This is a genomic window from Flavobacteriales bacterium, from assembly GCA_020635855.1.
Taxonomy (GTDB): domain Bacteria; phylum Bacteroidota; class Bacteroidia; order JACJYZ01; family JACJYZ01; genus JACJYZ01.
In genome coordinates this window covers 1-57,671 of the sequence record JACJYZ010000002.1, presented here as the reverse complement: position 1 = coordinate 57,671, position 57,671 = coordinate 1, and the positions used below count along the sequence as shown (strand labels likewise).

The following is a 57,671-nucleotide window of genomic DNA, read 5'->3' as shown; positions in this document are numbered from 1 at the left end:
TGTCATGCATCATTTTTTCCTTGAGGGCGGTGTATTCAGATTCGAATGAGTCGAAGTACTTTTCGTCCTCGGCTGCTTCCTTCAAGTCTTCCAGCAATCCTTCGCTTTTGGTGGTATAGTCGTAATCCTTGTCTTTGATATAAGCGAGGAATTCATCGTAGTCCTTATCCGACAACTCGAAGTTACCGTCTTTCCCTTTCTCGGGGTGGTTCAGCGTGAACTCGGTAACGAAGTTGAAGATGTGCATTTTGCCGTACAGACTTGCCGTGATCTTACCAACAACAGTTGGTTTGATTTCAATGTCGGGATTGATACCGCCGCCGTCAAATACCTTTCTTCCATTGCGCGTGCTGAACTCGCTGATCAGTGAATCGGGGATCTTGCCCACGCTTCCGTCTTCATTGCGGTTGGAATAATCCAGGGCCTGAATGCAACGGCCGCTCGGGATGTAGTATTTGGCCGTGGTTACTTTCAACTGGGTGTTGTAGGTAAGCGGGCGGGTGGTTTGTACCAGGCCCTTACCAAAAGTCCTTTGTCCGATCACAACACCCCGGTCGAGGTCTTGCAGGGAACCCGAAACAATTTCGGAAGCGGAAGCCGAACTTCGGTTCACAAGAATGGCCATAGGGATGTCTGTATCCACGGGGGTATTCAGGGCATGGTATTCTTTTTCCCACTCTTTGATTTTACCTTTGGTGCTCACCACCATTTGTCCCTTTTCGGTAAACAGGTTCACAATGTCCACTGCTTCATTGAGGAGGCCACCCGGATTGCTGCGCAGATCGAAAATAACGGATTTGGCGTTTTGTTCCTTCAGCGCCTCGAGGGCTTCTTTCACTTCCTGTGCGGCATTGCGTGTGAAGCCTGTAAGCTTGATGTACCCGACACCATCTTCCATCATGCCGTAGTAGGGTACACTTTTGATTTTCACCTCTTCCCTCACCAGATCAAATGAAATAGGCTTCTTTTCTCCAGGACGTTCTACGGTGATGTTCACATTGGTGCCAGGTTCACCTTTGAGTACCTTGCTGATGTCCTGGGTATCTTTTCCTTTGGCTGACTTGCCATCGATTTCAATGATCTTGTCTCCTGCTCTGAGTCCGGCTTTCTGTGCCGGAAAATCTTCATAAGGTTCGGAGATGATGACATAATCGTCCTGTTTTCGGATCAGTGCTCCGATACCACCGTATTGGCCGGTGGTCATGAACCGGTAATCTTCCATTTCGGATTCCGGTATATAGTTGGTGTAAGGGTCGAGTGACTCCAACATGGAGTCGATGGCCTTTTTAATCAGGTCGCCTGGGTTGGCTTCATCGACATAATAAATGTTAAGTTCCTTGAAAAGGGTGGCGAAGATTTCAAGGTTTTTTGATACTTCGAAATAATTATCCGAAAAACTGTAGGAGACAACTGCTCCTGATGCAAGTCCGATGACAACGGCTGCTACCGCCAGTTTTTTCTTCAGCATGCTGGTCCACTTCATGGTTTCTAACTTTTTTCTGATGTCACTTTAAACAAACGTGATAACAATTCCCTTATTTTTTCCTCGAGCTCCCGGTAGCTGGCCAGATCTTTTCCGGTATAGAGGAACAAGATGTTCAATCCGGATGATGCGTCTGACTCCTGCGGATGCAACAGGTTTTTGTTGCGCCTGTATGCTTCCCGCATTCTTCTTTTCAAGGTATTTCTGTCAACTGCCTTCCTGAAATTTCTTTTTGGAACAGCAACCGCAATTTTTACGGAAGGAGGTCCGATTTGTTCCGCCCGTATCCAAAGCATGCGAAGCGGTGGGTTGTTCAAACTCCTGCCCTCTTTGAAAAGCAGGGCCAATGCCTTCCGGCTTTTGAGTTTCTCCTTCTTACCAAATGACGAAGTTCGCACGGCGTTGTTGCATCCGGAAAGGACGTGACACCATTTATTCGGGTATCCGGCCAACCGATGCCGACGGGAAATTACATTAACCTGTCAATAGCGACAAGGTTTTTACCTACTATTTGTTGTTTTTTTTCAGGTATTGCTCAATGGCCATGGACATGGATGGAGCCTGCGGGGACGGGGCTTCCACGTCCAACCGGAGCTTGGCTTCCTTCACCGCTTTGGCCGTTGTAGGGCCGAAGGCGGCGATCCGTGTAGTTTTCTGCTGGAACTTGGGGAAGTTCTGGAGCAGGGATTTCAACCCTGACGGACTGAAGAAAACCAGCATATCATAGTTGAGGGAAGAAAGGTCGGAAAGATCACTGCAGACGGTGCGGTATATGATCGCCTTCGTGTATTTGACGCCGGATTGGTCAAGCATTTCGGGAATTTCCTGCTTGTGAATGTCAGAACATGGCAGCAGGAAATTCTCATCCTTGTGCTTTTTGATGATGTCCATCAATTCACGAAAAGTCTGGTTGCCGTAGAATATTTTACGCTTGCGGTATACCACGTATTTCTGCAGGTAGAACGCAGTGGACTCCGAAATGCAGAAATACTTCATGGTGTCAGGGATGGTGACACGCAGGTCTTTGGCCACCCGGAAAAAGTGATCTACCGCATTCCTGCTGGTGAAGATAATGGCCGTATGGTCCAGTATGTTGATACGCTCTTTGCGAAACTCTTTCGCATCAACCGCTTCAACATGAATGAACGGGCGGAAATCAACTTCCACCTTGCACCTTTTGGCCAAATCGTGATAGGGGGATTTGTCTCCTTCTGGTTTGGGCTGGGATATCAGGATCCTTTTAACCTTCATACCTAATGGTTGTTTACGGACTTACCGCTGAAATTTCCACTCAAAAGTTACACCTTTAAAAAAAGCCTTAGCCCTACTATCAGCGGCAAAATTTCAAGCGTGCAAAGATAAAGAATCAAATGGAATCTGGAAAATCCGAAAACAGAACCAGCCACCTGATATCCCCGGAAAACCCGAACAACCCAGAGAATGAGTACAATGCTTAATCCGATATAAACCAAAAGGTTATAATTTTTAAGGGGCAGGTAAGCCATCAAGACCACCAGGGGCAATAACAGCACGCCGATTCCTTTTTGCCAAAGGAATACATTGAAAGCATAATCCTGGCTAGCCTGCCGGATATCAAATACCCATCCAATCAGCCTGATCACTGCCAGTTTTAACACATAAACGGCGGCCAGGATTGACAGTATTTGTATGAAGCCCCGGAATCCACCCTGCCATCCTGCGATATGAATCGTCCCATCCCAAAGTACAAGGTACATGAACATAGACATGGAAAAAGCGAACAACAGGTTCAGAAACACCGATGCTTTTTTCATCATTACGTTTTCATCCAGCATGCTCTGATGGGTACCGCGGGTGGTAACAAATGTATTGATGAGAAAGCGCACGCCCTTTTGATGAAATGCCCTGACCCATGCTACAATGATGACCAGGAGAAAAATGACGGGGAACCACCAGTCTTCACGCAAACTGTTGCCAGCAAGCGGAATTTCATGAGTGGGTGGCAGCAAATGCTTACGGAAAGGATGACCCGGTTGCAGGGCAGGCTCCTGATCCTGCGAAACGGTTTCTTGTTCAATACCCAGGAAAGATGGCCCGCCGAACCATGTCCAAACAGAATCGGTAGACTGCGCAGGTTGCACCATTTATTGCTTTAGCTGAAACACGCGGGATATGGTGAAGCCCAGTTTCATGCCACCTTTGCCCCAGCTGTCGGGGGATGTAGGAATGAAGTCGTTCTCAATAATACCCGCGGTATTGCTCAGGTTAACGTGAAATATATGTCCACCTGTTTCGATCTCAAGCCCGATGGCCAGGGGCGCATAATAGGGATCCGCGGTATTGGAATGGCGATACGCCGAGAACGTTTGAAAATATTCAACCACGATCGCAGCACGTTTGGTGAACTTCAACCGGAAAGCGCCGCCAAGCGAAAACAGGTTGTTCATGTCCTGGCTGCCATCAACCGGATGTGCGTCTGCCAGTACAAAGTTCCTGTGAACCAACGTGGGCATGAGCTGAGCAGAAAAAGAAGGACTGAATTTCCTGGCCAGGATCGCCTGGTGTGTGTATGACAACCGATGCACCCACTTCGTCCATAGCCCTTGCGGATCACCGGAAGGATTGATGGCCATGTTGGAATACCATACCATGCTCACCGGTACAGCATTGTCGGTGGTCTGCCTGAGAAACCTCCATTTGACGAAGAAGTCGAGGTGTTCATTCATTTTGCTGCGACCGAAACCTGCCATCAGGTGATCGGTGAGGCCATACTCCAATGACAACCGGATGTTGCTGGCCTGGTCGAATCCGTAGAGGGTATGCACCCCTCCACCGCTGGCCCCTCCCATATTCCCGAACCGGTGGGTAACCCTGAAATCCAGGCCACCTTTTCTCACTGTTTCCACCGACTGCCCGCTGAGAACGCGCGTGGTTTTGAAAGTTGCCGTTACATCTTCCCTGGTCTTCGGCTGGCTGGAATCCAGCATGTCCATCAAATCGTCCTGTGCGAATGCGCCTGCAACGGACAGGCAAAGCACGCCGCAAAGCAGCAAGGATCTATTTTTTCTCATAGGGTAAATAAGTGATGTCTGCCTTCACCGACACTTCCTCCGCAATTTTCTCAACAACAATACTGGGGATCTTGATTTTATAGTCTTCCAGCTTCACAACAAACTCGGTGTGCAAATGTACTTCGCTATTTTTAATGGTGAGGGTTCCTTTCATCTCCACATCGCGTTCTACCCCGTGCATGTTCATCTTGCCTTTGGCAGTCACCGGATAGGTGCCGTCTTTGCTGTAATCGATCTCTTCCTGAATTTTGCCTTTGAACGTCGCGTAGGGGTATTTTTCGGATTCCATGTAGTTCTCATTGAAATGTTCCTGCATCAGCTTTTGTTCAAATGAGAATGCGTTCACCGGCACTTTCACGGCAACCGTGTTTTCCGTTTTGTTGATGAAACTGGTTGCCGCCTTGTTTTCAGCTGCGATATTTTCCAGGGTTGCTTCGGAGAAAAACGAAATAACCGATTCCTTGCTTGCCAGCAGCTGGGCATGTGCCATCCAGGGCAGGCTTAGCCCCAGCACCAGGATCAAAGATTTTATTTTCAACATATTCAATTGTTTAATGCGCCATGTTCCACCCAACATTCGAGCAACTGCAATTCGGCGCCGGTTAAGGGAGCTACAGGTGCCTGGGGCATAGATTTCTGATCAAAGACTTCCGTTTGAAAAACACCCAGGTCCACCTTATCCTTCAACTCCTGATAATTCGTGAAGTCTCCATAGATGTAGCCGTTCTCATGACACCCGGATACAGCACAGCTCACCTGTATCAGCGGATACACATCCTGTGCATAGGATACCTGCATGGTGTCACATATCGGTATGTCCGGTAGCACTTCCCTGTCGTTCGTACAACCCTGTACCAGTAAAAATGGCACAGCCAGGGCCGCTGCGACCCTGGCTGTGCGATGAAAAAGTAAATTCAGATGTACCATCGAAATTATATACAGCAAATATGTTGCCGGAAATTAATACACCATCGTGCGCTGTACGTACGCTGTGTTTCCGACCATCATATGAACGAAATACACACCGCTTTGCAGGTTGTAACGCTGCCTTTCAATCTGCACACGCTGGGTACCTGCCTGCATCACACCGTCAAACACATCTCCGACCTTTTGCCCGGCCAAGTTATAAAGTTCCACCGAAACCTGCTCGGTTTGGCTCAACTCAAATGAAACATTGGCCTCATCCCTGAAGGGCTGGGGGTAAACCTGCAGACCGATCTGCTGGTTGTTTTCGATGTCCTGCACCGATACGTTGGTGGCTTCGGTCAACACCAGCACGGAGGTGTAAATCTTATCTCCGGTATCGCTTCCGTTGTTGTTGGCGCAGTTGAATGCTGCATACACGGCTGCAGAACCTTTACCGGCGGAAGGGGCTGTCCATTGGAACGTCCACGACTTGGTGGTTGAACCGCTGTTGCCGGCCAGGGTATGGGTGATGTACTTCTTGGCACCCAGGCTTCTCATCCATGTCTGGCTTGAATTGGTAATTGCCATGGTGCCCGACATTGCGCCGGCAGCATCAAACACCGATGCTTCGAAACCGAAACGCACGATACCCGATTGTGTAGCCGTACAGGTAATGTTGTACGTGGCTCCGGGCGTATACTCATTGGATGAGGGCCCATCCCAGGTGATCCACCCTGTCATGGGCGACACCGAATTACCGGTATGACAACCCGACTGGGCACATGTTTTACCACTGTTGTCTGCAGGATTTCCCGTGCAGGCGGCTGGCGATCCGTCCGGATCCGTCAAGGCCTGATTCCACACTCCATCTGTTACTACAACAGCTGATAATACCGTCAGGCACGCAAAAAGTAACTTTCGTTTCATAAATAACATTTAAGAGGTTACTAAAACAAAAAACACCAATTCGCGCCAACGGATTTTCAAGGAAGGAAAGCCAATTTACAAATTCTCCTACATTTGTCAAGCCCCTTCCCGCCTGATTTTTTTTGTGTGCAGCAGGCTAAAAACCGGGAAGGGCCTGTAAAATCAATCAAATACAACCGAAATGGCCGACGACCGCTACCAAGCCCATGACTACTATCAAGTGGACGAACTGCTCACAGAAGAGCACAAAATGATCCGGGATGCCGCCCGGGCATGGGTGCGCAAAGAGGTAAGTCCGATCATTGAAGACGCCGCCCAAAAAGCGGTCTTTCCCGGACACCTGATCAAAGGCATGGGTGAAATCGGCGCATTCGGTTCGTATATCCCCGCCGAATATGGCGGTCACGGACTGGACCAGATCTCGTATGGCCTCATCATGCAGGAACTGGAACGGGGTGACAGCGGCATCCGCTCCACCGCATCCGTGCAGACTTCCCTGGTGATGTACCCCATATGGAAATACGGCACCGAAGAACAAAAACGAAAATACCTGCCCAAACTGGCCACCGGCGAGTTCATGGGTTGCTTCGGACTTACCGAACCCGACCACGGTTCCAACCCGGCCGGCATGGTCACCCGCATCGAAGACAAAGGCGATCATTTCATCCTCAACGGCGCCAAAATGTGGATCTCGAATGCCCCCTTCGCACACCTTGCTGTGGTATGGGCCAAGGACGATGCCGGCGACATACGCGGCCTCGTCGTTGAACGCGGCATGGAAGGCTTCACCACACCGGAAACACACGGGAAGTGGTCGCTGCGCGCCTCCGCCACGGGAGAACTTGTGTTTGATAATGTACACATCCCGAAAGAAAATGTGTTCCCGGATATCCGCGGATTGAAAGGTCCGCTGGGATGTCTTAACTCAGCCCGTTACGGAATTGCATGGGGGGCCATCGGAGCTGCACTCGACTGCTACGATTCCGCCTTGCGTTACGCCAAGGAACGCATCCAGTTCGGGAAACCCATCGCAGCTTTTCAACTGCAACAAAAGAAACTAGCCGAGATGATCACTGAGATCACCAAGGCCCAACTGTTGGTATGGCGGCTCGGCAACCTCAGGAACAACGACAAGGCCACGCCCGCTCAGATCTCCATGGCCAAGCGCAACAATGTGAACATGGCCCTGCAGATCGCCCGCGAAGCCCGTCAGATTCATGGTGGCATGGGCATCACCGGGGAATACCCCATCATGCGGCATATGATGAACCTGGAATCGGTCATCACCTACGAGGGTACACACGACATACACCTGCTGATCACCGGCATGGATATCACTGGCGAAAACGCCTTCAATTAAGGCGTGCGCCACTGCCCGAAGGTTTGTACCTTTGCGACAGATTCAACAACATGGCGCACGATCCGCATTTGCCCTACTGTAACAACCTGACGGCCTATAACCGCTTCATCACCCGTGAAGTAACCATCGGCGGCCTTCGCCTGGGTGGCCATCAACCCATCCGCATCCAGTCCATGACCACCACCGACACCATGGACATCGATGGCACCGTGGCACAAAGCATCCGCATGATCGAAGCCGGGTGTGAACTGGTGCGCATTACGGCACCCAGCCTGAAAGAAGCGGCCAACCTCGAACCCATCAAAAAAGCCATTCGGGCGGCGGGCTTCGACACGCCTCTGGTGGCCGATATTCATTTCACACCCAATGCCGCCGAACTGGCGGCAAAGATCGTGGAGAAAGTAAGGGTGAACCCGGGCAACTATGCCGACAAGAAAAAATTCGCACAGATCGAATATTCCGACGCTACCTATGAAGCGGAACTGGAGCGCATCCGTGAACGGTTCACACCGCTGGTAAACATCTGCAAGGAATACGGTACCGCCATGCGCATCGGCACCAACCACGGTTCATTGTCAGACAGGATCATGAGCAGATACGGCGACACGCCCCTGGGCATGGTAGAGTCGGCGCTTGAGTTCGTGCGCATTTGTGAAGACCTGGGCTACCATGAAATCGTGTTGTCCATGAAGGCCAGCAATCCCCAGGTGATGGTTCAGGCATACCGGCTGCTGGTCGCACGCATGATACAAAACGGACAAGCCTATCCGCTGCACCTGGGCGTAACGGAGGCCGGTGATGGTGAAGACGGACGCATCAAATCCGCCGTCGGAATAGGCACGTTGCTGGAAGACGGACTTGGCGACACCATTCGGGTTTCGTTAACGGAAGAACCTGAATTTGAAATCCCGGTGGCACAGCGCCTCGTCAAACGATACGGAAAAAGAATGCCGCACGCAGCCATCCCTCCTATGAGCAGCCTGCCCTATGACCCGTTCGGTTTTGAAAGACGCGACACCAAAGGCATGCATCTTACCGGCGAAGGTCATGTACCCAGGGTGGTGGCAGATTTCAGCCGGCATGAAAACCTGCGTGCTTCAGATCTGGAGTCTGTGGGTTACCGCTATTCCGAGAAGCTCGACAAGTGGCGGGTGGATGACCAGGCATGTGACTACCTCTTTCTCGGTGACCGTTCCGTATCTTTCGAATTGCCCGGCACGCTTACCGTTTTACAATCTTACCCGGTTTGGACATCCCTCCGGAAAGTAGGTACGTTGCCGGTGATGGATGCGGAAACATTCACGAATGAACCCACCCCTCCGACAGGTTTTGTTGAAGTTGAGACCACCGGGGTGAACGACCGGGTGCTTGACAAGTTGAAGACAACCACGGGTCATGCCCTGATCCTACGTTCAACCAATGAGCACGCGATGGCAGATCTCAGAAGGGCCATTTGCACATTGATGGAACACGGCATCCGGACGCCGGTGATTGTGAAACGATCCTACGGTGTCACCGACGCGGAAAACTTCCAGTTATATGCCTCCACAGATGCAGGCGCCCTGCTGACCGACGGACTGATTGACGGTATCTGGCTCGGTTCCGACGTACATCCACCCGATTTCATCAACCGCACCGCCTTCGGCATCCTTCAATCCACAAGGGCAAGGATTTCAAAAACCGAATACATCTCGTGCCCGTCCTGCGGCCGCACCTTGTTTGACCTGCAGGAAACCACGGCCAAGATCCGTGCGCGAACCAGTCACCTGAAGGGAGTGAAGATCGGCATCATGGGTTGCATTGTGAACGGGCCCGGGGAAATGGCAGATGCGGATTACGGTTACGTAGGCACCGGCAATGGGGTGATCACCCTTTACAAAGGGAAGGAAGTGGTGAAACGCAACATCCCATCGGGTGAAGCCGTGGATGCCCTGATCGACCTGATCAAACAGCACGGCGACTGGGTGGAAGCCGAAGCAGCTCACGTCTGAAAACAAGGAAGCGACTGCCAACCTTGGAATTGACAGTCGCTTGCCTCGCGGTTCTGAATCAAAACCCCTCTACTCCATCATCACCATACGCAATGTTGTGGTATGTCCGTTGGCTTCCATTTTCACCAGGTAAACGCCAGGTTTCAGTACGCTGTCTGCAGCCCTCATGTCGATCTGATGATCGCCTTTGGCCTGGTCTGCATCCACCAGCAGCATCACCTCTTCGCCCACCATGTTCATCAGTTGCAGTTTCACATGGCTGTCTGACGCGAGGCTGTATTGAATACTTGCCTGCAGTTTGAACGGATTCGGGAACACCGCCAGCATATCTCCGGAGGCATCTACCTTAGGCAGGTAGGTGGTCACATCCGGAATGTAGATGCTGTTCGAGTCTACCATGAAGTCCATCTGGTTGAAGGTCGTATCATCTGCCGAAACATTGATCGCATAGGTGCTGTCCATCGGCAGACCCGGGATATCCACCCACAGGTCATACGAACCATCTTCTACGTTCGGGAACTGGTACTGACCCGAACCATTGGTTTTGGTATGGCCTTTCACCATGTTACCCGGTTTCGACTTGAGCGTTACTTCCACGTCAGGAATCGGGTCACCGCTTATCACGTTCAGCACACCGTGCTTGTTGGATCCGCCGCGAACGATGGTTCCTTTGACCGTTGCCTTACCGGCCGGTGTCGGGAACTCGATCAGCTTCACGTTCTTCATGGCGCTGTCGCCGCAATTCATGGTGAAGATGGTGGCATTTTCCCATTTGAAAGCCGAATCATGGAAGGTGCTCATGGTATTCGGGTAGAGGAACGTGTCGGTGATCGCCAGTACCACGAACTGTCCTACCGGTGCCGTTGAGAAGGCATACGTACCGGTACCGTCGGTGTAGGTTGAATCGATGTGCGTCATCTTCTTACCCACGCCATGGTATTGCAGCAGTTTCACCTGGAGACCCGAGGCACCACCACCTGAATAGTTCACCTGACCGGTGAGGCCCGGATCCACACCGGTGGTATTGATGTTCGTAGTGTTGGATACCATACAACCGTTGGCATCGGTCACAGTCACATCGTAACTGTCCATGCAAAGGTTATTGGCCGTAGCGGTTTTTTGCGCGGTTGCATCGCTCCACAGGTACGTGTAAGGGGCAGATCCTCCGTTCGCCACCACCGTAGCAGTTGCGTCGCATTGGCTCGGACAACTGGACGGTGCATTGGTCAGGCTGAGATTCATTGGCATCGGTTCAATCAACCGTACGGTATCGATGGTGCTGCATCCGCCGCCATCCGAAACGGTTACGTAGTAAAGTCCGTCACACAGATTCACAGCCGTCGCGGTGGTTTGACTTCCTGCCAGCGCATCCCATTGATAACTGTAGGGTGCAGTACCGCCGGAAGCTGTGGCAGTAGCCGTTCCGTCGCAACTTCCGTTACAAAGCGGATCTGTTTTGGATAGGGAAACAGAAGGTCCACCGGTCTCGCTGACCAGAACCACAACACTGTCGGTACAACCGTTGGCGTCGCTCACCATCACCATATAAGAACCTTTGCCGAGGTTATTGGCCGTAGCCGAAGTCTGGCTGCCTGCCGTGCTCGGCCATTGGATGTTATACGGTGAAACCCCACCGGATACATTCACGGTTCCGGAGCCGTTGTTGTTTCCGCAGGTAGCATTGGTAGCGGAAGAGGTCAGTACAATGGGTGTGAACTGATAGATGGTCACACTATCTGTTGCCGAGCAACCGGTTGCATCGGTCACGATCACGTGGTACGTGCCGGGGCACAGGTTCTGGGCATCCGATGCGGTGGAGGCACCCGGATCATCCCACTGGAAAGTATAGGGTGCGTTACCGCCGGAAGCCGTGGCCTGCGCCGATCCTTCACATGTACCAGCGCAAATCGCGCCGCTGGTATTGAATGTGATGGTGATCGGTGCGGGTCCGCTGATCATAGCGGAATCCACGTGCATACAACCGTTGGCATCGGTCACCGATACATGGTACAGACCATCGCACAGGTTGTTGGCTGTGGCTGTGGTTTGGTTTGCGGCATCCCACAGGTATGTGTAGGGAGGCACACCGCCGGTGGCATTCACCGTAGCGCTTCCGTCGCATCCGCCGGAGCAGTTGCTGCCGGTTGTGTTCACAGAAGTGGTCATGGTTACCGGTTCCGCGATATTAACGGAATCCACCACATAACATCCACCGTTGTCATACACGGTTACCAGGTACCATCCGGCACACAGGTTGTTGGCCGTTTGGGTGGTTTGGCCGGCCGCATTCGCGTCCCACTGGAAGGTATACGGACCCACACCACCTGTCACATTCACGGTAGCCGATCCGTCACACACACCCTGGCACATCACATCGGTATTGTTCATACTGATGCTTACAGGCGTAGGCTGGTTGACGGCCACCGAGTCTGTGAGGAAGCATTGGTTGGCATCGTATACGGTCACGTAATACATACCTGCACACAGGTTGAATGCAGTATCTGTGGTCTGGTTACCGGCATTGCTATCCCATTGGTATACATATGGGCCTACGCCACCCGCTGCGGATACCCAGGCTTTGCCATCACAGGAACCTGAGCAGTTCACATCCTGTTGGCCCATCGCGGCTGACATCGGTGAAGGTTCATTGATGGTTACGGAATCCATGTGTGAACATCCCTTGCTATCCATGATGTTCACAAAGTAGGTACCCACACACAGGCTGTTGGCGGTAGCCGTAGTTTGGTTACCGGCACCGGCATCCCATGCATAGGTATAAGGTGCTTGTCCGCCTGCAGGTGTTACGGTAGCCGAACCGTCGCATGTGCCGGAGCAATTCACATCAGTTTGGGCCATGGTGCTGGTCATCGGTGCGGCGTCATTGATCACCACGCTGTCCACCATCATACAGCCATTGTTATCTGTAATTGTGCACATATAGGTACCTGCACACAGGTTGTTGGCGGTAGCCGTTGTTTGGTTACCAGCACCGGCATCCCAGGTATAGTTGTAAGGACCTACACCACCGGAAGCGGTCATGGTTGCGGTACCGTCACATGCGCCCGAGCAGTTCGGGTCAGTGGAAGTAACACCTGCACTGAGGGGCGAAGGTTCGTTGATGGCCACCGAGTCTACATGGTAGCAGCCGTTCTTATCGGTTACCGTTACGTAGTACGTACCCATACACAAACCAACGGCGGTATCGCTGGTCTGGCTGCCCGCGTTGCTGTCCCACTGGAACATGTACGGGGCATTGCCACCTGTAGCTGTGATCCAGCCTTTGCCATCGCAAGAGCCTGCGCACATCGCGCCCAGCTGGTTGGTGGTGCTATACAGCGGTGTAGGTTCATTGATGGCCACTGAGTCCGCATGGGAACAACCATTGTTATCGGTTACGGTCACATGGTACATACCCACGCACAAGCCGAAGGCAGTGTCGCTTGTTTGGCTACCCGCGTTACTATCCCACTGGAACATGTACGGAGCCGCACCGCCTGTAGCTGTGATCCAGCCTTTGCCATCGCAGGAACCTGCACACATGGCACCTTGCTGGTTGGTGTTGCTGAACAGCGGAGTGGGTTCATTGATGGTCACTGAGTCTACATGGAAGCAACCGTTATAGTCTGTCACGGTCACAAAGTATTTACCCATGCAGAGACCGAAAGCGGTATCGGTGGTTTGATTACCGGCGCCTCCATCCCACATGAATGCATAAGGAGGCACACCGCCGGTTGCTGTGATCCAGCCTTTGCCATCGCAGGAGCCTGCACACATCACATCCCATTGGTTGGTGGTGGTGGACATCGCAATCGGTTCACTGATTGTTACGGAATCCTTATGGAAACAACCATTGTTATCGGTTACCGTCACATAGTACATGCCGGTGCAGAGGCCGAACGCGGTATCACCGGTTTGGCTGCCTGCATTGCTATCCCACTGGAAAACATAGGGTGCGTTGCCGCCACTCGGAGTCACCCAGCCTTTGCCGTCGCAGACTCCGGCACACATTACGTCCTTTTGGAAAGTAGAGCTGTATAGCGGGGAAGGTTCGTTGATGTTCACCGAATCAACCAGGAAACATCCGTTGTTATCTGTAACTGTCACCACATACGATCCCACGCAAAGACCCAGGGCGGTATCACTGGTCTGGTTACCCGCGTTGCTGTCCCATTGGAACATGTACGGAGGCACACCGCCGTTCGGCGTCACCCAACCTTTGCCGTCGCATGAACCTGAGCACATGGCATCCATCTGATTGGTGGTGGTGCCCAATGCCGGCGGTTCATTGATCATTACCGAATCTTCGGTGTAGCAGCCATTGTTGTCGGTTACGGTCACATGGTACATGCCTGCACAAAGTCCGAATGCCGTATCGGATGTTTGACTGCCGGCGTTGCTGTCCCATTGGAAGGCATAGGGTCCAACGCCACCGTTCGGCGTTACCCAACCTTTGCCGTCACAGGAACCTGAGCACTTTGTACCTTGTTGATTGGTGCTGGTGGTCAGAAGAATGGGCTCACCCACAGCCACTGAGTCATCGTGGAAGCAGCCGTTATTATCCGTCACTGTTACGTGGTACATGCCTGCACACAGTCCGAATGCCGTATCGGATGTTTGACTGCTTGCGTTGCTATCCCATTGGAAGGCGTAGGGTCCAACGCCGCCGTTCGGCGTTACCCAACCTTTACCGTCACACGAACCTGAGCACATGGTACCCATCTGGTTGGTGCTGGTAGTCAGCAGAACCGGTTCATTAACTGCCACGGAATCTTCATGGAAGCAACCGTTGTTATCGGTTACGGTCACATGGTACATGCCTGCACACAATCCGAAGGCCGTATCTGTAGTTTGGTTGCTTGCGTTGCTGTCCCATTGGAAGGCATAGGGTCCAATGCCGCCGTTCGGCGTCACCCAACCTTTGCCGTCGCAGGAACCCGAGCACATGGTACCCATCTGGTTGGTGCTGGTGGTGAGTGCAACAGGCTCATTGACCATGATTGAATCCACATGGAAACAGCTGTTGTTATCGGTTACGGTCACGTAGTACCAACCCACACACAGACCGAATGCGGTATCGGTGGTTTGGTTGCTTGCATTGCTATCCCACTGGTAAGAGAAAGGAGGCACACCACCTGTCGGGGTTACCCAACCTTTGCCATCACACGAACCGGCACATTTGGCACCCAGTTGATTGGTGATGCTGTAGAGGGGAGTCGGTTCGTTTACGGTCACCGAATCAACCCGCATACAACCGGCGTTGTCGGTGGTGGTAACCTTATAGAATCCCGCACACAGGTTCACTGCCGTAGATGTGGTTTGATTACCTGCAGCGCCATCCCATTGGTAGCTATAGGGCGCCTGGCCGCCTGAGCCCGATACTGTTCCGGATCCGTCACAGGCACCTGCACACAGTACATCGCCACTGGTAACAGATGCGGTCAGCAGCGGCGGTTCATTGATGGTGATTGAATCTTCAAAGAAGCAACCGTTGTTATCGGTAACGGTCACATGGTAAGACCCCACGCACAAACCGAAAGCGGTATCGGTGGTTTGATTGCCTGCATTGCTGTCCCACTGGAACATATAAGGAGGCACACCGCCGGCGGGAACCATCCAGCTTTTGCCATCGCATGAACCTGCGCAATGGGCATCCAGGGCATTGATGGCACCATTCAGGATGGTGGGATCATACACATCTGCCACATCCATTGCGGTACAACCGTTGTTATCGGTTACTGTTACGCCATAGGAAAGGGCACAAAGGCTGAATGCGGTATCGGTGGTTTGATAACCGGTGTTGATGTCCCATTGATAGCTGTAGGGGCCTACACCGCCACTCGCGTTTACATACGTTTTTCCGTCGCAGCTGCCATTGCACTTGGTATCAAACCCACCCACAACAAGGCTTAGGGCGGTTGGCTCCCCGATCATAACAGAATCTTCTTTGAAGCATCCGTTGGCATCTGTCACGGTCACGCGATAGGTACCGGTACAAAGGCTGAGAGCCGTGTCGGTGGTTTGGTTGCCGGCATTGCTATCCCATTGGAAAGCATAAGGTCCTACACCGCCCGCCGGGGTTACCCAGCCTTTGCCATCGCATCCACCATTACATTGTGTTCCCTTGTTCCCCATGGCGGTAGATAGCGGGGATGGTTCGTTCACAGACACCGAGTCCTGGTGGAGGCAACCGTTGTTATCGGTAACTGTGATGTAGTGCATGCCTGCACACAGCGCGGAGGCCGTGTCAGTGGTCTGCCCATCACCCCAGGCGAAGGTATAGGGTGGTACACCGTTGGAAGGGTTGATCCATGCAGATCCGTCGCATCCACCGTTGCACAGGGGATCGAGAGACCCGGGGGATACCGCAATGGCTCCGGGATTGGCAACGAAAATGGTATCGCTGAACACGCAGCCGTTGGCATCTGTCACGGTGAACAGGTAGTTATTCGCACACAGGCTGCTGATCAGGTTTGTGGTGGCATATCCGCCATTGATGCCCCATTGATAGGTATAAGGTGCCGTACCTCCGTTGGCGTTGATGGATGCATTTCCATCACAACCGCCGAAGCAGGCAGGTGGTGTGATACTGGGCGCGAAGGCCAATGTTGCCGGCTCATTGATGGTAACGGTTGCATAGGCCGAATCGTTGGTGTTATCCACCACAAGTACGTTGTAGGAACCGCCTGCCAGGTTGAATGCGGTGTCGGTGGTTTGTAAGGAGGGGTCATCCCAGTGGAACGTATAGGGCGGGTATCCGTTTTGAGGAAGCGCAACAGCCCTACCGTCGGCAGCGCCTGTACATGTTACGTGCAGGGTATCGCTGATGGTAACGGAAAGCGGCGAAGGACACGCAGCAAAGGTGACGCCTGCGTTGTTCCCATTATCGGTTGTATTGCTGGCGTGGCATGGTGCACCGGTTACATTGATATCCTGCATGCTCAGGTTGTCCCAGCAAATGGGCGTCCCCGAAAGCGAATTCAAGGTGGCCTGGGTACCGGACGAGCCACTCTGCAGGGTCACGTTGCCCGAGGAACTCACGGACATATCATTGAAGGATTGTATGATGCTGGCTGCAAATCCGATGGTTCCGGTATCTATATTAAGTGTATTGAAAGTGTTGGCTCCAAGGATTACCGCCGCACCGGAATGGAAGTTCACCACATTGTAACTCAAACCCGCCCCTGTAAAGGAAGCGGATGTGGAATTATTCAACATCATCTGAGAAGTACCTGCATTGAAAGACAAGCCCGTGGCGTTACCAATGGACCAGTCTCCTTCTATGGTGACGGTGGAAGAAGTCAGGTTGAGGGCGCGGGTGAGGGATTGACCTCCGTCACCATCAAAGGTGTGGCAACGGAACAGAAAGGTATTTGTGTTGAGTGTTCCTTCGCTGAGGATAAAGTCGCCTATGGTCTCAAGCGGTGAATCAAGTTGCAGTGTACCTGTTCCTGCTTTCACGATGTTCCCATTCATCAGCATGCCATTGGTGTTAACCGAGTGTGTGCCTGCGGGTGTATTGAACACCACGGTACCGAACATGTCCAGCGCCATGTTGGGATCCAGAACAAAGGAGCCCTCGACAAATAGGGTATCAACAGCGGCAAGACTCAGCACCGGGAAGAAATTTACACCATTCCATTCCATCATTTTGACGCTCACATTTCCGGAAACGAATACGGTATCACCTGCACCGGCAAATGAATTGGCGTCGAAAATGACGGTATCCGCCACGCCGGGAGGGCCGTACCCAGGGGCGCCACCGGATGCATTCGACCAGGAAGTCGACGATGGGGCGCTCCAAAAACCTTGTCCGCCCACCCAGTAATACTGAGCAGCGTGGCTGGACTGGCAAGCGACCAGGAAGAAGATGAAGGTTAGAAAATGTTGGATTGAACGGAGAGCAGAACGGTGGATGCGTAAGTCTTTGATCATAGGGCACACACTTATAAGGTTACGGACCTCATAGTACGTGGCGATCAAAGAAAGGTTTACTCCGAATTAAAATTTTAATGGAGCCGATGGCAGTAAACCATCGACGAATGGCAAAATTCTACAAATTGGGTAAATGCCTTATTTCTCGGTACTCAGGCCGGCGGCAAGAAATTCCCGGTTCATCCTGGCGATGTTCTCCAAAGAGATTTCTTTGGGGCATTCCACTTCACATGCACCGGTGTTGGTGCAGTTTCCAAAGCCTTCCTCATCCATTTGTTTCACCATGTTGAGTACGCGGTCGTGTGCTTCCGGTCGTCCCTGGGGCAGCAAAGCCAGCTGGCTCACTTTGGCCGAAACGAACAGCATGGCCGAGGCATTTTTGCAGGTAGCCACGCAGGCACCGCAACCGATGCACGTGGCTGCATCGAAAGCTTTGTCTGCATTGTCCTTAGGTACCGGGATGGCATTGGCATCGATGGTATTGCCGGATGTATTCACGGAAACAAAACCACCGGCGGAGATGATGCGGTCGAATGCGGAGCGATCCACCACCAGGTCTTTGATCACAGGAAACGCTTTGGCTCTCCAGGGCTCGATGGTAATGGTATCACCGTCTTTGAAGGAACGCATGTGCAACTGGCAGGTGGTAATGCCGCGGCCCGGGCCGTGTGCCTCACCGTTGATGAACATGCTGCACATTCCGCAAATACCTTCGCGGCAATCGTGATCGAAGGCAACGGGATCATCTCCACCTTCCACCAACTTGTTGTTGAGCACGTCTATCATTTCCAGAAACGACTGATCCGGTGAGATGTCGGTCACCTGGTACGTCACCATTTTGCCTTTGTCGTTGGGTCCGTTCTGGCGCCAGATCTTGAGCGTAAGGTTCATGCTGAATGATTTTATTATTTGTAAGAGCGTTGTTTCAGCTCAATGTTTTCGTATTTCAATTCTTCCTTGTGCAGGACGGCTTCAGAAGGATCTCCCTTGTATTCCCATGCGGCCACGTAGGTGAAGTGATTATCGTCACGTTTGGCCTCGCCGTCTTCGGTCTGATGTTCTTCACGGAAATGACCGCCGCAGGACTCTTCCCTGTTCAGGGCATCCTTGCACATCAGTTCTCCGAGTTCGAGGAAGTCGGCCACACGGCCTGCCTTCTCCAGTTCCTGGTTGAATGCATCCGCTTTGCCGGGTACTTTCACATCTTTCCAGAACTCATCGCGAATGGTGCGGATTTCGGAGATGGCTTGTTTCAGTCCTTCGGCATTCCGGGCCATGCCACATTTGTCCCACATCACCTTACCCAGGCGTTTGTGGAAATGATCCACAGAATGTTTTCCGTTGTTACCCAGGAAGTGATTGATGTTGTCATTCACCTGTTTTTCCGCCTCCACGAATTCGGGCAGGTCGGTGGAAATCTTCCCGGTGCGGATGTCATCCGCCAGGTATTCACCTATGGTGTAAGGGATCACGAAGTAGCCGTCAGCAAGTCCCTGCATCAACGCGGATGCACCCAGGCGGTTGGCGCCATGATCGGAGAAGTTGGCTTCTCCGAGCGCGTAGCAACCGGGGATGGTGGTCATCAGGTTATAATCAACCCAAATACCGCCCATGGTGTAGTGCACGGCAGGGTATATTTTCATTGGGGTCACGTACGGGTTGTCATCGGCAATCTTCTCGTACATCTGGAACAGGTTTCCGTATTTCGCCTCCACCACTTTGGTACCGAGTTGAATGATCTCTTCCTTGCTGGCATTGTGGTGGCCCTTCACGTTGGCTTCGATCTGACCATACCTTTCGATGGCAGAAGAGAAATCAAGGAACACGGCTTCTCCCGTGGCATTCACGCCGAAGCCGGCATCGCATCTTTCCTTGGCGGCACGCGACGCAACGTCCCGTGGCACGAGGTTCCCGAAGGCGGGATACCTTCTTTCCAGGTAATAGTCGCGGTCTTCGGTGGGGATATCATTCGCACGTTTCTTACCGGCGCGGATGGCTTCCGCATCTTCTTTTTTCTTGGGCACCCAGATGCGTCCGTCGTTGCGCAGCGACTCCGACATGAGTGTCAGTTTCGACTGGTAGTCGCCTGATACCGGGATGCATGTCGGGTGGATTTGTGTATAGCAGGGGTTGGCAAAGTAAGCACCTTTCTTGTGGGCCTTCCATGCGGCGGTGCAGTTGGATCCCATGGCGTTGGTGGAAAGGAAGAACACGTTGCCGTATCCGCCGGAGCAGATGAGTACGGCGTGTGCACCGTGGCGTTCGATTTCGCCGGTGACCAGGTTGCGTGCGATGATGCCGCGCGCCTTTCCGTCAACAATCACGAGGTCGAGCATCTCGTGGCGGTTGTACATCTGCACCTTTCCTTTACCCACCTGGCGGCTCAGGGCAGAATATGCACCGAGCAGCAGCTGTTGCCCGGTCTGACCTTTCGCATAGAACGTACGCGACACCTGCACACCACCGAACGAGCGGTTATCCAGCAAACCTCCGTACTCACGTGCGAAGGGCACGCCCTGTGCCACGCACTGGTCGATGATGTTGGCAGACACTTCGGCGAGGCGGTACACGTTGGCTTCGCGTGAGCGGTAGTCACCCCCTTTGATGGTGTCATAGAAAAGGCGGTAAATGCTGTCGCCGTCGTTCTGATAATTCTTGGCGGCATTGATCCCGCCTTGTGCGGCGATGGAGTGTGCGCGGCGCGGACTGTCCTGAAAACAGAAGGCCTTCACATTATAGCCCAGTTCGGCGAGGGATGCTGCAGCGGAGGCTCCGGCCAGACCGGTACCCACAACGATCACATCGATCAGGCGTTTGTTGGCCGGACTGACCAACGGGATGTGGCTTTTATGATTGGCCCATTTGTTGTCGATGGAGCCTTCCGGAATTCTTGCGTTCAATGCCATTTGATTCGATATCCTTTGTTCTGTTGAATCTGAAAACTGATGATATGCGCGATTAATGAGTCAGCATCACGTACACCGGGATGGCAGCGAATGCGAGTGAAACGATCACTGCGAACGCCATTCCCACTTTTTTAATTACGGGCGTATAGGCCTTGTGACGCAGGCCCATGCTCTGAAAAGCGCTCTGGAAACCGTGTGACAGGTGAAAGCCCATGGCCAGCATGCTGACAACGTACAGAGCCACGATCCACGTTTGCTGGAATGCTTCCATCACGATGGTGTAAAGATCTTTCATGGCAGGTCCTATGGTTTCGCCATTCAGTATTACCATGCCATTCATGATCTCTCCACCCTTGATCACTTCACCGGTTTTTAACAGCGGGGAAACGCCGTCCTGAGCCATCATAAAGGGAAGTGTTCCGAAATGATATTCGAACCAGAAATCACCCATATGCACCACGATGTAGATGAGCATGATCAGTCCGAGTACCGCCATGTTGCGGGACGCCCACACGCTGTTGGCACCTGCATTGTTGCTGGCATAGGCCACCGGACGTGCGGCTTTGTTCTGTACGGTAAGCATGATGCCGTCAATGGCATGGAAGATGATGCTGAGATACGTGAGATAAGAAAGGATCTTCACCGCCGGATTGGTGGTCATGAACACGGCATACTGGTTAAACTGAAGCTGCCCCTCGTACCCGGAGAGAAACAATTGCAGGTTACCGGCCAGGTGCCCTATCAGAAAGAGGCAAAGGAACAGACCTGTCAATGCCATCCAGTATTTCTTGGCCAGCGAAGATTTTAAAAGTGCAGATGAACCGCTCATGGAAGGTTGATTTCGTGAAATGCTTTGTAAAAAATCTATCTTAGCAAGTGCAAATTTAACTTTCACCTCCAATAATAAAAATCAGAGTTAGCCCCGAAATAGGAAATGAGATATCAACCGATCGACCGTCAATTGTTCATTGAGAACCGCAAAAGGTTCGCCAGCCACATGAAAGAAGGTGGTTTGGCGATCTTCCATTCCAACGATGTCATGCCCACCAATGCAGACGGTACGATGCCGTTCAAACAAAACGCTGATCTGTTTTATTTGTCGGGGGTAGACCAGGAAGAAACGATGCTGGTGATCTTCCCGGGGGCAAAAGATCCCAAACACCGGGAAATCCTTTTCGTAAGGGAAACCAATGAAGAGATTGCCATCTGGGAGGGTGCCAAACTCGACAAAGAAGCGGCAACCCGCATCTCGGGCATTGCTGCGGTTTACTGGACAAGTGACTTTGAAAAGGTGCTCGACATCCTGGTGCCGGAAGCATCCTGTGTGTACCTGAACACCAATGAACATCACCGGGCTAAGGTGGAGGTGGAAACCAGGGATGCCCGTTTCCTGAAATGGACCCTCGACCGCTACAAACTTGACCACTATGAAAAATCGGCCCTTATCCTGCACAACCTGCGGATGATCAAAAACGATGTGGAAGTGGCACTGATTCAAAAAGCTTGTGACATCACCGAGGCCGGCTTCCGCAGGATCCTGTCGTTCATCCGCCCGGGTGTAATGGAATACGAGATTGAAGCGGAACTTGCACACGAATTCCTGCGACACGGCTCACGCGGTTTCGCCTACACCCCGATCATCGCCTCAGGTTTCAATGCGTGTGTATTGCACTACATCGAGAACGATCGTGTGTGCATGAGCGGCGATGTAATCTTGCTGGATGTGGCGGCGGAGTATGCCAACTATGCCTCCGACCTGACCCGCAGCGTGCCCGTGAACGGAAAATACACCTCGCGTCAAAGAGATGTATACAACGCGGTATTGCGCGTAATGAAGCAATCCATTGCCATGCTGGTTCCGGGCAACACGCTGAAGACCTACCACGAAGCAGTGGGCAAGCTGATGGAAGAAGAACTCATCAAACTCGGACTGCTGAATGCAGCCGAAGTGAAGAAGCAGGATCCGGAAAAGCCGCTGTACAAAAAGTACTTCATGCATGGTACGTCGCACCACATGGGACTGGACGTACACGATGTGACCGTTGCCGATGCGCCGTTTGCACCCGGCATGGTGTTCACATGCGAACCGGGCATCTACATCCGCGAGGAAAACCTGGGCATCCGGCTTGAGAACGACATCCTCATTACCGAAAACGGACCCAAAGACCTGATGGCATCCATCCCACTGGAAGTGGAAGAGATCGAGGATGTGATGAATGTGCCTGTATAAGCCGTAACAGAGCACCTGAACACTTGGAAATCCCAAGGAAATGTACTATTTTGCTTGACTAAACAAAGCGCAAACCTCCAATGAAACGCATTCTCCTCACCCTGGCCGGCGTGTCCGTACTGTTGTTCGCCGCCTGCAGAAAAGAAGCCAAACTCCATCAAACCGGGAGCCTGACCGTCAAGTTAACAGATGCACCTGCTGCATACGACTCCGTTTGGGTTGATATACAACGTGTGGAAATCCACCTGGTATCTGACCAGGACGGCGGCAAATGGATAAGCGTACCCACCAACAGCGGCGTGTACGATCTGCTCCAGTTGCAGAACGGCATCGACACCACATTGGCCGATATCGACAGCCTGGCGGAAGGCAAAATCACGCAGATGCGCCTGATCCTCGGCAACAACAACTCACTTTACACGAATGGTTCATGGGAACCAATGACAGTTCCCAGCGGATCACAATCCGGCATCAAACTCGTGGGCAACATTGAAGTGCAGGCCAACCAGAACCTGGTGGTGAAACTCGACTTCGATGCGAACCAATCCGTGGTGCTGAACGGCAACGGAGATTACCACCTGAAACCGGTGATCAAGGTGCTGGACTAAATCATATCAACGACAGATGAAAAAAAGCCTCTTCGACCGAAGGGGCTTTTTTTTGATATATTCGTTTGTGTTATCCTCCGAAGTATCCGTGGTTGTACCTATTGCATAAATGAAGAGAATCAATTTTTCAACCTTGAGAAGGCCCCTGTTGTGCTTGGTTGTGATGATGTGGGCGGGAAGCCTGTTTGCCCAGGATGAAATGGTGAATGCCGGTTCAACCCATCAAATTCCCTACCCGCTGGATGTGATGCCGCCGTGCGTGCCGCCTTCGGAGAAACTTGAAGCCATGCTGGCAAACAAAAATTCCAAAGACGGGTCTGCCAAACTCACCGAGGAAGAATTTGAAAGCCTGAACTTTGTTGAACATTTCATCCACGCATTTTACCATCCGGAATCAAATACCTCATCCGGTTCCGCATCTTCTCTTCCAAAAGATATTTTGCAAAAAATCCCCGCCGCACAACCACGCCGGGGTGATGGATTCACCATGAGCGACCGGCAACGGAAAGCGCTGGTGAACAACCGGGACAAGACCATTGCCATGATCTCGCAATGCATCAAAATTTCAGGCCAGATCAATACGGAATTCAAACGCATGATCACCAACCTGGATGCGTACGAGATGATTCCGTGGCTGATCGAGGTATCCCGCGAAAGCAAGGTGAAGGACCCGTATTTGGTTACCCTTCTTTGCGAATTGATGAGCCGTGGCTACATGCCCTTCATTGAGTCCGACATCTACCAGCAACTTTATCCCGAAGGTTTACCCGATTTTTCGGAAGCGTTGTACAAAAGATCCATCCCCTTCACCAAAACGAACTATGAGAAGATACTGGGTCTGGCAAATGGTTATTACAACAGCAAATTTTCAGCTCTTTCCGAATTTGTGAAGATCCCGATGGGTGAGTACTGGGTGGGTGAAAAAGGCCATGCATTCAATCCCTACCATGTGACAAAGACACTTGGATTTGAGATCTGCAGGCATGAAGTAACCAACCGTGACTTCGAACAATTTGTGAACAGCACGGGCTACATCACCCTTGCCGAAAGAAGAAAAGATGCGTTTGTATGGAGGGAAGGGACCGATACATCGGAATGGATACAGGATCCAACCGCCAACTGGAGATACCCCAACGGTGGGTCCCAGGGAGGCATTGCAGACAAAATGGATCACCCCGTTACCTGCATCAGTTTCCAGGATGCGCAGATCTATTGCATGTGGGCGAAGGTGAGACTGCCAACGGTTGATGAATGGGAAATCGCATCACGCGGTGGTTCGGAATACCGGAAGTATTTTTTCGGGGAAAGCAATACAAACATTTCGGAATACGCCAACATCGGGCAAGGGGTCACGCATCCCGCAGCCGATCTGAACGAAGGCTACTCCACCACAAGTCCGTTGGGAAGTTTCAAACCCAATCCGATCGGGTTGTATGACGTCTATGGAAATGTATGGGAGTTTTGTTCCGATGTACCGGCTTCCATGAAAAGCATGGAGAACATTGCGACCACACGGGGCGGATCCTGGTGGTGTTACAAAGACGCCTGTGGCTTCTCTAACTCGATTGACATCGGTCAGGTGCAGAAAGAGGCATCCTTTTCCAACAACGGCTTCAGGGTGGTGAGATAGATTTAGTTTGTGGTTTGTGGTTATCTACAAAGTAAAAACTACCACCTTCAAACTTACTCACGTATTACAACTGCATACGGGTCCACCGACAATTCCGCTTTATAACCCGGCACGAGTTCCAGCGTGTTCATGTCGAGGATGGTCAGGTATCCGTTTCTTCCGCCACATTCGGTTGTGTGATGCGGCGCCGGACCGTCAGACACCGCATTGCGGTTGGCCACATACACCCATTGCTTTTCATCATCGGGGATGAGGCCGTGGGGTTGAAAACCCGTGTACACAAGTTTAACCAGGGCGTGGGTCTTATAATTGATCACAGCCACTGAACCGCGTTTGCCCGGCGTAGTGGTCTGGTCCTCCATACAGGATACAAACACATAATCGGTGGAAGTGGAAAATTCAATCTCTTGCGGATAGGTACCCACCGGCACCGTGGCGATCAGCTGATCATTATTTGAATTGAAAAAACGGACCTCGTTCGATTTCTGGCAGGTAACCGCATATTGCGAACGGTCGGGCGAAAAGCGTACGTCATGCGGGTCATACTTCGGTGCAACGGTTTTGGGCTCTCCGGGTTGCAGGATGATCTCCTCGATATCAGGTGAAGAAAGATTACTGACATCAATCTTGTACATGAAGTTGCCGGTCTGCGCAGTCACATACAATGTGTTCACATCGCGCATGGCGCTGCCGTGTGGCCATTGGAACAATCCGGATCCTTTGTAGTGTACAAGCACTTTCATGTTGATCAGGTCCACCACCGCGATGGTACCGTTGGCCGACCAGTCGATCACATAAGCCTTGCTTCCGTCGTCGCTGATGGCAAAGGAGTTCCAATTACCGGTTCCAAGGTTTACTTCTCCCGCGAGGCTTTCATCTTCTGTGCTATACTTCTGAAAGTATTGTCCGGCTGTATAGCACACATAGAAATATTTTCCGTTGGGTGAGATGAGGGCGCGGTGGGGTGATTCGATGGCAACGTCATGCCCGATATCCACATACCGCATGATGAGGTTGGTGGCGGCATCGATGACCGCTACGTTGTCGCACCCCTGATTGAACACGTATACTTTCTTGCGGTCGGGGTCGCCGGAAAACATCACCTCTCCCTTGTCGTTGGGCGCGCCGGCCAGGATCCAGTCGCGCAGGGTGGTGACCTCATCACGTGTCAACGGTGCTTCGTCAAGCGGCATGGTGGGAATAATGGAGGGCCCCAGGTCGCTGTAGGTATTCACGAAGAACATAAGAAAGCTGAAGTCGGGCCGGAAGGGCACCACGGCGGAGTTATCGCGGGTACCTTCAAAGAGTTGGTCCCAGGTTTCCAGGGCAAGGCCCGATGCAGCATCGCGACTTTCGGTATTGTGGCAACCGCTGATCGCGCATTTGGGTACGATGATCTTTTCCACGCTGGCGGGAAAGCCGCTGGGTTTGCGCGGCGCCAGGCTCGGGTCGGTGGCGCACGCAGACATGATTACCGCGCCGGCAACCACGGGCAGCATGTGTACCGATGGCTTACTCGGTAACCGGAATATCTTTTTCCAGTGCTGCATGTTTGTCACTGATCACGATGGGTATCCCACCGGTCACCACTTCGGCGATGGTGCTGTCATACCCAACAGAGTAGAGATAGTAATAGCCTTTCTTCAAACCTTCAAAACTGTAAAGCGCACCTGGGGTACTCGCTGTGGCATGATCATCGAAAGCATCTGCTGAGGTACCCGGAAGTTCTTTCGCACCGTACTTGATATACACAACCGCATTGGGAATGGCTTTTCCGTGATGGGCCACAGTACCTGAAACAGAAGCCTTCCCTCCTGTTCCTTCCTTTGTGCAGGCACCCATACCCAGCAAAAGCAAAAACGCCAAGAGATACATTTTCATGAAGACCCGTTTTGGAGTTGAACAGGAAAGGTATCGAATTTTTAAGAATGATGGGAGGAAGGAGAAATCAACAAAAGAACGAATGGTTCCTTCCGAACAACATGTCCACATCATAGGGATTCACCAGTTCCGGCAATTCGTCTTCGCCGAAATAGTCGAGGCCCTGTGTTTCAGGATCGGTGTATGCACCGAATTCCCCGCCGGTTACCCGGCATTCGAACACCACCACGGTGGGTTCTCCCTGATCACCATTCTCGTATGTATGCCTGTACACCGCTCCTCCGAATACGCCCACCAGGCGCACAGGTGCTACAATTAATCCGGTTTCTTCCTGTACTTCCCGCACCAGGGTTTGCGAAGGAGTTTCACCCGGTTCGATCATACCCGAGGGCAGGCTCCAACCGTATTTTTCACCTTTAAACTGGAGCAAAACACGGTTATTCTCATCTCGGATAATGGCTGCCACTGCAGGGAACAGCAGCACTTCGTGACCTATACATTCACGTATCCTGGCTACATGTGGAGGAATGGGCATGGGGTATGGTTCAATGATTTCGGGGGCAAAGGTAGTGTATTGGTTATTGGTTGTTAGTGATTGGTTATTCGTTGTTTGTTGTTCGCTGCGTACCCGTGGCGACGGCAGGCAACTTGAAACTCGCAACTTGCCTGCCCGCCATAGCTTTGGCAAAGGCGGGAAACTTGAGACTCATTCCTCCCTCCGCATTCATTACATTTGTGCCCATGAAAAGGCTTTTGCTTATTTGTTTGACAGGGTGCTTGCTATCCGTTTCTGCGGGAAACGCATCAGCCGGAACAAAAGACAGTGTTGATACCGAAGGGATCCGACGCGGGCGGTTCGCGCTGGTTTGCGGAGCCGCAGCATCTACACTGGGTGCATCGTATCTGTACCTTCAGAATACCTGGTGGAAAGAAAAGGCCCAGGCTTTCCACTTCGACCAGGGCAAAGACCTGAAGTATGCCATCAACATAGATAAGTTCGGGCACTTTTATGGCGGGATGCTTGCCTCCGATTTATATTCACAGGCGCTTCGATGGTGCAATTTTTCAAAGGAAAAAGCCACCCTGTATGGTGCAGGTTTTGGCACATTTGTACAGCTTGCCATTGAAGTAAAAGACGGCTTTGCACCCAGATGGGGTTTCAGTCCGTGGGATATGATAGCCGGCAGCGCAGGCAGTTTGTACCCGGTCGGGAAAATGTATGTACCCTTCCTCAGAACCACGGATGTGAAGATGAGTTATTTCAAACGCAGCAATCACTACTTCGAATCGGTGAACCCGCATGCGCGTGCCAATGCATGGAACGACGACTACATCAACCAAACCTATTGGATCACTTTCAAACCGAATGCATATCTGGGTGAATATGCAGAGAAGTGGTGGCCCGACTTCCTCGCGGTAGCTGCCGGGTTTGGCGTAGATACAGAGATGGATGGAAACGGCGCAGGCAACCTCGAATTTTATCTGGCCTTTGATTATGACCTGCCTGCTTTGTTCCCACCCGAGCGCAAGGTATGGCGCACCATTGCCCATTATGTGAACTATTTTAAATTTCCGGCACCGGCATTACGCTTCAGCCCCACATTCATTGCCTATGGCGCATATTTCTAAGCACGTGTTCCGCTTCCTGTTGATGGTTCTGTTTGGGTGTTGTATACTACCTGCACAGGCGGGTATCGGCGCAACATATGACCTTAGGCAACAACGCAATGAATTGCTGCGAAAAATGGATGGTCAGTCGGATTGTGACAGCATCCGTTCTTTGCAAGCACAGTTATCGGTTAATGAAGATGCCTTGCTGAAAAGCATGGAAGAAACCCTGGGCCAGGAACGCGAGTTATCCCGCAACCGTCAACTCCTTTTGAACCAGCAACGATGGATCAGCCTGGCATGTGTGTTGCTGATGCTGATCGCGCTTGCCATCCAGTTGATCACCCACACGCGCATGCGTCAGAAAGAACAGCCTATGGTCTTTTACCGCAGGTTATGGTCGGATGCCGGCAATTTCTTTCTCCACCCCGCAAAGCTAGCGTCTGCGCATAAGCTCTCCCTTTCGGATGTACTGATCATTGTCAGCATCGCAGGCATGTTGATTTCCCTTGCGCTTCATCTGGGACATTTATATTGAGAGTCGCCCGCCTTCGCTAAAGCTATGGCGGGCAAGCAAGTCGCGAGTCTCAAGTCTCAAGTTGGATCGTCCATCCTAATGCCGGATTGCATCTGATGTCTAATACACAACGTCGGGGTTTATGTCCGTTGGCCGCGAACCTCAATTTTCAAATTGCCACATTACCACATTTTCAAATCGCTGCTCATTCTTACTTCCGCAAGTTCCGGCACAACGTTATCCCATCTCACATTGATCATTGTTGTAACTTGAATTGGCCTGCCTGCCGTTACGCTGGCCTTCGGGTCGGCAGGCAGGGGCGGGGATTGGTGTGCCCCTGAGGGAATGATGAGTGACGGACTATGAATAGCAAATGGGACTTACGTCTCAGGTCTGACATCTGACATCCAAGTATGCATCCGCTTGACCGATCGTTTCTACGGCCGAACTACAAACAACAAACCAGAAACTACAAACTTTTTTTGAAAATCGGGACTGTTGAACAAGCTTCGCCGAACATCAGGCTTTTGACCACCGGTTTCAACCTTACCGATATGTCGAGAAAAGCGGAGGGAGGTACGGGAATGCGTCCGCATCCGTGGATCAGTACGCGCTTATCGTGATAAGTTTCAACGTCCAGGTTTTGAATCGCCTCCCGGAAAAGTTCACGCAACAAATCATCCATCGTACCAAACACAACCCCGGCTGCCACCGGTTCGAGGTGCACACCAACCAGCATATATGCCCAGGTGGGAACAATGGCATCGGCCGAACAATGCACCGCAACAAACTTGCCGCGATACTGTTCCCAATCATGCTCGGCCACAAATGCACGGAAGTCTTTTTCGCGCAGCAACAAACCTTCGAACAACGCGGGAGCAATGTCCAGCAGCACCCTTTCTCCCGGCGGCAACAGGTCATCCATTTCGATGTTGACCAACCCGCTCCCGGCAACTTTATTGATGATTTCGTCTGTCATGGATCACATGAATCCGAGTTCGAACATGGCTTCTTCCGACATCAGGTCTTTGGTCCACGGCGGCTCAAACGTCAGTTCTACTTTGGCGCTTTTCACTTCCGCCATACCTGCAATCTTCTGCTCCACTTCTGCGGGAAGGGTTTCGGCAACGGGGCAGCTCGGACTGGTAAGCGTCATGGTAACGATCACGTTGGATTCATCGTCGATGTCGATGCCATAGATCAGTCCGAGTTCCCAAATGTCCACAGGAATCTCAGGGTCGTAGCACGTTTTGATCGTTTCTATGACCAGCTGTTCGAGTAATGCTTTGTCCAGTTCCATCCTTACCTCCTTATGCAGACCTGGCGGATAGGGCCAGTGCGTACATTTTCATTTGTTTGATCATGGAGACCAACCCGTTCGAGCGCATCGGGCTTAAATGCTCTTTCAGACCAATCTCATCCACAAACCTGAGCTTGCAGTCCAAAATGTCTCGGGGCGATTGACCCGAAAGTGCACGCACCATTAATGAAACAATTCCTTTTGTAATCATAGCATCGCTGTCCGCATCAAAAAAAATCCTGCCATTTTCGAAACGCGGATAAAGCCAAACTTTAGCCTGACAACCCTTTACTAAAAACTGTTCCTTCTTCTCCTCATCAGGCATTGGATTTAGCGATTTCCCTAGGTCAATAATATGCGCATATTTGCCCGACCAGTCTTCAAAGAATGAAAACTCGTCGATGATCTCTTGTTCTGTTTCTTCGATGGACATGGTTATTCAAGCATCTGTTTCGATTTCCGTATGCCTTCCACCAGGCGCACCACTTCTTCTTCCGTGTTGTAGAAAGAGAACGATGCACGTGCCGTTCCCGGAACCCCGAAGCGGTTCATCAGGGGTTCGGTGCAATGGTGTCCGGTACGCACGGCGATGCCCATCTGGTCAAGGATGGTACCTGTGTCATAGGGATGCGTGCTACCTACCAGGAAAGAAATCACCGCTGCCTTGTGGCGTGAGGTACCGATGATGCGCAAACCATCGATCGCCTGCATGGCTTCTGTCGCCTGTTGCAGCAATGCGTCTTCCATGGCAGCGATCACATCCATCCCGATGTGTTGCAGGTAGTCGACCGCCGCACCGAATCCGATGCCGCCTGCGATGTGGGGTGTACCCGCTTCAAACTTGAAGGGCAATTCGTTGTAAATGGTCTTTTCAAAGGTGACGGTTTTGATCATGTCACCGCCACCCTGGTAAGGCGGCATGTCTTCCAGCAATGCCTCTTTTCCGTACAGAATGCCTACACCGGTGGGACCGTACATTTTATGCGATGAAAGGGCATAGAAGTCGCAGTCCAGCTCCTGCACGTCAATGGCCAGGTGCGGTGCCGCCTGTGCACCGTCAATGAGTACCGGTATGTTACGTGCATGTGCCTGGGCAATGATGTCTTTAATCGGGTTGATGGTGCCGAGCGAATTGGACACATGGTTCACGGCTACGATGCGTGTCTTGTCGGTCAGCATTCCGGTCAGCCGATCCACTTCAATTTCGCCGGCATCGTTCACCGGAAGTACGCGGAGATGGGCACCTTTCTCTTCACAGATCAATTGCCAGGGAACGATGTTGGAATGATGTTCAAGCGTGGAGATGAGCACCTCATCGCCCGCTTTCAGGTGCTTGCGACCGAAGCTGGAGGCCACCAGGTTGATGGAATCCGTGGTGCCCTTCGTGAAGATGATCTCATGCGCATGCGCCGCGTTGATGTGCCGTTGCAGCTTGCCCCGTGCCTCTTCATAGCGTTCGGTGGCATGGGCGCTAAGGTAGTGCACACCACGGTGGATGTTGCTGTGTTCGTTGCGGTAGTATGCATCCACCGCATCAATCACCTGAATGGGTTTCTGGGAAGATGCGGCGTTGTCGAGGTACACCAGGGGCTGGCCGTTCACTTTTCGTGAGAGGATCGGGAAATCTTCCCTGATCTTATACACGTCCGGCAGGTTGGTTTTATGTTGTGTCACGACTTCCGTTTCCATGGGTTCAAATGGTCTCGAGTTTCGAGTGGACGTAGGTCTTTACTTCTTCAAAAGGTATTCTTTCCAGCACTTCTTCACCGAATGCCTGCAACATCAGCCGCATGGCACGGTCGGCACCGATCCCGCGCGAACGCAGGTAGAAGATGGCTTCTTCATCCAGGCGTCCGGTGGTTGAACCGTGGCTGCACTTCACATCGTCGGCATAGATCTCGAGTTCGGGTTTGGAGTTCACAGTGGCCTGATCGCTGAGCAGGATGTTGCGGTTCGACTGGAACGCATTGGTCTTTTGGGCGTGGGGTCTTACAAACACTTTTCCGTTGAACACGCCGGTTGATTTCCCATCCAAAACACCTTTGTACAACTCATCGCTCATGCAATCGGGCTGGCGATGATCCACCACGGTGTGGTTGTCTACATGCATACCATCTTGTGTCAGGTACAAACCGTTCAGGTGTGATTCGATGTTGCGGCCGTTCAGCTGCACATACACATTGTTGCGCACGAGCTGACCGGCAAGCGTGAACGTATGTACACCACCGCGGCTGTCCCTGGCCTGCGACAGCCAGGTCTGGTACACCTGCAGCCCCTGGTCCTGTTGCAGATAACAGATGTTGAGTTCGGCATTTTCGGCGACAATGGCTTCCGTTACCGAATTGGTGAAACCGGTTTCACATGTTGATGCCTGTGTGATCACTACGTTGATCTTGCTGTTCTTTCCTGCGATCACCAGGTACCTGGGAGATGTAGCATACGCGCCTGTGATGGCCTGTGTGAGGTACACCGGTGCTTCCGCCTCGCACCCGTCAGGTGCAATCAGCACGGTCACATCGGAGGCGTGCAGGGTGTTCAATGCAGCGAATATTTCCGTCTTGTGTTCCGACAACGAGCCCAGGTGTTGGCGTACCAGGTCGCCGTGTTGCTTGAGGGCTTCGCTGAGGCCACCGATAAAGATCCCGTCCTGTTCCACGTGAAAACCCGCAGGCAGCGCACCATTGGAAACCACGGCACATTGTTGTTGGGCAAAAGGAACATCCAATGCCTTCAGGTCGGCCGGTTGGTTATCGGCTTTCTCAAAGGTTTTTTTCAGGAGGGCGGTGATGGGGGTATACTTCCAGGCCTCGGTCTTGCGGTTGGGAAGCTGCAGATCCGGCAATGCCTTGCGTGCTTCATCGGCAATAACAGGCAAGGCTTTGGCAGACGAACGCACCAGTCCGTCAATGAATGCCTTCTTCTTTTCTTCCTGGGACGATGTGGCAGTGGCGGTACTCATGCGTTCTGTACGTTTTCTTCCTTGATCCAATCGTAACCCTTTTCTTCCAGCTCAAGGGCCAGTTCCTTGCCACCGGTTTTCACGATGCGGCCTTTATAGAGCACATGCACCACGTCGGGCACGATGTAATCCAGCAGGCGCTGGTAGTGGGTGATCACGATGGTGGCGTTCTCCGGGCTCTTGAGGGCATTCACACCTTTGGACACGATGCGGAGTGCATCGATATCGAGGCCTGAATCGGTTTCATCGAGGATGGCCAGTTTGGGTTCCAGCATGGCCATCTGGAAAATTTCGTTGCGCTTCTTTTCACCGCCGGAAAAACCTTCGTTCACGGAACGGCCGGCGAGCTGTGCATCCAGTTCCACCAGTTTTTGTTTTTCTTTCAGCTTGGCGAGGAACTCCTTCGCCTCGATGGGTTCCTGTCCGTGGTAGGCGCGGATCTCATTGATGGCGGTTTTCAGGAAATTCACATTGCTTACACCCGGAATTTCCACGGGATATTGGAAAGCCAGGAACAGGCCTTCACGGGCGCGGTCTTCCGGACTCATTTCCGAAATATCCTTTCCCAGGAACTCAAGTTTGTCGGCTGTCACTTCATAGTCTTCCCTACCGGCCAGCACCGATGAGAGGGTACTTTTTCCGGAACCGTTGGGTCCCATGATGGCATGCACTTCACCGGCTTTCACTTCCAGGTTCAAACCCTTCAGGATTTCTTTTCCGTTGATGGAAGCGTGTAAATTTTTGATCGTCAGCATATCCTTTTCAATTCCTAATTCTTAATTCCTAATTCCTAATTTTTACCCCACGCTTCCTTCCAATGAAACCGCGAGCAGTTTCTGTGCTTCAACCGCAAACTCCATCGGCAACTGGTTGAGCACTTCCTTGCAGTAGCCGTTCACGATCAGCCCTATGGCTTTTTCAGTGTCGATGCCACGTTGGTTGCAATAGAAGATCTGGTCTTCGCCGATCTTGGATGTGGTGGCTTCGTGTTCCACCTGCGCACCGGGGTTTTCCACCTCGATGTACGGGAAGGTATGTGCACCGCACTGGTCGCCCATGAGCAGTGAATCACATTGGGAAAAGTTGCGGGCGTTGTTGGCGCCGCGTTGGATCTTTACCAGTCCGCGGTAACTGTTGTTGCTGAAGCCGGCGGAGATGCCCTTGGAGATGATGGTGCTACGGGTGTTGTTCCCGATGTGGATCATCTTGGTTCCGGTATCGGCCTGCTGGCGGTTGTTGGTGAGTGCCACCGAGTAGAACTCACCCACCGAGTGATCACCTTTCAGCAAAACGCTCGGGTACTTCCAGGTGATGGCCGATCCGGTCTCCACCTGTGTCCAGGAGATCTTCGAATGTGAACCAAGGCAGATGCCGCGCTTGGTAACGAAATTGTAGATACCGCCCTTGCCTTCTTTATCTCCCGGATACCAGTTCTGAACGGTGGAATATTTTACCTCCGCTCCTTTCAATGCCACGATTTCCACCACGGCTGCATGCAGTTGGTTTTCGTCGCGCATGGGTGCGGTGCAACCTTCGAGGTAGCTCACGTAGCTATCTTCATCCGCCACGATGAGGGTTCGTTCGAACTGTCCGGTACCAGCGGTATTGATGCGGAAGTATGTAGAAAGTTCCATCGGGCAGCGCACACCTTTGGGGATGTAGCAGAAGGATCCATCTGAGAATACGGCCGAGTTGAGGGCCGCAAAATAGTTATCGGCTGCAGGCACCACGGAACCCATGTATTTCTTCACAAGCTCGGGGTGTTCCTGTACGGCTTCACTGAACGAGCAGAAGATAATGCCGAGTTCGCCGAGCTTTTCCTTAAAGGTAGTTTTCACCGATACGCTGTCGATCACCGCATCTACGGCCACACCGGTGAGCCGTTTTTGTTCTTCCAGTGAAATACCCAGCTTGCTGAAAGTCTCCAGCAATTCGGGATCCACCTCGTCAAGGCTTTTCAGTTCTTTCTTTTTCTTGGGTGCTGCGTAGTAGATGATGTCCTGGTAATCAACAGGAGTGTACTGCACGTGTGCCCAGCGGGGCTCATCCAGGGTGAGCCAGTAACGGTAGGCTTTCAGGCGCCATTCGAGCATGAAGGGCGGCTCGTTCTTTTTGGCGGAGATGATGCGGATCACATCCTCATTCAATCCCTTGGGGATGGCCTCCGTTTCGATGTTGCTGGTGAATCCGTATTTGTATTCGCCCTGGGTGAATTCTTCTAGTATATCGTTCTGTTCAGGCATGGTGTAGGGGCATTTACTTCGTTCAAACCGCAAAGCTTTCACCGCATCCGCAGGTACGGCTGGCATTGGGATTGATGAATTGAAATCCCTTTCCGTTCAATCCGCCGGAATAATCCAGCTCGGTTCCCACGAGGTATAGAAAACTCTTCTTGTCCACCACGAGGCGGATGCCATGGTCTTCAAAGGTCTTGTCCTCGTTCTTCACTTCGCGGTCGAACTCCAGCTTGTACATCAAACCGGAACAGCCGCCACCCGAAACGCCTACACGTACGTAACTCGTTTCCGGGTCGAATCCTTCATCCTGCATGAGGATGACCAATTTTTCCTTAGCTTTGTCTGTTACCTTAATCATTTTGAACAACTTAAGGTTATTATTCTTATTTAGATTAATTCTAAATAAGAACATCAGGACAAAAGTATGTAAAGTTGTTCAACTTTTCAAATGACATGATAGAAGACAAACCCATCCGTACCGAGATCAATGAACTGGGAGAATTCGGTCTCATCGACCACCTGACAGGCGCTTATGAAACCACCCGCGAAGAAACCCGCAAAGGCATCGGTGACGATGCAGCGGTGATCCTGTCCGGTGACCACGCCTTCCTGGTATCTACCGATATGCTGGTGGAGGGGGTTCATTTCGACCTGACCTACACCCCGCTGAAGCACCTTGGCTACAAGGCCATCACCGTGAACCTTTCAGACATCGCAGCCATGAATGCGCTTCCCGCGCAGGTGACGGTATCCATTGCCATTTCCAACCGCTTCTCACTGGAAGCACTGGAGGAATTGTACAGTGGCATCTACCTTGCATGCAAGCGTTATGGCGTTGACCTGGTAGGTGGCGACACCACCTCTTCACAGTCCGGGCTTGTTATTTCCGTGACAGCAATGGGGCAGACCTATCCGGATCAGGTGGTGTATCGCAGCGGTGCGACCGAAGGCGACCTGCTGGTGGTTACCGGTGATCTGGGCGGCGCATACATGGGTCTGCAAATCCTGGAAAGAGAAAAAGCCGTGTACCAATCCAATCCTGCCATCCAACCCGACCTGGCCGGAAACGACTACATCCTGGAACGGCAACTGAAACCCGAAGCACGCATCGATATTATAAAGGAATGGGCCAAGCTCGGCATCCGCCCCACATCGTTGATTGACATTTCCGACGGCCTGAGCAGTGAAGCCCTTCACCTTTGCAAAGCTTCAAAACTCGGATGCCGGTTGTATGAGGAGAAGCTCCCGCTGGATGCAACCACCATACGCGTTGCGGAAGAGTTCAACCTGAACACCACCACATGCGCGCTGAACGGCGGGGAAGACTATGAACTCCTGTTCACCATTTCCCAGGAAGACTACGACAAACTCCGTAACCACCCCGACTTCACCGTGATCGGTCACATGACGGAAAAAGTGGAGGGTGCTCACCTCGTCACACAGTCGGGTACACTCACACCGCTGCAAGCCCAGGGGTGGAATGCACTGACCAGCCAGAACCAACCCGGGCAAAAATGAGAGCAGGGATCCGGATCATATCCCTTTTCCTGATCCTGCTACCCGCTTCGGGACAACTGTTCGGTCAAACCCATAATTTCCGGAACTATTCGGTAAAGGAGGGGCTCCCGTTCATCCACGTATACGAGATCTTCCAGGACAGCAAAGGCTACCTGTGGAGCGGTGGATACGGTGGCATGAGCCGCTTCGACGGACTCGACTTCCGCAACTTCTCCGAAAAAGACGGATTGGCCAGCTACTGGGTCACATCTTTCGCCGAAGATCATGAAGGCAACCTATGGATAGGAACGCTCAACGGCCTCAATTGCAGTCGACACATGCCATGGCCCAACATGCCCATCCAACTGAACACCTATCGCACAACAGAAGGGCTACCCGACAACCAGATCAACTACCTCCTTTATGACACCCACAGCAGGTTGTGGGTGGCTACCCCGAAAGGCATGGGTGAATGGAAAGACAGCACGTTCACTCCCGCTCCCGCACCGTTGGGCAATGGCAACATCCTGAAACTTCGAGCCGGTTGGAACAACGACCTGTGGGTTGGAACAGATGACGGTCTGTACCATTTCGCCAACAACATCATCACTCCGATTCAACTCCCGGCCGGTGTTGACGGACCCAAGACCACCGCCCTGTTTTGCGACACCATTCACAAGGTGCTGTATGTCGGCCGGGGTTCCCAGATTTCCGTTCTGAAAGAAAATGCCGGTCAACCCACCGTCGAAAACATCATCTTACCAGAAGGATTCCAGGATGCCACCGTACTGGCCTTTGCTTTCGACATCCGCAACCAATGCTGGGTGGGCACCAACAAGGGGCTTTTCCTCTGGCACGGAGGAAATGATTTTGAGCAGTATGTACTGAAAGACGACATCAATGCGGCGTTGGTACAAACACTGTTCAAAGACCGCGAAGGCAATCTGTGGATCGGAACATACGACGGGCTCTTCCGATACCGCACCGACGAGTTCGTAACCTACCAAAAGAAAGACGGCCTGAAAAGTTCTTTTGTATACGAAATCCTGCGTGACCGAAAGAACAGGCTCTGGTATGCCAACAAACAAGGAATACAGTACATGGTTGGGAAGCGGGTGGTTACACCTCCCCTTCCAACCTGTGATGCATGGTCGTTGCATGAAGACACGCAGGGAAACATTTGGGCCGGCACCGACAAAGGCCTGCTGATCTATAACCCTCAGACCGGTACCCATACGAGGTATGACAAAACCAACGGACTGCGCTCCGACTCGGTCACCGCCATTTGCCAGGTTTCCGACCATGAATACTGGCTGGGCAACCACAATAGCGTTACCCACATGGTAAAGGACAACCGGGGTGCATGGCAATTCACTTCCACCGACCTTCATCAGGGAGAAAAAGACTATGATGTTTGGAACATCATGGTAGACCGGGATCACAACATTTGGTTCGGAACTTTCCTGGGTGGGGTGTTCCGGTTAAAGGACGGCGTTTGGGAAGACATGACCATCCAACTGGGTTTACACACCAATGCGGTACTAAGTATCTTACAAGATCATGACGGCATTTATTACCTCGCCACGATGGACGGGCTGTGTATTTACAAACCCGGAACAAAACCCGGTGTGATCGGTGTGAAGGAAGGCTTGAGCTCCGGGCTGCTGTACACACTGTTGCTAGACCACCAGGAGAAATACCTGTGGATCGGTTCCAACCAGGGACTGAACCGCATGGACCTGCGCGCATGGAAACAGGAAGGCCGGATCGAGCTGAGGAAATACGGGTATGAAGAAGGCTTTCTAGGCGTGGAAACCAACGGCCCCAGCGCATGGGAAGAAGAAGACGGAAGCCTTTGGTTTGGCACCGTGAACGGACTGATTCACTTCAACCCGAATGCATATGTGAGAAATGAAGTGCCCGCCTCCATTCACCTCACCGGGTTGCAGCTGGCATATACCGATACATTCTTCCGGTCGCCCGTGCAGTTACCGGCCAGCCAGAACAACCTCACCTTTCACTTCCAGGGCATTTGTCTCACCCGCCCTACCACCGTCAAGTACCGCTACAAACTGGAAGGATTTGAAAAGGAATGGTCACCAGCCACATCCGACCGCATGGCCCGGTATCCGAACATCCCGCCCGGGCGCTATACGTTCCGCGTTCAATGCTCCAACAACGAAGGCATCTGGGGTGTAAAAGAAGCAACCTTCCGGTTCCTGGTCGACAAGCCCTTCTACCTTCAATGGTGGTTTGTGGTGTTAACCGTACTGGTCATCGGGGGTACCATCTTCACACTGGTCCGGTACCGCATCCGCACCCAGCAAAAGCGTGAAAGGGAAAAGGCGGAGAACGAGATCCGGCTGGCCACACAAGAGCTCAAGGCCATCCGCGCGCAACTCAACCCGCACTTCATCTTCAATGCACTCAACTCCATCCAGCATTTCGTGCTGATGCACCACGACGAATCGGCCGGTAAGTACCTGAACAAGTTCGCCCGGTTGATGCGACAGATCCTGTCTAACTCCGAAAGAAGCCAGGTGACCATCCAGGAAGAACTGAACGCCCTGCAACTGTACCTGGAGTTGGAGGTGCTGCGTTTCGAAGACAAGTTCTCATTCAGCATCACGGTGGATCCGGAGATCGACACCGAGTATTATGAGATACCACCGCTACTGTTACAACCATTTGTGGAGAATGCGATCCTGCACGGACTCGGGCCCATTGCAAAAGGAGGAAAACTGGAAGTGGCCCTCAGCAAACAGGGAGTTGATTTGCACATCACCATCACCGATAACGGTGTGGGCCGGCAGAGAGCACGGGAACTGAAGTCCGCGTCCAGTCGCAAAGAACACAAATCAATGGGCATGAGTTTGTCGCACGACAGGGTGGATGTTTTCAACCGCGTGCTGAACACAACGATCCGTGTGGAAGTGCGCGACCTGGAAACCGACGGAAAGCCATCGGGCACCCAGGTTGTCATTATCATACCGATATCCTAATTTTAGCGCCATGAGCACGTCCGTAAAATCCCGCGCCATCATCGTTGAAGACGAACAGAAGAGCGCAGATGTATTGAAGAAACTGGTTGAGAAGTATTGTCCGGAAGTGGAGCTGGCAGGCATGGCCACCGGCGTTCAGGACGGCGTAAAGTTGATCCAGGACGTCAAACCCGAGCTGGTGTTCCTCGACATCGAGATGCACGACGGCACCGGTTTCGACCTGTTGCAAAAGGTGAATGCAAAAACCTTCGACGTGATCTTCACCACCGCATACATTCAGTATGCGATCAAGGCCATTCGGTTCAGCGCGATGGATTACATCCTGAAACCGATTGACGCCGACGACCTGCGGGATGCGGTGCGCCGCTGCCTGGGCCGCAAGGACCATTCGATCAGTGACGAGCGGTTCAGCACACTGTTGGCCAACCTGGGTAATGAATCACGCCTGAAGAAAATCGTTGTGCCCGAAGGTGACGGCATGACGTTCATCGGACTGAGCGACATCATCCGCTGCGAATCCGACGGTAACTATACCTACATCATCCTCAAAGGCGGCAAGCGCATCGTGGCCACCAAAACGTTGGGGGATTATGAAGACATGCTGGCCGAGGAGAACTTCGTGCGCATCCACCGTTCGCACCTGATCAACCTGGAGCATGTGTCCAGGTACATCAAGGGAGAGGGCGGTTATGTGATCATGAGCGACGGATCAGAAGTGGAGGTCTCCCGCCGCAAAAAGGCCGAATTCCTGGAGCGAATCTCATCCTGAAACCCGCTACACCAAAGGGTCTTTCCGTTCATCCGCCATTTCCTGCCGTTTATTTATTCTGAGGAACCACTCGCACATTTCCGGTTGTAAAGAGATACAAACAAGCGTACACTTGTGTGAATCGTTCTTTTCATAATTCCTAGTTTATTTATTATTAATGAACCAGGAGGGGAATTGGGGATTGAAAGCCTTACGTGGTTTGGAATGATGCGGCCTGGCTACAAGAGGCTTTCGTAAAAAGATCCCCGCAAAAAAGAGGTATCGGGAAACCGGTGCCTTTTTTTGTTTGTACGAATGAATATCTGTTGCAGACAGAGGGTGGTGGGCATCACCTCAACCGCTTCCTCCAGCCGGATGGCCTCCTGCGTGTACTGAACACCGCATACACTACGATACCCGTCGCCTCCCATTCATATATGACCACGTAAGGAAATACCGCCAACCGACCGAACCGGCAATTGTGTTTTCTCACCTGAAACATGCGCGGGTTGTCTACTATTTGGTGCATGCAGTTCTCTACCGCATCCATGAACCGTTCTCCCAAACCTTCCAGGATGTCTTCGTAATACAGATAGATGTTACGAATGTCTTTTTGTGCCTCCTCTGTGATAACGAGCCCAAGGCTCATTTACGGGATCGGACATTCTTCCTGACTTCCTCCCATGTGTAGGACCGGGACCGACCAGCTTTATGGTCTGCCCGCCTTTTGTCCAACTCCTGTTCCTGCGATTGGGACAGTTTGAAAGCTTTGCCTTCCTTACCGGACAAGAGGATATCATGTACAACACGCAATACCCTATTGTCCCCTGTGGTTTGCAACAGTTGGACGATAGAAGTTTTCAGTTCTGAAGTGCTCATGGCATCGGTGTCAAGATGATTAAAGATACAGAATTCATTGCAAGGATAGGGTAAAAAGACTTTTTGTTTGCTCCGGATGTAAGTCTGAACATCACTTTCTCCGGGCAGACAAAATGAACCACATAGGTACATAGCGCATAAAGGTTATCCGGCTATGTGATCTATGTGCCTATGTGGTTAAAAAGTTCATTTCACCTTTTCCTTCTTTTCCACTTTCCTTCATCCTGTTGCATGTGCTGCACCGCAATGACCACCATGCGATGCCGGGTGGAAAGCTTGTAGTACACTGCATAGGGAAACCTTTTAACAATGGCCTTTCGGACATCCCGGTATCTTACCTGGCAAGCCTCAGGATGACGTGCAATTTCAATGATACGGGTGTGAAGCGCCCTCAGGCAAAGTTCTTCAAGACCTGATTGTTGCTCTCTATTCCAAGCGCACGCATGCCGTACATCCGCAGCGGCAAGGGTGGTAAAATCAACCGTGTACATTTACTTGCGATCCCCGCGCAGGCGGCGGTAGAGATCATCCCAATTTTCCACCTCATCCGGATGGTTATTGAAATGTTCCAGACGCTCATCGATCAGTTTCTTTTCTTCGGGAGAAGGCTCCTCTTCGTTGGTGAAGGCTTTCATCATGGCATGCACCACCCTCAGAAAACGTTCGTCATTGATTTTGTCAATGAAGTCGTGCAGATGGGATTTAAGTTCGGTGGTGCGCATGACGAGTATGTGGTCATACAAATATATCAGATTCACGGAGGCATTCATAGGGCAAGGGGTTAATCCGACGAGTTTTTCGATCCCGGCAAACTTACTGTGAAAAAGGCACGGATCACGGGAGATGTAAGTCTGTACATCACTTTCTCCGGGCAGACGAAATGAACCACATAGGTACATAGGACATATAAGGATACCCACCCGGCCATGTGCGCTATGTGCCTATGTGGTTCAACATGCTCGCTCACCTGTACAATCATTATTTCTCTTTCTTTTCTCCTGTGATGAGTCCACAACGCCGGAACGCCTGCCACCTAGCCGGGCAAGCCGAAGGCAGTTGGAAAGAACGATGAACCCTCCGCTTCAGAAAAACAATCGGATGATGCGCCAATGAGATAATTTGAAAATGGCATTAAACCTTGCCGGTTTCCCTGCATCTACCCAAAGAATAACCCATGTGTTTACCTGCCCGGTGCACATGAACAAAAATTATTCAACTACTTCTGGACTGGCGACGCGTAACCACCTATCTTCACGGTAATTTTGCCGGAGAAAGCAGCGTAGCTTTTGTCCGAACCGGAACCACAAAGCCATGAAACAAAGCCTGCTCATTCTGATGTTCCTGCCCGTGCTTGGCATGGCCCAACCACACGAAGGCAAGGTGATGTACCAGGAAACCCTGGACATGGACATTGAAGCCCGCGCCCAACGCATCCGCGAACGGATGGATGGCGTGGAAGGTGCCGATGCCATCATCGCACGCATGAAGGAAATGCAGAAATCACAAAAGGTGCTCACCTTCACCCCCACCCAATCATACTACAAAGCATACGAAGATCCCACGGAGCCCAAAGAACTTGACGGCAGCAGTGGCGCCACACGAAGGGGCATGATGCGACCCAAGCTGGAGGTGTACCAGAACCTCGCCGAAGGCAGGGCGGTTTCCCAACAGGATTTTATGGGAAAACTGTTTCTCGTGAAGATGGATATGAAAGACCAGAAATGGAAGCTCACACCCGAATCTGACACCATTGCCGGCTACCTGTGTCAAAAGGCAACATCCATGAAAGATACACTCCAGGTGGAGGCCTGGTTCTGTCCGCAGATTCCCGTATCGGCAGGTCCGGTGGGATTCGGACAACTGCCCGGACTCATCCTGAAGCTCAATGTGGAAAAGAGATACCAGGTTCAGGCCACCAAGGTCACCTTCGAACCGGTGGATGAGGCTTCCTTCCACGAACCCGACAAAGGCAAGGAAGTAACCGAAGAAGAATTCACGGAACTCGTGAAGGAAAAGATGAAAGAAATGCGTGAGATGTACGGCGGTGAACGAGGCGGAATGCGCATGATGATGCATTGATACTGATCGTCCCTGGCATGAAAAAGATTTTGCATATCGCGCTCCTGCTGACTACACTGGGCGTTTCCTCCCTCTTCGCACAACAAAGAACCGACCTGAACGGCGCTGTTACCGACTCTTCCGGGAAGGCGCTTCCATCAAGCACCGTGGTACTGCTTGACGGCAAGGACTCCACCCTGCTCAAATTCACCATTACAGACAATGCAGGTGCCTTCACCCTCAAAGGGGTGGATCCCGGGCATTACATCATGCAGATCTCTTACCTGGGCTACAAGAGCACCTCCCGTCAGCTGGATGTGAAGGGTGAAAAGGAAACCACCGACTTGGGCATGTTGGTGCTGGCGGAAGACAAGATCATGCTGGGATCCACCACCATCGAAGGGCAGCGCATCCCCATCCTGTTCAAGGAAGACACGGTGGAGTACAACGCCGCCTCGTTCAAACCCAAGGCCAATGACGCCGTTGAAAAACTCCTTAAAAAGCTTCCTGGCGTGGAAGTGGATGAAGACGGAACCGTTAAGGCCCAAGGCGAAGAAGTAAAGAAGGTATTGGTGGATGGAAAGGAATTCTTTGGGGATGACCCCAAGGTAGCCACCAAAAACCTGCCGGCGGATGCCATCGCCAAGGTACAGGTGTATGATAAGATGTCGGATGTGTCGGAGTTCACCGGTGTGGACGACGGCGAACGCCAGAAAGTAATCAACCTCATGCTCAAGGAAGGACGCAAAAACGGCTACTTCGGAAATGCAATGGCAGGCGGCGGAACGGAAGAACGTTACCAGGGCAAACTCAACCTGCACCGCTTCACAAAAGAAACGCAAACCTCCTTCATCGGAATGGCAAACAACACGAACGAACAAGGATTCTCAGCCCGCGACTACATCAACTTCATGGGTGGCCTGGGCAACCTGATGCGGGGCGGTGGCGGACGGGCCTTCACCCGTGCCGACATTCCCGTGGCCCAAGGTATCGGGAACGGCTACATCAACACACAGGCAGGAGGGGTTAATTTCAATCATCACTTCAGCAAAAACACCGACCTCAACCTGAGTTATTTTTACAACGGCATCAACGGCAACGCCGACCAGACCACCTACAAGCAAAGCTTTGCGGAAACAAACCAATACACATCCAACGAGCAAGCCTCGTCGGACCAGCGCAGCGGCAATCACAGGATTTCCATGCTGCTGAAACACGAGTTCGATTCCACCGCCGACTTGCAGGTGCGAGGTGCCCTCAAGTACAATGACGGGAAATCAAACGCCGAAACCTACATCCGCAACTACACCCTGAACGACGTTCCGGTTGCACTCACAACCAACGACAACAACAGCCGCGGCAATGATCTGAACGGAAACCTCGGTGTAACCCATCGGAAGAAACTGAAGAAAGACGGCCGCACGCTGGTGACCGAACTGACCTACTCCGGCCGCAAAGGAGATAGCAACGGGGAGTTGCTCAGTCACAACGGTTACTATGTGGATTCGCTGGGATCGTGGTTAAATGACACGATCTGGCAAAACCAGCAGAGCATTACACAGCAACAAACCTATGGTGGCAAACTCACCTACACCGAACCGTTGGGCAACCGCCGTTACCTGCAAGTCACCGGCGACCACAACCGCAAGACCGATATCAGCACCAAGCGGTTTTACGACCTGTACAACCAACCTTATTACCAGGAAATCCTGAACCCGATGTTAAGCAATGAGTTCAACAGTGATTTCTTCTACAACCGGGGAGGTGTGAATTACATGCTCAACCGCACCCAATACAATTTCTCTGCAGGGGTGGATGCCCAATACGCCTTTCTGAAAGGAGAAGTAACGAATACCAAAGCCACGGTGAGTAAAGAATTCCGGAGCCTGCTTCCTTCTGTCAATTTCGGATATCGGTTCAACAACTCAAAACGGCTCAACATTCGGTACAGAACACAGATCAACGAGCCATCGGTGGATCAGCTTCAGCCCGTGACCGACAACAGCAACCCCCTGAACATCTACATGGGTAATCCATACCTGAAAGCGGAATACTCCCAAACCCTGTCGATGCGCTACATGGCTTTCAGTCAGTTCAACTTCACCAGTTTCTTTGCCAACCTGCAGGCTACCTATACGGGTAACAAGATCACCAATGCAGTGAACGTAGACCAATACTTCCGGCAAGTGACGCAACCGGTAAATGTGGATCAGTATTTCAATACCAACGGCTATCTGTCGTACAGCATGCCGGTCAAATACATCAAAGCCAAGCTCAACCTGAGCAGCAACCTGATGTACACCCACAACATCCAGTTTGTGAACACCCGGCAAGACAACCTTAACCGGTTCACCAACGGGTATGAGGTGAGTGTGGAGAATCTGAAGAAAGGAAAACTCGACCTCGAAGGAGGGGTGCGCATCACACAAAATCTCACCTATTACGAGATCAACGACAACTTCAACCAGCGTTTCCTCACCAACAAGTACTTTGCAAATGCCGATGTAGACTTCCTGAAAACCTGGCGCGTGGAAAGCAATCTGGCCTATACCGTGTACACGGGTGATGCGTTTTCCGTTACCCAACAGGTTCCGATCCTGGGTGCAAGCCTCAGCAAGAAATTCCTGAAGAACGACAAAGGTGAACTGAAGCTGGCGGTGATTGACATCCTCAACCGGAACACGGGAATCACACGCACCAGCGACGTGAACTACATCGAAGAGCAACAGGTGGAAACACTGGGCAGGTACGGACTACTCACCTTCACTTACAACTTCCGCGCATTGGGTCGCAAGTCGAAAAGTTCTGAGCGCACCGAAGGAGACGGGTAAAAAAAAGCGGAAGGTGTATAGACCTTCCGCCAGGGTATTTTCATTTTTCAGGATTCCTGCTACTCCAGGTTCAGCGTGCTTTCACCGATCTTGTTCTCTTCACAGTAAATCTCAACCTGGTATTGTCCGGCCTTGAACTCGGATCCGTCAGGAAGTTTGAAGCTCATGCAAATGTCTTCGGCATCCCCGGTGTAGTTCAACTCCTTCATGGAAGTATACATCATCTGCTTGCCGCCTGCGGTGAACTGGTTGCTTTCCGTGCCACTGGCAAGCACCACTCCGTCCGGCGTCTCGATGCGCAGGTAGAGAGATTTCGTACCCGTTTCGGCGATGGCATTTTTGCCCAGCATGAAACAAGCCTCAATCTTGTTGGCCTTGCCGGCCTTGTCGCGCACCCGCTCTTTTCCGCTTTTCTTTACCTGGATTCCATTGGCCTGAACGTTGTATGCCACGAGCGCCTGGCCGGTGTGAACGGTTTGGGTCAGCTGATCATTCTTTTGCGTCAGTTGGCTGTTCTGGTTGTTGGCTTCGGTCAACTGGGTCTGACTGGTGTTGAAGTCTGCCGTCAGCTGCATGTGGGCGGTGCTGAGGCTATCGTATTTCATCTTCAGCATGTTGTACCTGTTCTCAGCATCTTTGGCAGCCGCTTGTGCTTTATACACCCTTGAAGCAGTTGCTTTGTACTTTTTCAGGTCAGCCAGCGCAGCTTCCAGATCGGCTTTTAACTTGGCACGATCGCTATCAGCTTCACCATATTTGGCCGTAAGCTCCGTCAGTTCATCGATCTTCTTCTGAAGATCTGCTTCAACTTTTGCTTTTTCTTCCTCCAGGCGATTGCTGGTCTCAACAGCCACTTCGGTTTTCTTGGTCTGGTCGAACAACAACCAACCTAGTCCACCCGACCCGAGTGCAAACAGCAACAACAGGATCAGAAGAAGCTTGCTCTTCTTTTCCTTTTCTTCTTTCTTCGGCATGTTAACCGCTGTAGACGGTTGCTTGGCGGGAGTGGCGGGTGGAGGAGCCTTAAACTTCAGCTCATTTTTGATCTCCTTGCCTTCGTTCGGTGTTTGTTCGGTCATAAGGTCCGTTTTGGGATGACTTCATACAAATGTAATTAATTTTTAATGGGCCGAACACAGCGGGTGTTCGATGCCCGTGGTTCGTTTTTCGATGTTCGAAAAGGCCTCGCGCATTAACTTCTGCGACCAACCACAAACCAGAAACTACAAACTACAAACTACCGTCATCCTTTGTAATTATCGGCCGCCCATTCCAGTCGCCCGTACCAATCTTCGCCGTACTTCCTTATCAAAGCATCCTTCACAAAGCGAAATACCGGCATCCCTTTTTTCTTGCCGCACGACAGCGCCGGTTTGCAGATGTCCCATTCATGGTAGTTCAGGTGATCATATACACCGGAGCGCGTGATCCGTACCGGGTAAAGGTGACAGGAAACAGGTTTGCGGAAGGTGACCTTCCCGTCGCGGAATGCCTTTTCTATGGCGCAAATGGCGATGCCCTTTTCGAACACCACGAACGCACACTCCTTGTTCTCCACCAGCGGTGTCACCCATTCGCCGTGGTTGTCCTGAACAGCAACACCCTGCTTGTCAACCGCCGCAATGCCCTTTTCGGCCATGTAGGGTTTGACATCATCATACACCTCTTCCAGTATGGGAATTTCGGAAGCATCCAGCGGTGCTCCGGCATCTCCCTGTACACAACATTCTCCGTGGCATTTGCCCAGATCACAATGGAACCGGGTTTCCAGGAGCTCTTCGGAAACCAGGGTGGAATCGATCACTATCATGTTGCAATATTAACGCAATTCCGGGAGCTGTTTATCGAATATCCTTACTTTTGCGCTTGCTAAAGAACAAGCCCGCATATGTGGCGGAGTGAGCCATGCGGGCATCAACACATGAAGTATGAAAAACGGTGCCGATCAATTCAAGAAGATTGTTTCCCATGCCAGGGAATACGGATTTGTATTTCCTTCCAGTGAGATTTACGATGGACTGGGTGCCGTGTATGACTATGGTCCGTACGGAGTTGAATTAAAAAACAACCTGAAAAATTATTGGTGGAAGGCCATGGTACACCTGCATGAGAATGTGGTAGGTGTAGACTCCGCCATCTTCATGCACCCGAAGATCTGGGAAGCTTCCGGTCACGTTGGCGGGTTCAACGATCCGATGATTGATAACAAGGATTCGAAAAAGAGGTACCGTGCGGATGAGCTGATCGAAAACAAGATTGCCCAGTACCAGGGCAAGGGCAAAACAGAAAAAGCGGGGCAGCTGCATACTGAATTTGTGGCCTGTTTGGAAAAAGATGACCTGAAGGGTTTGCATGACCTGATCGTATCGCATGAAATTGCGTGCCCGGAATCGGGTTCGAAGAACTGGACGGAAGTGCGTCAATTCAACCTGATGTTCTCCACCCAGATGGGATCCACTGCCGAAGGTGCCGATAAGATCTACCTCAGGCCGGAAACGGCCCAGGGTATTTTCGTCAATTTCCTGAATGTGCAGAAATCGGCACGGATGAAGGTTCCGTTCGGGATCGCGCAAATCGGTAAAGCATTCCGAAACGAGATCGTGGCGCGCCAGTTCATCATGCGCATGCGGGAGTTTGAGCAGATGGAGATGCAGTTCTTCGTTCGCCCCGGGGAAGAAATGGAATGGTATGAGCACTGGCGCGACAAGCGGCTGAAATGGCACCTTTCGCTGGGTGGCAATCCCGATAACTATCAGTTTCACGTACACGATAAGCTTGCCCACTACGCCAATGCAGCGGTGGACATTGAATACCAGTTTCCCTTTGGATTCAAGGAAGTGGAGGGTATTCACTCCCGCACGGATTTCGACCTGGGCAATCATCAGAAGTTCTCTGGCAAGAAGCTCCAGTACTTCGATCCTGAGTTGAACCAGAACTACGTACCGTATGTGGTGGAAACATCTGTTGGGGTTGATCGCTTGTTCCTGACCGTAATGTGCAATGCTTTTGCTGAAGAAGAGGTGGGAACAGGGGATAAGAGCGACGTGCGCACCGTGCTTCGCATTCCTGCATTCCTTGCACCTGTAAAGGTGGCTGTTTTGCCGCTGGTGAAGAAAGACGGTCTGCCGGAAGTGGCCCGAAAGATCATGGCCGAACTCCAGCTCCAGCACAACTGCAGGTACGATGAAAAGGATGCGATCGGCAGGCGTTACCGTCGCCAGGATGCAGTGGGAACCCCTTTCTGCGTAACGATCGATCACGACACGCTATCGGATCAGGCTGTGACCGTCAGAGAAAGGGATTCCATGCAACAGGAGCGTGTTCCCATCAACCAGTTGAGCAGCTACATCGGAAAAGCGCTCAGCGTGGAGGAAAAGCTCCGCGGACTGATCTAGGGCACCAGGCACATTCGTCTTGCCGGTGACGGGGTGTTCCAAACCACCATCCAGATGCCCGAAGACAGGCCATCAAACGAGAGATTGCTTCCGGCTGGCTGGTCTTTCCACACGCGGATGCATCTTCCTGAAAGGTCATACACCCTTACGTCACCTTTTGCATTGACCGGTCCGGAAAGATGAACCCCATTGTACATCTGACAAATGGCCGCCGGATGTGGACCGGGTACATGCCCGCCACCGGTGAAATAACCGTACATGCGGATGTCGTCCAATGCCAGGTTGCCTTTGGACTTAACGTAGGTCAGGTTGACATAATGCATCCCGCCCGGCATCCGGTATTGCATGATGCTGTCCCTGGTTGGATAAAGGATCACTGTATCCATCGTCTCCCACGAAAGACTGTCGGCGCTTGTGTTGACATACAGCACGGAAAGGCTGTCGAGACTGTTGCCTTTGATCCAGAATGACAGTGAATCCGCCACCTCAAATCGTGGAAAGACAAGCAAGGTTCCATCCCCATCAAACTTGAACGAATTGGGTCCGCTGGCTCCGCAGGATGAAGCGGATGAATACATGCCGTTCCGGCTGGCGAACCAGCCCGCAGGCAACGTGGCTTCCGTTCCCTCATACGTGGTGAAGTCCTCCGACAACACCAACTGTTGGGCATGTGCATACGGGATGGCAAAGAAACAGATCAATAAGAGCGTGAATGTGTGCATTGGTTTTTTCATGGCTTTTTTGATGGCAAAACTAGGCCGGCCATCCAAGCAAAAGGGGAACAACACTTGCGCAATCCTACATGTGTAAGTTGCTGCAATTCTTTATCCGGAATAAGGAAGAAACGGGATCAACCGTTGAACTGATTCATGGCCACCGGGAGTCCGGCCAATGCGAAGGCGGTGATGGCCTCTCCGGCACGCTTGCAGGATGCTTTGATGAGGGGTTTTTCCTGGTCAGTCCACTGACCCAAGACATAATCCACCTGGCCACCCTTGGAAAAATCGTTACCGATACCCATGCGTAGACGTGCATAGCTGTTTGTCCCCAAGCTTGCGGTGATGCTTTTCAAACCATTGTGGCCGCCGTCACTTCCCTGACCGCGCAACCGCAAGATACCGGGTGGCAAAGCGAGGTCGTCCACCACCACCAATACGTGAAGGGGATCGATGTTTTCCTTTTGCATCCAATACGCAACTGCCTTCCCGCTCAGATTCATGTAAGTGGTAGGCTTGATTAGTAGGAAACTTTTGCCTTTTAACCTGAACGTGGAAACATCTGCCAAACGGCCGGATGTAAATGGCGCATCATGGGCCTCCGCCAGCTGGTCCAGCGCCCAGAATCCGATGTTATGACGGGTATCCTGGTATTCTTTACCCGGATTACCCAAACCTACGATCAGGAATTTTTCCACGGCCCGATAAGCTCAAAATGGGAACGGGAGACCGTAATGGGTCTCCCGTTCAATATAAAGTTGGACTGTTTTACTCCTTGTTTTCGCCTTCTGCAGGTTTGCCTTCGCCTTCTGCTGCTGCTTCTCCTTCCTTGGCTGCTTCTGGTGCGGCACCAGCTGCTGCATCTTTGGCTGAAGCTGCGGCACGTGAAGTCTTCACAGCTACCACAACGGCATTGGGGCTATCAAGGATTTCCACGTTGTCAATAGCCAGGGCACCTGCCTTGATCGAATCACCGATCTGCATTTTTGAAATGTCCACGTGAACAAAATCCGGCAACTGACCCGGCAACGCCTTCACTTTCACCTTTCTCAATTTCTGCTGCAACTTACCGCCGGCAATTACACCGGGTGCATTACCTGTCACCTTTACCGGAATGGCCGTAGATACCGCCTTGTCGTCGGCCAGTTCCAGGAAATCCGCATGAATAACAGCATCCGTTACCGGATGGTATTGCACGTCTTTCAACAGGGTGTTGTATTCCTTACCGTTCAGATTCACCTTAACCTGGTGTACTTCCGGCGTATAGATCAGCTGTTTAAAATCCCGCGTGTCGGCAAGAAAATGTACCTGTTCGGCACCTCCGTAGAGGACACAAGGCACTTTCCCTTCCCTGCGAACCTTTTTGGCATCGCTGGTTCCTTTATTCTCCCGCAGGGCTCCGGTGATGGATACTGATTTCATGACTGCTATATTAGTGTTGTTAGCAAATAAAATGGGGACTTATGGATTCAAAGTTCTGAATTTTCTGGATCACTTCCGCAAACAGGTTGGCCACCGACAAGGCTTTGATCTTGGGATGATTCTGTTTTAACGGAATGGTATTGCAAACAATGAGCTCGGTGAGTGCAGAGTCGCTGATCCTGTCATATGCTTTACCCGACAGAATCGGATGGGTACAAATGGCCCGAACACTCGCAGCACCTTCCTCGATGATCTGGTTAGCGGCGGTGGTTAATGTTCCGGCGGTATCAATCATATCATCCACCAGAATCACATCTTTGCCCTTCACATCTCCGATGATGGTGATGGAATCAACTTCGTTGGCGCGTTTTCTGAGTTTGGAACCGATCACAAAGTCGGTATTGAAATACTTGGCGTAAATGTTGGCACGTTTGGTACCACCCGCATCGGGGGTAGCAAAAATCAGGTTGGGAAGGGTCAGGCTTTCGATGTAGGGAATGAAAATACTGGATGCATACATGTGATCTACCGGCACTTCGAAAAACCCCTGGATCTGATCGGCATGCAGGTCCATGGTAACCACACGTGTCACCCCGGCCGCTGACAGCAGGTTGGCGATCAGCTTGGCACCGATCGACACCCTTGGCTTATCCTTGCGATCCTGCCTTGCGTAACCGAAATAAGGCATCACGGCGATTACATGCCGGGCGCTTGCGCGTTTGGCTGCATCCACCAACAACAGCAATTCCAACAGATTATCTGCGGGAGGTGTGGTGGATTGGATGATGTACACATCACTGCCCCTGACCGTTTCCTCGAATGAAGGCTGAAATTCCCCGTCGCTGAAATGCAGCATCGACACCTCACCCAGATGAGAACCATAGCAAGCCGCAATCTCGGCAGCCAGGTCCCTGGTAGCGGTACACGAAAAGAATTTCACGGTTTGTGACATACAATCAATATTTTCCCGGACATTTACCCGTTCACCCCTCCTTGCGGAAAGGGCTGCAAAGGTATAAAATTTCTCCATTTCCCCCATATTTTATAATGGATTTCATTCGGACGCGAAACAGCGCACCAACCAGCCTTCTCATGAGCCTTCCGAAAAGTCTACGTGTTTGTGCCAACCCGCAATGATTGGTTCTTGCGTATTTGCGCAAAGAATTTACCTTTGCAAGCCGTTCTTAGGATCAGGTACCGGGTACCTGACAAAATGCACATTTGCCGAAGTGGCGGAACTGGTAGACGCGCTGGACTCAAAATCCAGTGGTGGCAACATCGTGTGGGTTCGATTCCCACCTTCGGTACACTGATCTGTTTGGAAGGATGAGGAAGTACAACCTCTTTCCTCGCTACATCCTCCCAACGGCATCTTCCCCGCTCAACGTTTCCCTTCCTCTCATAAAAATTTGCACCTTTGTGTGTTCTCAAAAGCTTAATTTGTCGCATGGAGTCGCCGTCGGAGAAAAAGAACAGACCTAGTTTTGATGATATCTACATGGAACTGGCCATGAACCTGGCGGGCCGATCTCACTGTGTGAAGATGAAAGTGGGCGCGGTATTGGCCAAAGACACACGCATTGTTTCCCTGGGCTACAATGGCCCCCCGGCTGGCACCCACAATTGCGACGAAGAATGGCCTGATGGCGGATGCGCCACCAGCTTCAAAGGATCCTGCTACCTGGCACTTCACGCCGAAGAGAATGCCATCCTTTACGCCGCCCGCAACAAAATGTCGCTGGAAGATGCCACCCTGTACGTGACGCTATCACCCTGTCTTTCCTGCGCCAGAACCATCTATACCATGGGCATCCGAAAAGTGTTGTATCTGAACTCATATGCCGAATACAAAGGCCTCCCCGCCGATGAAGGTGCAGAATTCCTCAAGCGTTTCGGTGTAGCTGTTGAAAAATACCAGCCTGCCGGGTTCATCCCTTTAAACGAAGAATTGAAATGAACCGTCGCATATCCATCTGGCTTCCGCTTATTATTGCCGTGGCATTGGTCATGGGAATCTTCCTGGGCGCCTACCTCCCCAAAAGCGGACCGGTAGACGGTGTACTCCCCATTCGCTCCATTACGGGCCATTATGACAAGCTGAGCCAGATCCTGCGCTACATCCAGAGCGAATATGTAGACACCGTTGATATGGACGAATTGATGGATGAATCCATTGTCAACCTGCTCTCCGAACTGGATCCCCATTGTTACTACATACCTGCAGACGAACTGGCGGCTACCTCCGAACCGCTGGAAGGGAATTTTGAAGGCATCGGGATTGAATTCAACATCCAGGAAGATACCATTGTGGTTGTGGCACCCATCTCAGGCGGCCCTTCCGACCTGTTGGGCATTCTTCCGGGCGACCGCATCGTTGACATAGAAGGTAAGAAAGCCGCAGGCGTGGGCATCACCAACCAGGATGTGATGGACAAGCTGCGCGGTGAGGGTGGAACAAAAGTGTCAGTGAAGATCTACCGCCATGGACACAAGGATTTGCTCCCCTTCACGATCACCCGGGGCGAAATTCCCCTGTACAGCGTGGATGTCGCCTTTATGGTGAACGCCAACACAGGCTACATCAAGATCAGCCGGTTCGCCAGGAATACGTATGACGAATTCATAGAAGCGGTAGACAAACTGAAGCCTCAGGGAATGAAACAGCTGATCCTTGACCTGAGAGGCAATCCGGGAGGTTACCTGGATGCAGCCACGCTGATTTGTGATGAGTTCCTTTCCCGCGATAAACTGATCGTTTATACCGAAGGTAAGGCCCGTCCGCGTACACCTTACTTTGCCACCGCCAGAGGAAGCTTTGAAAAACAACCCCTGATCATTTTGATCGATGAAGGATCGGCCTCCGCGAGTGAGATCGTGGCAGGCGCCGTGCAGGACAATGACCGGGGAACCATTATCGGGCGCACCAGTTTCGGGAAAGGACTTGTCCAGGAAGAATCCCGGTTCCCCGATGGGTCCGCCATCCGGTTAACCATCGCCCGGTATTACACGCCCACCGGCAGGTGCATCCAGAGACCCTACAACAAAGGCATCAAGGCCTATTATGAAGACTTGTACAGCCGTTCCGATATTCATGGCGGCGGACAGGACAGCATTCCTGCATCCGACACCACCCAGAAATTCACCACACCCGGAGGAAAGGTGGTGTACGGTGGTGGTGGCATCCGACCGGATATTTTCATTCCGGTTGATACGGCCGGGTACAGTTCTTACCTGAACAAATTGATCACCGAAGGCGTCATCAACCAGTTCTGTTTTCACTATGCAGACGTACACCGGAAAGAACTTGAAAAGAACTACACGGCCGAAACATTCAAACTAAACTTCCAGGTGACCGGTGCCGTGAAAGACGAATTTATCCGCTACACCACAGAAAAAGGTGTACCCTACAACGGAACCGGATGGGAAGAATCGGGCCAATGGATCAGCCTTCGTGTAAAGGCTGGCATCGGGCGCCAGATTTGGAGAGAAATGGGATTTTATCCGGTACTGCTGGAAGACGACCCTGTTTTCCTCAAAGCCCGCGAACTTTCCACTGAAACGATTAATTGAGAAACGAACGCTTCGGCTTGTTTTCAAGGATAGACTTCGCAATCTCGTCACACAGGATCCATTGCTTCACCGGGCTGGTCACAAAAGCATATTCATCCGGCTCAGACAAATTTCCAAGGTTGAGTTCAATGGCCGGAACCTGGTTGGTTTTGAGGATATACGAATTGGCATTTTTAATGCCGTTCATTTTCAATCCCTTCAGTTGACCCAGCCGGGACATGAGGTCATCACTCCATTTACGTGTAGCGGAAAATGACGGATTCTGGTTGCTGATGAAGCATTCCACCCCGGAACGTTCGGGGTCATGTCCGTAATAGTTGAAATGCAGCGATAGGAAAAAGTCGGCCTCCAATGCCTTGGATGTTCGGTCGGCAGGTGTCATCTCCTCATCCTGTGTACGGGTCATGATGACCTTGATGCCACGGGCTTCGCACACCTGTTTCAGATGCCAGATAAAAGAAAGGGTCAGTTCTTTTTCGCTGAGGCCTCCGGGCAGAATAGCCCCGACGTCATCTCCCCCATGACCGGCGTCCAGGGCGATAACGGATTGTTTGCGTAGATTTTTCTGCCACGTGTAAACGAACGAGGTAGTGACGGCTACCACGGTCATAAAAATCAGACTTTTGCGCACCATATTCATCTGATAATTGCCATTAAAATTAGAACTCCTAAGGGCCGAAAAAGCGGGAAGACCATCGGTCCCCCGCTGATTTCAATTGCCATTGCCGGAGATAAGGTAGCCGTCCCCCACCTCCCAGTACCAGGCGGGGGCCGGCTGAACAAGCTCATCATACCTCCGTTACTGACAAGCTTGCTATTTCTTCTTACAGCTTCGAACCGCGAGGTTCGCCCCCTGACTTCCCAGTATCAAGTCAGGGGACGGAACCACCTCACGCTGCCGCATCTCTGCGAACAGGAGCCTCATCCTTCCCGCAAAAGAGGGATTCAATCTTTTCAATTTGCGGATGGGTACCCCGGTCAATGACCGGGGCCCTCTTCCGCTGGCCGTGTCGCACCTCCGTTTGCAACCCGGCCGTAATTATTGTTGAGCACTCATTGATGACGTATAGGGTGTTTCTTCAACCCAACGATCAATGTAGAAACTTTGAAACTCGTCACTCCACTCCACTTCCAGGTAAATCGGGGAGCTTTTGCCCTGCACCCATAATTTCCTGTTGATGCCGTCCGTTTCAATTTTCACCACACCTGCATAGGGCGTGTTCATTAATATGTAATTTTCTACTTCCTGGTTTGACACACTGGGTGCCGCAGCCATTGTTAGGGTGCCCATCGCCATCAGACCGGCGCATAGGAATCCCCTGAACCAAATTTTCATGTTGCCCTCCGTTTTTTGGTTAAAAGAAATTCTATTGTTTCGTGACTCAAAGGAAGAGCTTTGATCGGCCGAAAGACACGGACAAATCGAATATGGCCGTTAGATTCGAGTAATGGCAAGCGATTAGGACGATGTTATTCTTGTTAATTTGATGTGGATATCTTAAATTCGTTCAGCTATGAAAGTGATCGTCGCCATCCTCGAGTCCATGAACCCCAAAGAGCTCAACAACGTGCGCAAGGGGCTCACCCAATTCGCCACCAAACGGGCCAAAAAGCCTGGTCCGGAGAACAGTACCTCCCTGAAATTACTTGAACTTGCCCTTGAACATGGGGACAATTGGACGGATACCGATTACTGCCAGGCTATGTATGGCAATGATCGCGATGGACGCTTCCGCAGCCTCAAGCACTGGCTGACCCGTCGCTTAATTGAGCTTCAGGTTTCAGATGTTTGCTTGAATGCACGAAATGAACTAGGTGGCTTTTCAAAAAAATACCTAGCCCGTATTCGAGTTAACAGGCTTTTAAATTCCACATATATATACTTTAATACCGAAAAGGGGAATCGAGTACTAAGCTTTCTGTTCGATCAAATCATCCGAGAAGGTGAGCACTTCGAGTTATTCGAAGAACTGGCAAAAGCATATTCATTGATGTCCTTCACTTTGGTTTTACAAGAGGATTATGGCA

Annotated in this window: 50 protein-coding genes and 1 tRNA gene (1 of these 51 running past the window's edge); 17 read left to right on the top strand and 34 right to left on the bottom strand. The window is 51.8% G+C overall.

From position 1 onward, the window contains the following. The 8 genes from H6585_00260 to H6585_00225 form a co-directional block, all read right to left on the bottom strand. Positions 1 to 1,468, bottom strand: the 5' portion of a protein-coding gene (locus tag H6585_00260; protein MCB9446757.1) for a S41 family peptidase. Its footprint begins 209 nt before the window's first position; the window shows 1,468 of its 1,677 coding nt (coding positions 1-1,468); the start codon lies at positions 1,466 to 1,468; the stop codon falls past the left edge of the window. Positions 1,469 to 1,488: 20 nt separating this feature from the next. Then, complete coding sequence (gene rnpA, locus H6585_00255) at positions 1,489 to 1,881, bottom strand: ribonuclease P protein component (GenBank protein ID MCB9446756.1); 393 nt, start codon at positions 1,879 to 1,881, stop codon at positions 1,489 to 1,491. Between the two features lie 109 nt (positions 1,882 to 1,990). Beyond that, positions 1,991 to 2,734, bottom strand: a complete 744-nt coding sequence (locus H6585_00250; protein ID MCB9446755.1) for a uroporphyrinogen-III synthase — start codon at positions 2,732 to 2,734, stop codon at positions 1,991 to 1,993. A 47-nt stretch (positions 2,735 to 2,781) separates the two neighbouring features. Further along, complete coding sequence (locus H6585_00245) at positions 2,782 to 3,471, bottom strand: DUF4271 domain-containing protein (GenBank protein MCB9446754.1); 690 nt, start codon at positions 3,469 to 3,471, stop codon at positions 2,782 to 2,784. A gap of 135 nt (positions 3,472 to 3,606) precedes the next feature. Next, on the bottom strand, positions 3,607 to 4,533 hold the full coding sequence (locus H6585_00240) for a hypothetical protein (GenBank protein MCB9446753.1): 927 nt from the start codon (positions 4,531 to 4,533) through the stop codon (positions 3,607 to 3,609). Next, a complete protein-coding gene (locus H6585_00235) occupies positions 4,520 to 5,074 on the bottom strand; it encodes a YceI family protein (protein ID MCB9446752.1) in 555 nt (184 codons plus the stop codon). Before H6585_00235 ends, H6585_00240 begins: the two co-directional genes overlap by 14 nt. 2 nt (positions 5,075 to 5,076) lie before the next feature. Beyond that, positions 5,077 to 5,460, bottom strand: a complete 384-nt coding sequence (locus tag H6585_00230; GenBank protein ID MCB9446751.1) for a hypothetical protein — start codon at positions 5,458 to 5,460, stop codon at positions 5,077 to 5,079. A 33-nt stretch (positions 5,461 to 5,493) separates the two neighbouring features. After that, positions 5,494 to 6,366: a T9SS type A sorting domain-containing protein gene (locus H6585_00225; protein ID MCB9446750.1), complete on the bottom strand. Its 873-nt coding sequence runs from the start codon at positions 6,364 to 6,366 to the stop codon at positions 5,494 to 5,496. Between the two features lie 181 nt (positions 6,367 to 6,547). Here H6585_00225 and H6585_00220 point away from each other — a divergent pair, with 181 nt between their 5' ends. Next, positions 6,548 to 7,726 (top strand): acyl-CoA dehydrogenase family protein, encoded by a 1,179-nt coding sequence (locus tag H6585_00220; protein MCB9446749.1) that lies wholly within the window; start codon positions 6,548 to 6,550, stop codon positions 7,724 to 7,726. 50 nt (positions 7,727 to 7,776) lie between these two features. After that, positions 7,777 to 9,717, top strand: a complete 1,941-nt coding sequence (ispG, locus tag H6585_00215) for a (E)-4-hydroxy-3-methylbut-2-enyl-diphosphate synthase (protein MCB9446748.1) — start codon at positions 7,777 to 7,779, stop codon at positions 9,715 to 9,717. Between the two features lie 69 nt (positions 9,718 to 9,786). Here ispG and H6585_00210 read toward each other — a convergent pair whose 3' ends face one another. From H6585_00210 to H6585_00195, 4 genes are all read right to left on the bottom strand, one after another. Beyond that, on the bottom strand, positions 9,787 to 17,649 hold the full coding sequence (locus tag H6585_00210) for a T9SS type A sorting domain-containing protein (protein ID MCB9446747.1): 7,863 nt from the start codon (positions 17,647 to 17,649) through the stop codon (positions 9,787 to 9,789). A gap of 138 nt (positions 17,650 to 17,787) precedes the next feature. Next, positions 17,788 to 18,540 (bottom strand): succinate dehydrogenase/fumarate reductase iron-sulfur subunit, encoded by a 753-nt coding sequence (locus tag H6585_00205; protein MCB9446746.1) that lies wholly within the window; start codon positions 18,538 to 18,540, stop codon positions 17,788 to 17,790. A 14-nt stretch (positions 18,541 to 18,554) separates the two neighbouring features. Next, positions 18,555 to 20,555 (bottom strand): fumarate reductase/succinate dehydrogenase flavoprotein subunit, encoded by a 2,001-nt coding sequence (locus H6585_00200; GenBank protein ID MCB9446745.1) that lies wholly within the window; start codon positions 20,553 to 20,555, stop codon positions 18,555 to 18,557. 52 nt (positions 20,556 to 20,607) lie between these two features. Then, positions 20,608 to 21,384 carry a succinate dehydrogenase cytochrome b subunit gene (locus H6585_00195; GenBank protein MCB9446744.1) on the bottom strand — a complete coding sequence of 259 codons (777 nt, stop codon included), beginning with the start codon at positions 21,382 to 21,384 and terminating at the stop codon, positions 20,608 to 20,610. 105 nt (positions 21,385 to 21,489) lie between these two features. Between H6585_00195 and H6585_00190 the strand changes: the two genes are divergently transcribed. From H6585_00190 to H6585_00180, 3 genes are all read left to right on the top strand, one after another. Next, positions 21,490 to 22,785, top strand: a complete 1,296-nt coding sequence (locus H6585_00190; protein ID MCB9446743.1) for an aminopeptidase P N-terminal domain-containing protein — start codon at positions 21,490 to 21,492, stop codon at positions 22,783 to 22,785. Positions 22,786 to 22,865: 80 nt separating this feature from the next. Then, positions 22,866 to 23,393, top strand: a complete 528-nt coding sequence (locus H6585_00185) for a DUF4382 domain-containing protein (protein MCB9446742.1) — start codon at positions 22,866 to 22,868, stop codon at positions 23,391 to 23,393. Between the two features lie 715 nt (positions 23,394 to 24,108). Continuing rightward, the gene (locus tag H6585_00180; protein MCB9446741.1) at positions 24,109 to 25,023 is read left to right on the top strand and encodes an SUMF1/EgtB/PvdO family nonheme iron enzyme; all 915 of its coding nucleotides are present in this window, start codon (positions 24,109 to 24,111) and stop codon (positions 25,021 to 25,023) included. Between the two features lie 53 nt (positions 25,024 to 25,076). Here the strand turns inward: H6585_00180 and H6585_00175 are convergent, their stop codons facing one another. The 3 genes from H6585_00175 to H6585_00165 form a co-directional block, all read right to left on the bottom strand. After that, the gene (locus tag H6585_00175) at positions 25,077 to 26,573 is read right to left on the bottom strand and encodes a hypothetical protein (protein MCB9446740.1); all 1,497 of its coding nucleotides are present in this window, start codon (positions 26,571 to 26,573) and stop codon (positions 25,077 to 25,079) included. Continuing rightward, positions 26,536 to 26,904, bottom strand: a complete 369-nt coding sequence (locus H6585_00170; GenBank protein MCB9446739.1) for a hypothetical protein — start codon at positions 26,902 to 26,904, stop codon at positions 26,536 to 26,538. The genes H6585_00175 and H6585_00170 overlap by 38 nt, the downstream gene beginning before the upstream one ends. Positions 26,905 to 26,971: 67 nt before the next feature. After that, complete coding sequence (locus H6585_00165; GenBank protein ID MCB9446738.1) at positions 26,972 to 27,439, bottom strand: NUDIX domain-containing protein; 468 nt, start codon at positions 27,437 to 27,439, stop codon at positions 26,972 to 26,974. 206 nt (positions 27,440 to 27,645) lie between these two features. Here H6585_00165 and H6585_00160 point away from each other — a divergent pair, with 206 nt between their 5' ends. Continuing rightward, the gene (locus tag H6585_00160) at positions 27,646 to 28,533 is read left to right on the top strand and encodes a DUF2279 domain-containing protein (protein MCB9446737.1); all 888 of its coding nucleotides are present in this window, start codon (positions 27,646 to 27,648) and stop codon (positions 28,531 to 28,533) included. After that, positions 28,517 to 29,050, top strand: coding sequence for a hypothetical protein (locus H6585_00155; protein MCB9446736.1), 534 nt, complete (start codon positions 28,517 to 28,519; stop codon positions 29,048 to 29,050). Before H6585_00160 ends, H6585_00155 begins: the two co-directional genes overlap by 17 nt. A gap of 448 nt (positions 29,051 to 29,498) precedes the next feature. On the opposite strand, the gene H6585_00150 is transcribed toward H6585_00155, so the two are convergent. Genes H6585_00150 through H6585_00115 form a run of 8 tightly spaced genes read right to left on the bottom strand, consistent with a single transcriptional unit; the run spans position 29,499 to position 35,883 of the window. Then, positions 29,499 to 30,008, bottom strand: coding sequence for a DUF2480 family protein (locus H6585_00150; GenBank protein ID MCB9446735.1), 510 nt, complete (start codon positions 30,006 to 30,008; stop codon positions 29,499 to 29,501). A gap of 3 nt (positions 30,009 to 30,011) precedes the next feature. Then, the gene (locus H6585_00145) at positions 30,012 to 30,329 is read right to left on the bottom strand and encodes a DUF59 domain-containing protein (protein ID MCB9446734.1); all 318 of its coding nucleotides are present in this window, start codon (positions 30,327 to 30,329) and stop codon (positions 30,012 to 30,014) included. A 10-nt stretch (positions 30,330 to 30,339) separates the two neighbouring features. Next, the gene (locus tag H6585_00140) at positions 30,340 to 30,762 is read right to left on the bottom strand and encodes a SufE family protein (GenBank protein ID MCB9446733.1); all 423 of its coding nucleotides are present in this window, start codon (positions 30,760 to 30,762) and stop codon (positions 30,340 to 30,342) included. 2 nt (positions 30,763 to 30,764) lie between these two features. Then, positions 30,765 to 32,018, bottom strand: a complete 1,254-nt coding sequence (locus H6585_00135) for a cysteine desulfurase (GenBank protein MCB9446732.1) — start codon at positions 32,016 to 32,018, stop codon at positions 30,765 to 30,767. Between the two features lie 4 nt (positions 32,019 to 32,022). Beyond that, on the bottom strand, positions 32,023 to 33,288 hold the full coding sequence (sufD, locus tag H6585_00130) for a Fe-S cluster assembly protein SufD (protein MCB9446731.1): 1,266 nt from the start codon (positions 33,286 to 33,288) through the stop codon (positions 32,023 to 32,025). After that, on the bottom strand, positions 33,285 to 34,043 hold the full coding sequence (sufC, locus tag H6585_00125) for a Fe-S cluster assembly ATPase SufC (protein MCB9446730.1): 759 nt from the start codon (positions 34,041 to 34,043) through the stop codon (positions 33,285 to 33,287). The genes sufD and sufC overlap by 4 nt, the downstream gene beginning before the upstream one ends. Positions 34,044 to 34,085: 42 nt before the next feature. Then, entirely contained in the window at positions 34,086 to 35,531 is a 1,446-nt protein-coding gene (gene sufB, locus H6585_00120; protein ID MCB9446729.1) for a Fe-S cluster assembly protein SufB, read from the bottom strand. A gap of 22 nt (positions 35,532 to 35,553) precedes the next feature. Further along, a complete protein-coding gene (locus H6585_00115; protein MCB9446728.1) occupies positions 35,554 to 35,883 on the bottom strand; it encodes an iron-sulfur cluster assembly accessory protein in 330 nt (109 codons plus the stop codon). Positions 35,884 to 35,978: 95 nt separating this feature from the next. On the opposite strand from H6585_00115, the gene thiL reads away from it, so the two are divergent. Genes thiL through H6585_00100 form a run of 3 tightly spaced genes read left to right on the top strand, consistent with a single transcriptional unit; the run spans position 35,979 to position 40,793 of the window. Beyond that, complete coding sequence (thiL, locus tag H6585_00110; protein ID MCB9446727.1) at positions 35,979 to 37,043, top strand: thiamine-phosphate kinase; 1,065 nt, start codon at positions 35,979 to 35,981, stop codon at positions 37,041 to 37,043. After that, entirely contained in the window at positions 37,040 to 40,024 is a 2,985-nt protein-coding gene (locus H6585_00105) for a histidine kinase (protein ID MCB9446726.1), read from the top strand. Before thiL ends, H6585_00105 begins: the two co-directional genes overlap by 4 nt. 10 nt (positions 40,025 to 40,034) lie before the next feature. Then, positions 40,035 to 40,793, top strand: a complete 759-nt coding sequence (locus H6585_00100) for a response regulator transcription factor (protein ID MCB9446725.1) — start codon at positions 40,035 to 40,037, stop codon at positions 40,791 to 40,793. Between the two features lie 328 nt (positions 40,794 to 41,121). Here H6585_00100 and H6585_00095 read toward each other — a convergent pair whose 3' ends face one another. The 3 genes from H6585_00095 to H6585_00085 form a co-directional block, all read right to left on the bottom strand. After that, entirely contained in the window at positions 41,122 to 41,421 is a 300-nt protein-coding gene (locus tag H6585_00095) for a type II toxin-antitoxin system RelE/ParE family toxin (GenBank protein MCB9446724.1), read from the bottom strand. Then, a complete protein-coding gene (locus H6585_00090) occupies positions 41,418 to 41,651 on the bottom strand; it encodes an addiction module protein (GenBank protein ID MCB9446723.1) in 234 nt (77 codons plus the stop codon). Before H6585_00090 ends, H6585_00095 begins: the two co-directional genes overlap by 4 nt. A 491-nt stretch (positions 41,652 to 42,142) precedes the next feature. Continuing rightward, the gene (locus H6585_00085) at positions 42,143 to 42,421 is read right to left on the bottom strand and encodes a hypothetical protein (protein MCB9446722.1); all 279 of its coding nucleotides are present in this window, start codon (positions 42,419 to 42,421) and stop codon (positions 42,143 to 42,145) included. 541 nt (positions 42,422 to 42,962) lie between these two features. Between H6585_00085 and H6585_00080 the strand changes: the two genes are divergently transcribed. Together H6585_00080 and H6585_00075 are read left to right on the top strand one after the other, a co-directional pair. After that, the gene (locus H6585_00080; GenBank protein ID MCB9446721.1) at positions 42,963 to 43,730 is read left to right on the top strand and encodes a GLPGLI family protein; all 768 of its coding nucleotides are present in this window, start codon (positions 42,963 to 42,965) and stop codon (positions 43,728 to 43,730) included. Between the two features lie 17 nt (positions 43,731 to 43,747). Then, positions 43,748 to 46,540 (top strand): TonB-dependent receptor, encoded by a 2,793-nt coding sequence (locus tag H6585_00075; GenBank protein MCB9446720.1) that lies wholly within the window; start codon positions 43,748 to 43,750, stop codon positions 46,538 to 46,540. A 59-nt stretch (positions 46,541 to 46,599) separates the two neighbouring features. Here H6585_00075 and H6585_00070 read toward each other — a convergent pair whose 3' ends face one another. Next, positions 46,600 to 47,619 carry a hypothetical protein gene (locus H6585_00070; protein ID MCB9446719.1) on the bottom strand — a complete coding sequence of 340 codons (1,020 nt, stop codon included), beginning with the start codon at positions 47,617 to 47,619 and terminating at the stop codon, positions 46,600 to 46,602. Positions 47,620 to 47,783: 164 nt separating this feature from the next. Further along, complete coding sequence (locus H6585_00065; GenBank protein ID MCB9446718.1) at positions 47,784 to 48,350, bottom strand: DUF3109 family protein; 567 nt, start codon at positions 48,348 to 48,350, stop codon at positions 47,784 to 47,786. A 118-nt stretch (positions 48,351 to 48,468) separates the two neighbouring features. Here H6585_00065 and H6585_00060 point away from each other — a divergent pair, with 118 nt between their 5' ends. Continuing rightward, positions 48,469 to 49,935, top strand: coding sequence for a glycine--tRNA ligase (locus H6585_00060; GenBank protein MCB9446717.1), 1,467 nt, complete (start codon positions 48,469 to 48,471; stop codon positions 49,933 to 49,935). Here the strand turns inward: H6585_00060 and H6585_00055 are convergent. The 4 genes from H6585_00055 to H6585_00040 form a co-directional block, all read right to left on the bottom strand. Next, positions 49,932 to 50,669 (bottom strand): hypothetical protein, encoded by a 738-nt coding sequence (locus H6585_00055; GenBank protein MCB9446716.1) that lies wholly within the window; start codon positions 50,667 to 50,669, stop codon positions 49,932 to 49,934. The genes H6585_00060 and H6585_00055 overlap by 4 nt on opposite strands. 116 nt (positions 50,670 to 50,785) lie before the next feature. After that, positions 50,786 to 51,349, bottom strand: coding sequence for an aminoacyl-tRNA hydrolase (locus tag H6585_00050; GenBank protein MCB9446715.1), 564 nt, complete (start codon positions 51,347 to 51,349; stop codon positions 50,786 to 50,788). A 70-nt stretch (positions 51,350 to 51,419) separates the two neighbouring features. Further along, entirely contained in the window at positions 51,420 to 52,073 is a 654-nt protein-coding gene (locus tag H6585_00045; protein MCB9446714.1) for a 50S ribosomal protein L25/general stress protein Ctc, read from the bottom strand. A gap of 19 nt (positions 52,074 to 52,092) precedes the next feature. Continuing rightward, entirely contained in the window at positions 52,093 to 53,025 is a 933-nt protein-coding gene (locus H6585_00040; protein MCB9446713.1) for a ribose-phosphate pyrophosphokinase, read from the bottom strand. A gap of 271 nt (positions 53,026 to 53,296) precedes the next feature. Here H6585_00040 and H6585_00035 point away from each other — a divergent pair. From H6585_00035 to H6585_00025, 3 genes are all read left to right on the top strand, one after another. Beyond that, positions 53,297 to 53,380 (top strand) — tRNA-Leu (locus H6585_00035). A 140-nt stretch (positions 53,381 to 53,520) separates the two neighbouring features. Then, positions 53,521 to 54,030, top strand: a complete 510-nt coding sequence (locus tag H6585_00030; GenBank protein ID MCB9446712.1) for a dCMP deaminase family protein — start codon at positions 53,521 to 53,523, stop codon at positions 54,028 to 54,030. Continuing rightward, positions 54,027 to 55,643 (top strand): S41 family peptidase, encoded by a 1,617-nt coding sequence (locus tag H6585_00025; GenBank protein MCB9446711.1) that lies wholly within the window; start codon positions 54,027 to 54,029, stop codon positions 55,641 to 55,643. The genes H6585_00030 and H6585_00025 overlap by 4 nt, the downstream gene beginning before the upstream one ends. On the opposite strand, the gene H6585_00020 is transcribed toward H6585_00025, so the two are convergent. Then, positions 55,636 to 56,253 (bottom strand): N-acetylmuramoyl-L-alanine amidase, encoded by a 618-nt coding sequence (locus H6585_00020; protein ID MCB9446710.1) that lies wholly within the window; start codon positions 56,251 to 56,253, stop codon positions 55,636 to 55,638. The two genes, H6585_00025 and H6585_00020, sit on opposite strands and share 8 nt — an antisense overlap. A gap of 429 nt (positions 56,254 to 56,682) precedes the next feature. Continuing rightward, positions 56,683 to 56,979 (bottom strand): hypothetical protein, encoded by a 297-nt coding sequence (locus H6585_00015; GenBank protein MCB9446709.1) that lies wholly within the window; start codon positions 56,977 to 56,979, stop codon positions 56,683 to 56,685. 178 nt (positions 56,980 to 57,157) lie between these two features. On the opposite strand from H6585_00015, the gene H6585_00010 reads away from it, so the two are divergent. Next, positions 57,158 to 57,671: hypothetical protein (locus H6585_00010; GenBank protein ID MCB9446708.1), on the top strand; the 514-nt coding region annotated here is incomplete at its 3' end.

Bases quoted from the DNA above. Each gene is read 5' to 3' on its own strand.
- H6585_00250 (MCB9446755.1), bottom strand. From the start codon at position 2,734: ATGAAGGTTAAAAGGATCCTGATATCCCAGCCCAAACCAGAAGGAGAC.
- H6585_00240 (MCB9446753.1), bottom strand. From the start codon at position 4,533: ATGAGAAAAAATAGATCCTTGCTGCTTTGCGGCGTGCTTTGCCTGTCC.
- H6585_00235 (MCB9446752.1), bottom strand. From the start codon at position 5,074: ATGTTGAAAATAAAATCTTTGATCCTGGTGCTGGGGCTAAGCCTGCCC.
- H6585_00230 (MCB9446751.1), bottom strand. From the start codon at position 5,460: ATGGTACATCTGAATTTACTTTTTCATCGCACAGCCAGGGTCGCAGCG.
- H6585_00225 (MCB9446750.1), bottom strand. From the start codon at position 6,366: ATGAAACGAAAGTTACTTTTTGCGTGCCTGACGGTATTATCAGCTGTT.
- H6585_00220 (MCB9446749.1), top strand. From the start codon at position 6,548: ATGGCCGACGACCGCTACCAAGCCCATGACTACTATCAAGTGGACGAA.
- ispG (MCB9446748.1), top strand. From the start codon at position 7,777: ATGGCGCACGATCCGCATTTGCCCTACTGTAACAACCTGACGGCCTAT.
- H6585_00210 (MCB9446747.1), bottom strand. From the start codon at position 17,649: ATGATCAAAGACTTACGCATCCACCGTTCTGCTCTCCGTTCAATCCAA.
- H6585_00205 (MCB9446746.1), bottom strand. From the start codon at position 18,540: ATGAACCTTACGCTCAAGATCTGGCGCCAGAACGGACCCAACGACAAA.
- H6585_00200 (MCB9446745.1), bottom strand. From the start codon at position 20,555: ATGGCATTGAACGCAAGAATTCCGGAAGGCTCCATCGACAACAAATGG.
- H6585_00195 (MCB9446744.1), bottom strand. From the start codon at position 21,384: ATGAGCGGTTCATCTGCACTTTTAAAATCTTCGCTGGCCAAGAAATAC.
- H6585_00190 (MCB9446743.1), top strand. From the start codon at position 21,490: ATGAGATATCAACCGATCGACCGTCAATTGTTCATTGAGAACCGCAAA.
- H6585_00185 (MCB9446742.1), top strand. From the start codon at position 22,866: ATGAAACGCATTCTCCTCACCCTGGCCGGCGTGTCCGTACTGTTGTTC.
- H6585_00180 (MCB9446741.1), top strand. From the start codon at position 24,109: ATGCCCTTCATTGAGTCCGACATCTACCAGCAACTTTATCCCGAAGGT.
- H6585_00175 (MCB9446740.1), bottom strand. From the start codon at position 26,573: ATGCAGCACTGGAAAAAGATATTCCGGTTACCGAGTAAGCCATCGGTA.
- H6585_00170 (MCB9446739.1), bottom strand. From the start codon at position 26,904: ATGAAAATGTATCTCTTGGCGTTTTTGCTTTTGCTGGGTATGGGTGCC.
- H6585_00165 (MCB9446738.1), bottom strand. From the start codon at position 27,439: ATGCCCATTCCTCCACATGTAGCCAGGATACGTGAATGTATAGGTCAC.
- H6585_00160 (MCB9446737.1), top strand. From the start codon at position 27,646: ATGAAAAGGCTTTTGCTTATTTGTTTGACAGGGTGCTTGCTATCCGTT.
- H6585_00155 (MCB9446736.1), top strand. From the start codon at position 28,517: ATGGCGCATATTTCTAAGCACGTGTTCCGCTTCCTGTTGATGGTTCTG.
- H6585_00150 (MCB9446735.1), bottom strand. From the start codon at position 30,008: ATGACAGACGAAATCATCAATAAAGTTGCCGGGAGCGGGTTGGTCAAC.
- H6585_00145 (MCB9446734.1), bottom strand. From the start codon at position 30,329: ATGGAACTGGACAAAGCATTACTCGAACAGCTGGTCATAGAAACGATC.
- H6585_00140 (MCB9446733.1), bottom strand. From the start codon at position 30,762: ATGTCCATCGAAGAAACAGAACAAGAGATCATCGACGAGTTTTCATTC.
- H6585_00135 (MCB9446732.1), bottom strand. From the start codon at position 32,018: ATGGAAACGGAAGTCGTGACACAACATAAAACCAACCTGCCGGACGTG.
- sufD (MCB9446731.1), bottom strand. From the start codon at position 33,288: ATGAGTACCGCCACTGCCACATCGTCCCAGGAAGAAAAGAAGAAGGCA.
- sufC (MCB9446730.1), bottom strand. From the start codon at position 34,043: ATGCTGACGATCAAAAATTTACACGCTTCCATCAACGGAAAAGAAATC.
- sufB (MCB9446729.1), bottom strand. From the start codon at position 35,531: ATGCCTGAACAGAACGATATACTAGAAGAATTCACCCAGGGCGAATAC.
- H6585_00115 (MCB9446728.1), bottom strand. From the start codon at position 35,883: ATGATTAAGGTAACAGACAAAGCTAAGGAAAAATTGGTCATCCTCATG.
- thiL (MCB9446727.1), top strand. From the start codon at position 35,979: ATGATAGAAGACAAACCCATCCGTACCGAGATCAATGAACTGGGAGAA.
- H6585_00105 (MCB9446726.1), top strand. From the start codon at position 37,040: ATGAGAGCAGGGATCCGGATCATATCCCTTTTCCTGATCCTGCTACCC.
- H6585_00100 (MCB9446725.1), top strand. From the start codon at position 40,035: ATGAGCACGTCCGTAAAATCCCGCGCCATCATCGTTGAAGACGAACAG.
- H6585_00095 (MCB9446724.1), bottom strand. From the start codon at position 41,421: ATGAGCCTTGGGCTCGTTATCACAGAGGAGGCACAAAAAGACATTCGT.
- H6585_00090 (MCB9446723.1), bottom strand. From the start codon at position 41,651: ATGAGCACTTCAGAACTGAAAACTTCTATCGTCCAACTGTTGCAAACC.
- H6585_00085 (MCB9446722.1), bottom strand. From the start codon at position 42,421: ATGAATGCCTCCGTGAATCTGATATATTTGTATGACCACATACTCGTC.
- H6585_00080 (MCB9446721.1), top strand. From the start codon at position 42,963: ATGAAACAAAGCCTGCTCATTCTGATGTTCCTGCCCGTGCTTGGCATG.
- H6585_00075 (MCB9446720.1), top strand. From the start codon at position 43,748: ATGAAAAAGATTTTGCATATCGCGCTCCTGCTGACTACACTGGGCGTT.
- H6585_00070 (MCB9446719.1), bottom strand. From the start codon at position 47,619: ATGACCGAACAAACACCGAACGAAGGCAAGGAGATCAAAAATGAGCTG.
- H6585_00065 (MCB9446718.1), bottom strand. From the start codon at position 48,350: ATGATAGTGATCGATTCCACCCTGGTTTCCGAAGAGCTCCTGGAAACC.
- H6585_00060 (MCB9446717.1), top strand. From the start codon at position 48,469: ATGAAAAACGGTGCCGATCAATTCAAGAAGATTGTTTCCCATGCCAGG.
- H6585_00055 (MCB9446716.1), bottom strand. From the start codon at position 50,669: ATGAAAAAACCAATGCACACATTCACGCTCTTATTGATCTGTTTCTTT.
- H6585_00045 (MCB9446714.1), bottom strand. From the start codon at position 52,073: ATGAAATCAGTATCCATCACCGGAGCCCTGCGGGAGAATAAAGGAACC.
- H6585_00040 (MCB9446713.1), bottom strand. From the start codon at position 53,025: ATGTCACAAACCGTGAAATTCTTTTCGTGTACCGCTACCAGGGACCTG.
- H6585_00030 (MCB9446712.1), top strand. From the start codon at position 53,521: ATGGAGTCGCCGTCGGAGAAAAAGAACAGACCTAGTTTTGATGATATC.
- H6585_00025 (MCB9446711.1), top strand. From the start codon at position 54,027: ATGAACCGTCGCATATCCATCTGGCTTCCGCTTATTATTGCCGTGGCA.
- H6585_00020 (MCB9446710.1), bottom strand. From the start codon at position 56,253: ATGACCGTGGTAGCCGTCACTACCTCGTTCGTTTACACGTGGCAGAAA.
- H6585_00015 (MCB9446709.1), bottom strand. From the start codon at position 56,979: ATGAAAATTTGGTTCAGGGGATTCCTATGCGCCGGTCTGATGGCGATG.